Below are 49,056 nucleotides of genomic sequence, written 5' to 3'. Positions count from 1 at the left end.
ATTCTCTTGGTAGGTAAAAACCCCACCCCGGAGTGTCTGTCTGAGTTTAATTGCGAATTGCGAATTGCGTTAGCGTAGCGGGGCGTAGCCCATTGCGAATTGGATTTATCTCTTTAAAAAGTTTTTGGAACACAAGTTAGCAGCAAGTAGCAATTCTACTTCTGCACCTTCCATAGGTGGTAAGAAAAAATACCCTTGTGCATAATCACATTGTAATGCCTTCAGTTGTGCTAGTTGCTCTACAGTTTCTATTCCTTCCGCTGTGACAGACATATTTAAATTATGAGCTAATGTCACAATAGCTCGAATAATTTCTAAATTTTCCCCTCGACTACCTATATTGCTGACAAAAGAACGATCAATCTTCAGGGTTTTGATTGGTAGGCGGTGCAGATAACTCAAAGATGAATAACCAGTTCCAAAATCATCCATATGCATCTCGACATTGAGTTCTGTTAACTGAGAAAGTATGGTGTTAGCTAATTCAAAATTATCCATCAACAAGGTTTCGGTAATTTCCAATTTCAAGCTGCATGGCTTTAGTCCAGTCTCCTGCAAAATATGTTTAACTTGTGTAAACACATCAGGCTGGGTGATTTGTTTCCCAGAAAAATTAACACTAATTGTCAGGGGTAGTGAGCTAGGAAATTGTTTATGCCATTTGTACATTTGGCGACAGGCTTCATAAAGCACCCATTGTCCGATACTAACAATCATTCCAGTTTCTTCAGCCAAAGGAATAAAATCTTGAGGTGAAATAAGTCCTTGCTTAGGATGATGCCAACGTATCAGTGCCTCAAATCCAATAAGTTTACCAGTTGTCAGTGAAATAATTGGCTGGTAATGAAGGCGAAATTCTTCTTGCTTGAGCAGCGCATTTCGCAGAGCAGTTTCTAACTCCAAGAGCAAAGATGCACCCTCGTGCATCTTCGGGTCAAAAACCTCATAGCGTGCCTTCCCAAGTGCTTTAGCGCAGTACATAGCCACATCGGCATCGCGTAGAATCTGCGCTGCTTGCTCATAATCTGCTTTACTAAAAGCGATGCCAATACTAGCATTAGTAAACACCCGATGCTCATTTAATTGAAATGGTAAAGCTAGCACTTTTTTAATTCGCTCGGCTACCTGGATGGCGGTGCTGATATCCTCAATTTCCTCAATTAAAATTGTGAACTCGTCCCCGCCAAAACGAGCAACTATGTCTCCGACTCGCAAAACTGATTTTAGTCGATGAGAAATTTCAATTAAAAGTTGATTCCCCATTAGATGTCCAAGGCTGTCATTAACAACCTTAAAACGGTCTAAGTCTAAGAAGAGTACGGCAAATAAATATTTATTTTGCTGTTTACTACGCTCTATTGTCCGCTGCACTCGCTCTATAAATAATCGTTGATTAGGTAATCCGGTTAGCCCGTCATGAAGACTATTGTGCAGTAGTTGCTCTTGTGCTTGTTGACGCTTGATAATGTCTTGTTCAAGTTGTTGATTCACTCTAATAAGTTCAATGGTGCGTTCTAGAACCATCTGCTCAAGATGAAGACGATACTGAACTAATTCTTTTTCTACTAACTTACGCTTAGTGATGTCACGGACAATAACAACATACTCTCGTAGCTGGGAATTAAATGGCTGTGAAATAGTCGATTCAACAATTCGTAGACCTTTATTTATTTTTAACGTTTGCTCGCTCCTAATAGACCATTGCTCTGGTTTACCGCGATAGCATATTAATAGTTGATTCAACTTTTTCCCAAGTAACTGTTGAATATTTGTTTGAAATAACTCTTCAGCAGCAGCATTTGTTTGACAAATTTTACCATTTTCATCTAATACTAAAACAGTATCTGGAACAGTATCGAGAGTAGTAATAAATAGGCTTTTTGCTTGTTTGCGTGCATCATCAATAGCAACAATTTGTGGTAGAGTTGTCCAGCAAGCGATCGCAACCCCTGTAAAAGAGAGTGTTACTAATAGAATAGCTAATAAAGAATTATGAGTATCATTAGAATTTTTGTCTAATAAATCGCGGATAACCCAAGTGCTTGTGGCAGTAATACAAATTAATGTTACTAGGACAATTACCTGTAACACCACAAAATCTTGATTATTTATACTAAACTTAGCGTCGTTATGCTGTGTCCACCATTTCGAGTGTAATCGCGCTAATTTTAAACGACTTATCCCTACATCTCCTAGCATCAAAACAATGGGTAATAATAAACCCACTAAAAAATCTCTCCAATTCCAAGCTAAACCTCCTACTATTAAAACCACCGCTTCTACAAAGAAAAAACCAAGTGACCACCAAGGCCATAGTACCTGTGGTTTACCCCGACACAACCATAATCCTAGATGTAGACCCATAATCGACAGGAGATAACAAGTACCTGCTACTGTGACAAGTTGAGGTACATTTCCCAAATTCAGACAAAGCAGACTAAGTATAAAGGTAATTAAGATAGCGGGTCCAAGAACACCTTGCGGGGAAACTAATGCAAATAGAGGAGAAATCTGACCGTCTAAAGCAAGTTGGTATAATATCCGAGGAGAATTGGAAACTGCCGTAGCAGAACTTAAAAGGCAGGATATAGTAATGATAAGTGTTACTAAAAAAGAGGCAGAATCACCCCAAAAAGGCTTAGAAGCTGCTACCAAATTTAAAAACGCATCGTCACCTATTGCTGGATTTGGAGCCGAACACATTAATACCAAAGAACCACCTAAAAACACCGTAGGAATTAACCAAGCAGCTACGGTCAAGAACCTCAAAGTTTTATATGGGTGGCGGCTATCAGCAACAAAAGAAGAAGTGGTTTCACAAGCATAAATTGAATAGCTAGCTAGAAAAAACCACTTTGCCCATTCTTCAAAGCTCAGGCTATGTGTGCTAGTTGGGATAAATTGAAAACTAGGCGCTGAGAAGGCTAACCATATTACGCCTTGAACACAAAACAAAAGTAATAATAAAATGGCTGGGAATACAAAAAATAAATGCAGGAGTGCTAAAGCACGGGTGCCACTGAAAGCCAAAATAAAAGGAATTGCTGTAAAAAGAACTTTTAAAAAAATTTCTGGACAATAAATACCTAATGTTTCAAAATTGACTTTAATTAAGTTTGTGAGAATAATCGCATACAGTGCTGGTGCTGCTGCCCAGCTAAAAAAGTATCCCAAGGCTAGGTAACGGCCTAAGCCAGGAAAGTTGTGTAGTAGCCTTGTGGTATAGTTTGGTGTTCCCCCGGCGACATCTGGCCAATATCTACCTAGACTTTGTACCTGAAAGTTAAGTAAAAAAGAGATGATTGTGCCAAACAACCAAACTAAGATAGCTTTAGGGCCTAACGCTGCATGAATAATCGGGGCAGTACCAATCCATCCCACATGACCCGTTAAGCCAAAGCCCCAGGTTTCCAGATAACTCAGAGTCCGTGGTAGGCGTATTACTAAGTGCTGAGTTTTCTCTGCCTGTACAGAATTGTTAATAACCATTGTTTCTTAGTGAAATTTACTGCCTTTTTCACTCAATAGCTGAATATCGCTGCACATAGCTTCAGTATAAATGCTGAACTTATCGGAAAACTAACTTACACGATTACACCTTTTTACAAGAAAGGCAGATAGCGCAGCGTAAAGCCTGCGGCATAGCAACTCTTAGAGAGGCTGCGCCCTAAGCCAAGCTATGCCGTAGGCTTTACACTTAGAGCGAGTCCGCGTAGCGTCTCCTAGAGAGCGTGTCGTAAAAAAGGCAGTTCCTCTCCGATAAGCACTACGGTGTACACACAAATCGAATTACCCCCCTTAATCTCCCCGATATATTGGGGGTAAATCAGAAATTTGGTTCCCTCCCCTTTATAAGGGGAGGGTTAGGGTGGGGTAAACCCTTGGAGCTATTTCAGACTTGTGTGTACACCGTAGCCGATAGGCGAGAGGGACGGTTTTGCGTAGTAAAAGCAGGGAGAGCTAGAAAAGGGGTTGGGGGTTATGTCTCTATTGGATTCAATGCAGAAGAGCTATAGCTTTTGCAACAACTCCTGAGTTAACTGAAAAAACGCTTTTGAACCAGCTGATTGGGGAGCATTTAAAACAGCTGGCATAAAACTATCAACAGCTTTAGCAACATTGACATCAACTGGTATTTGTACCTTACAAATTTTTTCTACACCGAAATCTTCAACAACGCGGTGCATCACTTGTTTATAGTATCTGCCAGTGAGAAGATTAGCGCTGGACATGCTGAATACAATTCCCAGCATTTTTATATCTATTTTGGTTTCATGTCCGTGACTGTCTTTTAATTGTGCAATGCGTCTTTCTAGCAGTTGAATACCCACTACAGATAAGGGTTCTGGTTTAGCAGGAAGTATGTAAAAATCACTGGCAGCTAAAGCGCTACGAGTCAATAGATTATATCCAGGTGCACAATCCAAGAGGATAAAATCGTATTCTTGACGTACAGGTTTTAAAATATTATTGATCAAGACTCTTTCAAAGCGATTCCAAATTGTTTCAAAGTCCTGCTCACCTAAAGCAGTTGCTTGCTGATGCAGCATCTCTGAAACAACAAATTCATCATATAAATCGATATCTCCTGGTAATAAATCCAGCCCAGGAAGACTACAAACCTGGGATTGAATGATGTCTTGAATTGTAAGTTTTGCTTGTGGCTCTGGATTGATAACTTCGTCTATCAGATACCTAAATGTCTTACTTTGTTTACGACGCTTGGCAAAATCTAAAGGCGACATCAAACTGAGTGTGGCGCTAATTTGGCTATCTAAATCAAGGACAAGCACTCGTTTGCCATGATTTTTAGCTAAACAGGTAGCTAAGTTGACGGTGAGGGTGGTTTTACCAACGCCACCTTTCATATTTGCAGTAGCAATTACATATCCCATTGGTTGAGTCCTCTGTTGACGCATTCCCATCTAGGTAGCGTACACCTGTATCGATCTATTAAATCTTCCATTAAATTTAATATTTTCGGAAACTCAACGAAGAAGCAAGCGGTAGGGGGCAGGGGAAAATGACCTCTTCCTTGTCTACCTTTTCGTCGAGCGCTAGTCCAAACATTGACCGTAGAAAATGCTCAAACTCCCCAGCAGCAAATACTTCAGAAGTGAAAGTCACCCAATTGTCAGACGCATTGCGGAAACTATGATACACGCCAGCAGGAACCTGTAAAGCTTCTCCTGCAAGCAATACTTTGATAGAGCTTTCGCTTTAGCGATACGCTCAGTACAAGTGACTAATGACTAACTATTTACTCAACCCGCTTAACTTCAAATCCCCGCAATCCTTCCGGTTCTTCATACTCAACCACAACATCTTTAACTACAGCAGCAGGTGGCCCAGAATGACACCAGCGAACCATGTCATCTACAACATCTCGCGCTCCTTCAAAGACTGCTTCTACTCGATTATCGGGGAGATTCCGCACCCAACCGGCTAATCCCAACTGGCTAGCTGTATCGACGGTGGAATAGCGATAACCCACTCCTTGGACTCGGCCAGAAATTAATACATGGGCGCGGATGATCTTTGGCAGTGCTGTGTAATTCTGCATAGACTGGTCTAATCTTTACGATTCCAGTCTACCTAGTTTAGGTATACACAACCTGTTTTTAACTCCAACTGGCGAAATTAATCACGGTCATCGTCATCATCGCCACGATGTTTGTACTGGCGATCGCAATTATCCAATTCTTCATCACGTCGTTTCTACTTGCCATCGGCTATATTTCTGAAAATATCCCCTATTTCCATAATTTTCCTCCTAAATTAGCGAATCTCTTTATTCAGGCTCACTTTAGTACTTTGTCTAATGCTTGTGGTGGATAATTCTTCCAGCAGATGTAGATAAAAATAAAATTATGCCTATCTTTGGGAGTGTAGCAGGGTAGTGATAAAGTGTTTTCTACTACCTACAAATTGTTGTGAATTCAATTAATTAGTAGCCAGTTTTTCCACTTAATAATTTTGAATTGCTTATGTCTAATCTGCCACCACTTAATACAGAAACAATTTGGGCAATTCTTGACGAGAAACTTGATGATGCCACAGTCAACCAATTGCTATGGCATTATTTAGGCTATCGCTATGATACCTCAACTGCACAATGGAACACTAGCCAAGTTGCACCAGAATGGCAGAATGAGTACCCACAACCACCAGATTTCATTGATTCTCGCCCCGCAACAGTCAAGTTGACTCGTTCCATTCCTGCCGAAAACAAACAAATGCTCAAAGAAAAACTAGGTTTCAAAGGTTACAAAATTGGTGAATTTGGACCTCGGCAAACTCGCAGGGCGACGGCGGCTAATTGGTTGTTAAGTTATCTGCAACAAACTAACGGCAAAATTGATTAATATACAGCAGATATTTAGCAAAAAATATCTGCTTGCTATTTAAAAAGTTAATGAAAACTCATTATTCGATTTGCTAAAACTTTGTATTTTGGTAGAGAAAATCTAATTTTAGTAATATCATTAGCAAAAGAAATAACTACATTTAACCCGTAGTTTAGTTAAAAAAATCCTCTAAATAGTCAAAAGATAGTTACTTATTTTAAAATGTTTATTAATTCCTCCTGAAGATAGTGGCAGTGGTTATATAATTCTTTCTCTAGAGCGATTTGCAAATTCAATTGAACATCAGAGAATAATTCTATCAACCCTTAATATTACAAACACTTCTATGGCAAAGCCAATTGAATTTAATTTATTTGCACCTTATAACAAAGGAGCCGCATTAATTGGTTCTTTTTCTGATTGGCAAGAAATTCCAATGGAAAAAGGTGATGATGGTTATTTTCGTACAAGTGTTGAACTAAAAGACGGTGTTTATAAATATAAATTCCGCGTCCAGTCAAATTCATGGTTTTTTGAACCAGAACAATGGGTTGATGTTACTGACCCTTATGCAACTGATATAGATGAACTGAGTGGAAAAGATGATAGTGTTGTTCGGATCAAAGATGGCGAAAGGATTACCGATACATACGTTTGGCAAAATGATGATAAACCTTTACCTGCTGACCACGAATTGGTAATTTATGAATTGCACGTCGGTGATTTTTCTGGTGGCGAGGATGACCCTTATGCAAGAGGCAAGTACAAACACGTCATTGAAAAGCTAGATTATTTGTGCGAATTAGGAATCAATGCTATTGAGTTGATGCCACTTAAAGAATATCCTGGTGATTATAGTTGGGGTTATAATCCCCGCCACTTTTTTGCAACAGAATCAAGTTATGGTTCTACTGCTGAATTGAAACAATTGATTGATGAGTGTCATGGCAAAGGTATTCGTGTAATTATTGACGGTATTTATAACCACTCAGAAGCATCTAGTCCGTTAACACAAATTGACCACGATTATTGGTATCACCACGAACCTCGTGACCCTGATAATAACTGGGGACCTGAATTTAATTACGAACATTATGACGAAAATTTAGAGATTTATCCAGCACGGAAATTTATTGGCGAGACAATTCGTTTTTGGATATCAGAATATCATCTTGATGGTATTCGCTATGATGCAGCGCGGCAAATTGCCAACTACGATTTCATGCACTGGATTGTTCAGGAAGCCAAAAAAACTGCTGGTGCAAAACCTTTTTATAACGTTGCGGAACACATTCCTGAAACTACCAGCATTACCAATGTAGATGGCCCAATGGATGGTTGCTGGCATGACAGTTTCTATCACTGCATTCTAGAACATATTTGTGGTGATACATTTGATTTAGAGCGTCTCAAAGATGTTATTGACTGCAAGCGCCAAGGCTTCTTGGGTGCTACCAATGTAGTAAATTACCTCACTAACCATGACCATAACCATGTCATGGTTGAATTGGGAAACCGTGAGATTTTTGACGAAGAAGCTTTTAGGCGGGTTAAATTAGGAGTAGCCATCCTAATGACTGCTGTAGGCGTACCTTTGATTTGGATGGGAGAGGAATTTGGCGAGTATAAACCTAAACAACCTGAATCATCGAAAATCGATTGGACGCTGTTAAGTAACGATCTAAATCGTAGTTTATTTGAATCATACAAAGGCTTAACCAACCTGCGTAAAAGTAGTCATGCCCTTTACACAGAAAATATTGATTTTATCCACGAAAACGCAGAGGCAAAAGTATTAGCTTATACTCGTTGGAATGATGAAGGTTCTCGTGTAGTCGTAATTGCAAATTTCTCAGAAAACTTTCTAGCTGATTATCATGTTCCTAACTTTCCTAGCGCTGGTACATGGCACGAATGGACAGGCAATTATGATGTCGAAGCTGGTGACGATGGTATTGTAACTGACTTGGGTCCATACGAAGCCAAAGTGTTTGTATGGCAGTAATTATATACACTACGACTACCACTGAGATAATAGTCCAATAGCAAATAAAAAAGGGGAAAATATTTCCCCTTTTTCAGTTATTACTTTATTCATATACAATTTAATTAAAAATTTGTCAAGTCGAAAATAAGCTATTTTTAAAATTCATGGGTTCGTGTTACAATTTTGAGTTGAAGTGCGTATATAAAATTGCCAGAGCATACTCATGCACAACAAATTATTTAATAGTAATATCGATAACGCTAATATCGAGAACGATCGCATTTTATTAACTCCCAATGAAGTCAAATCAAAATTACCTTTAACACAATTAGCCGAACAAAGAGTTTTAGCATATAGACAGGAAATAGAAAAGATCCTGGATTTTGAGGATCGCAGAAAATTTATAGTAGTTGGTCCATGCTCAATCCACGACCCAAAAGCAGCACTAGAATATTCTGAGCGGTTGAAGAGATTGGCCGAGCGAGTCCAGGATAAGCTGCTACTAATTATGCGAGTGTACTTTGAAAAACCAAGAACAACTGTAGGCTGGAAAGGGTTAATTAACGATCCCGATATGGATGATTCTTTCCATGTAGAGAATGGTTTATTAATTGCACGGGATCTATTATTAAAAATTACAGAGTTGGGATTACCTGCTGGTACAGAAGCACTAGATCCAATCATACCTCAATATATTAGTGAACTAATTACGTGGTCTGCCATTGGAGCACGCACAACCGAATCCCAAACTCACCGCGAAATGGCAAGTGGGCTTTCGATGCCTGTGGGTTTTAAAAACGGTACTGATGGCAATATTCAAGTGGCTTTGAATGCCCTACAATCAGCTAGGAATCCGCATAATTTTTTGGGAATTAATCAAAACGGTCAGGTTAGCGTCTTTCAAACTAAAGGTAATGGATACGGTCATGTAATTTTAAGAGGTGGTAGTCAACCCAACTTTGATGCAGTAAATGTCAAACTGGTAGAAGAGAAATTAAAACAGGCAGATTTACCACCGAGGATTGTTATCGACTGTAGCCACGGCAATACCAATAAAGATTACAAATTACAAGGTGCTGTCTTAGAAAATATTATTCAGCAAATAGTGGATGGTAATACATCAATAGTTGGCATGATGCTGGAATCACATTTATATGAAGGTAGTCAACCAATTACTGGTAAAGAAGAATTAAAATATGGGATTTCTGTAACTGATAAATGCATTGGCTGGGAAGAAACCGAAAAAATTATTTTGGCTGCTCACGAAAAACTTAAATAAATACCATTAAGCCTGATAGTTGCTGAGTTTATTCACATTTACTTTCAGCGGTGTTACACACAAATATTGCAGTAAACATTAATTACCCCGATTCTCGTGCGGGGTTTTTCTTTGAATTAGCAATGTCTACGACGAGCTTACGAGATGCTGTGCGAAGCTTACTTCTTAGTGGGGGTACGCTAAAGCCAAGCAAATTTTCTAAGCCTGTAATGCCCTAAACCACTTATTCAAAACTGTGCTGATGGTTTTCTTAATCTGATGATTACGATTCCACTTCTGGAATGCCATTTCATACTCTTCGCCTTTGATTTGAAAAGTATTCCAGACATCCAGCCCTACAGGCAATCCGCAGAAAAGCAAGATGTACAGCGACCAAGAAATTCCGCCACCAGCAATTAAATCAATTAGTATCAAAAAGCCATTGAAAATCGTATAATTCCCAAGTCGCTTCTGAAATCTTCTGATACGGTAGGCGTCAAAAGCTTTTCGCTGTTGGACTTGACCCTGTTGCACTACCCAATCACGTTCTGCTAAATTTAAAGACTCAGGTGAAATTTCTAACTCAGCAGCAATTTCTAATATCTGCTCATAAGAAAATTCTGTGTCTTTGTCATCAGCTTGACGAGCGATCGCTAATTGCAGAATTTGTTGGACATCTTCTTGGCTATAAGAGCGGAGGCTCTTGGGTTCAAATGCCGTCATAATTGTTTCTCTTATCTTACTTTTAATAGAAATTTGCTGCCTGATAGATTTTGAGCAGGTATGCTATTACTGTTTCCATTATTCTTACATTAGCAAATCTAGATGCTGCCCTGCATCTCATGTATTGGTATTTTAACTTTGAGTAGAAAGCGTCTATCCCTCCTCTACTTTTGGTTTTCGATAGGCATAAATATCTTGAATAACTTGCACCCAGCCGTTAGCGACAGATTCGAGGATGCGATCGCCTTTTTCTTTAGTTGCGGTTGTGGCGTCGCCAATCACTCCACTTTTACTAATATCTCGCGTCACCCAAGCCACAGGTAATTTACCCTCCAAACTCAGTAAACTACTTTCTGATTGTTCTGGTGGATACTCTGCAACAGCCTTCTCTAGCTTCACTTGTTCTGGCAAAATCGATAACATAATGCTAGTTTCAGCATCTCCGGCGTGCATTCCCAGCGTTGCTTCTTTGGGAGTCAATAAATCTTTAGTAATATTAGGCACGCGCCAAGTAAACAATGGAAATACCAAAAAGTCATCATACTTAACATGCAAATCCCGCGCCGCCATTTGCATAACTTGGGGTTGTCCACCGTGGGAGTTCATTAACACCAGTTTTCTAAACCCAGCCCGGTAAATACTTTCTCCCACTTCCATAATGATTGCCGTCAGAGTTGCCGTACTCAGGGTAATCGTACCGGGAAAGTGCCAGTGTTCGTTAGATTTGCCATAATAAAGGTTAGGTAAAGCATAAGCAGGAATACTGGCATCTAGCTTTTCCATTGCTTTTCCCAACACCCCCACACCGATCGCAGCATCTACAATCAACGGCAGATGAGGACCATGTTGTTCAATTGCCCCCACTGGCTGGATGATTACCACATTTTCCTTATCTGGCATTGCCTGGATGTCAGTCCAAGTGAGGTAGGGAAAAAAGCGTTCTGATGGAATGAAACCGTGCATATAACTTAAATTGTGTCATTCCTATCTTAGCGGTATTGGGCATCCCTTCTCTGCGAGACGCTACGCGTTAAGCGTAGCTATGCCGCAGGCTTTACGGCTTCTCTACGAGACGCTACGCGAACGCTCAGGGCAAGTGGGTATTGGGAAGAGGACTTGGGGACAAGGAGAATTGGGGACAAGGGGAAAAACTTGTTGCAAGTTCTCACAAGTCACCTTGTCCCCCTGCTCCCTTGTCTCCCCCTCAATATAAAGACTCTCCAAACATCCAGATATTATCAGATGCAGCAGAGGATAATAACGAAGTAACAAGCAGTAACTAAGCATTAAGAAGGATGTAACACAATGGTTGAAGAAAATGGATCGGTTCGTACCCTATCGGTTGATATTGGCGGTAGTGGCGTTAAAGCAATGGTTTTGGATATTACGGGGAATCCTGTAACGGAAAGGGCGCGTTTAGACACGCCTCAACCTGCTACACCAGAGGTTGTAATTAATGCAATTGTTGTCTTAGCAGCAGCTCAAGGTGAATTTCATCGCGTTTCGGTAGGTTTTCCCGGTGTGGTGCGGTCTGGTGTCACGGAAACTGCGGTAAACTTACATCCGGATTGGATTGGATTTGATTTGGAAACAGCATTATTAAAACACTTAAACAAGCCTGTACGGGTAATTAATGATGCAGACATGCAGGGATTTGGGGCGATCGCAGGTAAAGGTGTCGAACTGGTGATTACTCTGGGTACGGGGTTTGGTTCAGCTTTGTTTGTGGATGGGAAGCTAGTACCGAATATGGAAATGGGACATCATCCGTTTCGCAAAGGAGAAACTTTCGAGCAGCAGTTGGGGCGTGCAGAGTTAGAAAAAATTGGTGAGAAAAGATGGAATAGGCGTTTAGAAAAGGCGATCGCATCCTTGCAACATCTGTTCAATTATGATTACCTTTACATTGGCGGCGGTGAAGCTGTGAGAGTGAATTTCCAGCTACCGTTAAATGTAAAACTCATCCCCAATATCACTGGTTTATTAGGCGGTATTGCTTTGTGGCGAGATGAGAAAAGATAAAAAGTTTTTCAGTATCCACAACTGAGTGTACTAAGCAATATCTAAAGAGCGGGCTATGGCGCTTCTGCGTCTACGTTATCAGCATTGCACTTTTTATTCAGGTGTTTCTTTTTTAATATTTAAAAATAATATAAAAATTAACACAGTTAGGCAAGAGAATTGTACAAGCATTATATTCAGTGCCCCTGTGTAATTTTGTTATACAGTAGTTTAAACTCTAGTGAAAATTCAAAGCTGTGCAACAACGTTGTACGGTTTCATTTTATTGAGGTTGAAGTATGCGCTTCCCAAAAATACGGCAAAGTAACCATACAGATTTAATTACAAAGCAGATATTTACGAATTATGCCTGAATACTTCCAGAGTCAAGCTGGTAAAACCAGATAAACTTGCGATGAGCGTCATGTATCCTACAAAATAACAGTGATTGATAAAAAATTTATAATCTCTTCTGATTGAGAAGCAAATCTTTGAAATTAATAGTTTATCCTGATTGCCAAATGTTGCATTCATCAAAACTGAAAAATTTACTCTATAAATTCAGTAGTATTTTTCATGGCATTATAAACATGAGAAAATCACCATAAAAAAGGCGATCCAAAGATAACTAGGCAAATTTGGTTGATGTCATTCCCATATGATCATATAGTATGTTATTGTCTAAACCGTTGATTTAGATACTCTATCTTACAAGTTCATGGCTTGATTAAAGATAAAAAAAGCACAAAGCTAATGATATTAGTCTAATTAGATGGAATAGGAGGTGAGCAAATATGATCATGAAAATATTATCTAAAAAAACTATTACATGACTTTTTTATTTGGTCAGTATCCACTATCTCGGACAGCAGCAATGTTGTTGGTTAAAAGAAATATTGGTTGAAATAAAATGAACTACAATGACTGAAATTGGCCTGATGATGACGGGCGTGTTAGCAATAAGACAAGCATCTGGAGCCAATTTGCCACAGCAGCAATTAGTTCAGGTGGAGAATGACGTAAATCAGTCAAAACAGAGTCAGTTAGAGATAACTGATCAAGTCACACCACCTGAATTCATGCAGACAGATGGGATTTCTCAGGCTTCTCCCTCAGCGATCGCACCAGAGAAAGAACATATACTTAAGAAAATCAGCAAAAAGAATCAGTTCTTAGCTTCTTCTAAGTTAGGTCAGTCTAATAAGTATTCTCAGTCTGGAGATCAAGTTCGTACAAAGGCTATAGGACGGTTCCAGAAGTTTGGTAGCCAACCTATGCCGACTCTTTATTTCGGTAGCTCTGGTCTTGCTGTCAGAGTTTTACAACGGCTGTTAGTGTCTAACGGTTATACCATTAGAGTGGATGGGATTTATGGCGCACTGACAGAGACTGCTGTCAAAGCCTTTCAAAATCAGCGAAATTTAGCAACGGATGGAATAGTTGGTAAACGAACTTGGCGGGCGCTGACAATTTAGACATTTGTCCATTGTCCTTAGTCATTTGTCTTTAGTTTTTAGCTAAAGACAAATGACAAATGACAAACTAACGGTACTTGTGCTGCTCTAATAGTTCTTGCGCTCTTGGCTTGTAAATTAAATAGAACAAAGCCTCAAGATAACGCAACAAATCTTCCCGATTCTCTTTCGAGGTAAAGTTCCAGAAGCCATAAATCCGTGCTAATGATAACAGCTTGGTAGTGTGAATTTTCCAAGTATAGGTGCTGTAAACTCGCTCAATTCCTCGCTGGGAAATTTCACTCCAATAGTTAGGATTTTGTTCGCATTTTGTGATAAAGTCCACGATCTTTGTGGCTGTCTCGTCTAAATTTGTTGGGTTAATCAAAAAGCCATTAACCTTATCTTGAATAATCTCCAGTGGTCCACCAAACTGTGTCGCAAAAGTCGGTAATCCTGAAACCATCGACTCTAAAATTGTCAACCCAAAAGCTTCAAATAAAGCTGGTTGTACAAAAATTCCCTGATGATCGGCAATAACTCGGTAAATTTCACCAGAATCGGTTTTAGTCAGGCGTACACCCAGCCAACGAATCTTCCCGTGGAGATTGTACTCCTCAATGATTTGGTAGAGTTTGATAATTTCGTCACGTTCTTCGTTGTCGCCTGATTCTTCAACGCGCAATTTACCCGCCACCAAAATTAAATTGCAATGCTCTTGTAATTCTTTACTTTGACCATAACATTCAGCTAAACCTGTGAGGTTTTTGATGTGGTCAAGACGCGCCATTGAGAAGAGAGGGCGCTTATTAGGATCATCGAGTTTGCCAAAGATTTGCGCGGGGTCTTCCAGAGTAAAAAGTGTTTCTGCAAGGCGTTGGCGATCGCTCTCTACTCGGTCTTTAGTCCGGGTGTAAGGGAAGTAATTATTTTCGTTTACTCCAGGCGGTACGACATTAAATTTGGGACTAAATAATTCAATGCCATTGGTCACATGATATAACTCCGGCATAGTAAAGCACTTATAAGATTCGTACTGTCCCACACTATCCGGTGTTCCCACAATTTCTTGGTAGGTGCTGCTAATAACAAAATTGGCAGCATTCATAGCAATCAAGTCAGCTGTGAATTGCAAAGAAAAATGATATTTCTCCTCCAATTCTTGCCAGTAGAGGTTACTGAACAAATATTTAGATTTTTCTAAAGCATGGGCAACATTGCATTGGGTAACTTTCAGCCGTCGCGCCAGTAAGAATGCCACTAAGTTACCATCAGTATAATTTCCAACTATTAAGTCAGGTGTGCCGTGAAATTCTGCCCGTAGTTCTCTTTCTGAATCAATGGCAAAAGTTTCTAGATAAGGCCAAAACTCAAACCGGGAAATCCAGTTTTGAGTCATGTTGGGATTAAAATCCCGTAAAGGCACTCGCAAAATCCAGGCATTTTCGGTACCAAGGACTTTTTCTAGCCGTTGATTACAAAGGGTGCCATCACTATTAGGAATCAAGCGGGTGAGAATAATTACCTTTGGCTCGACATTCAACTTCTCTAAACCCGCCAGCAGGACATCTTCTTGTAGCTGCTTCTCTAGGCTCTTTGCTTGGTCAAGGACGTAAACTACCTGACCGCCGGTATCGGGACGCCCCAACACTCCCTCTTGCCCAAACCAACCGTGAGCTGATACCAAGACGATTCTAAAAATCATCGGAATACGAGAAATGAAAGCTTCTAGGGTTTGGGGATCGGCAGAATCAATCAATTCATCAAGAATATTTAAAGTTTCCTTCACTCGCCCTGCGGTGTTACCCCAACCCGGCTCAAAACCCATTGACTGCAATTGGAACCGGAATTGTTCGTAGGGTTCATCTTCGGGGCGATTATTAACAAAACCGATAGCTTTCTTAACTTGTTCGGAAAGTTGCTGCTGTGATTGAATGCGATCGTTAAGCAGCAGTTGCACACCGTTGTAGTGGTGCAGGCGCAAGAAATTCAATAAGCTTTCCAGCAATTGTTTGGAGTCTTGAAATATTTTGCTGGATAGATAGCGGTTGAGAAATTGTACCCCTTTACCAATATTTTTGGGGTCGCGGATGACTGGGGTGTAGTCATAGAACGGGCCGAAGTCCAATTCTAACAGGTCGCCCTCGTTGGGATGATATTTATTCACCAAGCGATCGCGCAGATCCAGCAAATCCTGCACCGTCATCGGCTCAATGCTCAAGTCTGATGTCAACCAATAAACTTCTTGGCTGGCAATCTTAGAACGGATGATGAAACAGAAGTTTGAGTCCTCTTGAATAATTTCCTGAGTATAGTAAATAAGTTTGCTTAACTCAGAGGAAATGTAAAATTCTTCAGGTTTCTGCGACTTGGAGCAATACTCACTATATACATTCAGTATGTCGTTCCGCAGCAAGTACTTCTTTTCTTGTTGGCGTAATTCACTAATAAAGGAACGTAAATCACTTCTTTCTTCACTATCTAAGACTGCTTGAAGCAATTCAGACATGGCAACTCCACTAGATGACGATGTTTGCATTGTTGACTGTCAAGGCGAGACTAATAAGCCTTTACCTTTTGTGAGACCAGATATAAACACGAAATAACACAGATAAATTATATTTATCTGTGTACCTACAAGTATCAAGTATCAACTTTTCAGCAGGCACTTAAATCGTGTTCTTCTTTACTTAAAGTATCTATGACTCAGTATTTTTGGCTCTAACTAAGGGAATACAATTTTTATTTCTTTTGATAGAAGTTAATAAATAACTGCATGACTATATTAGGGCACAACATCTCATACCCTCAACTGCTTGAGCTAATTTTCACTATATCATTTATTTACGTGTATCTGATTATTTGCACACTGATAAAGTTAAGATTCAGCTTTAAAGCTCTGCAAAGCTTGCAAATCAATACTTTTTTAATTTTGTTAGGAGAGTTAATATTCATTTAGATTGTGGATGCAGATGATTTATTCGGCGAATTTAATCATTGCTTATATTCTAGTAATTTAGTAATTTGCGTAGCAAGTAATTGTCTTGCTATTATCTATTTGTTAGGATTTGATACAAAAATTAATAGTTTAGCTTCAGACATAACTATTAAGCTAAACTTCAATGAATTAAAATCAATTTTTGTTCAAAAATAGGCTAATTTTATTTCTCCTAGCTATAATTTAAGCAAAAGTTGTTTAAGTAGGAGCCGATTTATATGCCTACCAATACACATAATTCAACAGCTTCTAACCACAGTATTAGCAACATTTTGATTATATCTATGCTTGCCTTCTGTGGGCTTACTTTTATCATCCTTCTAGGCATTTTTTGACAATTAAATGTGTGTCCAAAAACTTCTGAAGTTAAGATTTCCGGTTTCTTAAAGAAGTCGGAAATCTTAATTGGACAGATAGCATTGACTAAAAAAACAATTTAGTTTAGTAATAGCTTCAAGATTCTCCTTCAGCTGTGCAATACAAATATTGGTATTTAGGAGATACATTAGCCGTTATCCCGATAAGTGAGTCTAGAGTTCTGCCTTGATAAGTATGGCGCTCTGCCTCCTGAATTTGTGGCACAACCGCTTTTAATGCATTTCCAACCAAAGGCTGGAAACGAGAAAGCCGAAACCCTGGCTTTAGGTAAGGGTAATACCCTGCGGGTACTCCAATACGCTTAGGTTAAGCATTTTTATTTCCCCCTGCTTCCCCTGCAACGCCTGCCTCAACAGATTATTTTCTTAACTGAACTGTATTGGCGGCTAATCTACGTTCCTGGCGGAACGCTTACGGTATCCATATCTCGGCGGATACCCACCTCCTGCTAATAATGATTATGATTATTATGTTGTGCTAAGACTGAAACCTCTGGTCGCGTCCACTTCAAGCCAGCACCTGGGAATCGTGGCACTGAGGTAAAAACAATCCGAGAATTTACCCCGCCTGGGGGTGCGATTGGGGCTGCGTTGGCGAAGCCCATTGCAGACATCGCTAAATTATTTGGTGAAGACCCAGAACTGCAAATTAAAGAAGATTTACGAGTCATCGCTATCGATCGAATTCCCGAACGCCTACAGATGGCTAAAGATCAAGGCAAGGCAGAAATCCTTAACTATGAGGAAGTCGATGTTGGTGAAGCCCTCAAAGAAATGACAGGTGGACGCGGCCCAGATGCTTGCATTGATGCTGTGGGGTTGGAAGCACACGGCACGGGTCTAGAAGGAGTATACGACGAAGTAAGTCTGGAAACAGACCGCCCCCATGTGCTGCGGCAAGTGATGATTGACTGTCGCAAAGGCGGTCACGTTTCAATACCTGGTGTTTATGTCGGCGTTGTAGACAAAATACCTATGGGTGCTGCCATGAACAAAGCCTTAGTATTCAAAATGGGACAAACGCACGTTCATAAGTACTTAAACACGTTACTCGATCACATCCAAAATGGCAGGATCGATCCATCTTTCGTGATCACCCATCGTCTACCGTTAGATGAAGCACCCCGGGGTTACGAAATTTTCAAAGACAAGAAGGAAAACTGTATCAAAGTTGTACTCAAACCATAAGGCAGGAGAAAAGACACGGAGAGTGGGAGACGCAAAGACGCAAAGAAAGAACTCTCCATGTCCCTCTATCCCCGCACGCAACTTGGTATTGAGCCGAGATAGGTATCTCGGCTCAATATCGTGTAGGTGTTTTACTTGAGCTTTCATTTCAAATGAGTTACTTTAAAACCCTTTTTAAAAGAAAGACCTTCCTTCCAAGTGCATGAACTGGTAGATGATATAATCCTTGTTACAGTAAAGGTTACGAATGTTTAAAACTACAACCTATTTTTATATAGGAGTTTATGGATCACTATTAAATTATATAGGGCGAACGATGGGAATTGAACCCACGAATGGTGGTACCACAAACCACTGCCTTAACCACTTGGCTACGCTCGCCATTCAACAATTTGAATTATAGCAATAATTTGGCAAGCGATCAAGAGTTTTTCTTCAAGGAACGGATTTAGTTGATTTAGAGTCTCTGGAATCTAACAATTACAATGTATTTTACTTGGCAAACATGAAACCCTTAACGATCATTGCATATACTGGAGCAGCAGCAGGACTCGCCGCCTTGGGTGTGACAATGGCGAAGACCAATCCCAGTCAGGTTGAGTATGAAGAATATGCAGTGCAACGGCTGACAGAATACTTAAAAACCGATGTATGCAAAAAAACCACCAATCTTATAGAAAACTTAATCCGCTTTAATTGTGATAAGTTGGTTGATTCGGCTAACCCGCAAATCCAAGAAATTATTGCCAGGACTACAGAAAGACAAAATTATATTATTTTTAGCATCTACCGTACAGATTTAACAATAAACTCTTGGATACCCTCTTACAAATTTGAAACGATGGGAGCTTTTGATCAATTTTATACTTACACTGCTGAAGAGCAATAAGGCAGAGGAGGCAGGGGAGCAGGGGAGCAGGGGAGGCAGAGGAGGCAGAGGAGGCAGGGGAGCAGAAACTGATGGTAGTCTTGGATGTAGGAATTGAGTAATTTAATTTTTGGAGTTCCCTACAAAAGTGATTAAGAATACTTCTATTTAGTAATTGATAATAGTTTCAATAATCACCAGAGTACCTATTACCACCAGCTTAATATTAAGTAAGATATGAGAATTAGTCACTGAGAGTTCAAGCTTTGCCAATGTCATCTGCGTATCTGCTAGTATCTCACGGAAGTCGCGATCGCCGCCCAGAAATTGCTATGCAGCAACTAGCAAAGCTGGTATGTCACAAATTGTCAGAAAACCACAACACATTAAATAGCGAACATCAGGTTGGCATAGCTGCTTTGGAAATGAGTCCTCAGCCTTTACACGAGCAGATTCAAGAATTTGCCAAGAACGCTTTTGGTGATTGCAAACTATCTCAAAACGAGAACCGCCTGAAAATTGTACCGCTATTTCTGCTGCCGGGAGTGCATGTAATGACAGATATCCCAGCCGAAGTAGCACTAGCACAACAGGCTATTGGTCAGGATATCATAATTGAGTTGCAACCATACTTAGGTTCTCACGCCAATTTAGAGAAATTGCTGGCAAAGCAAATAGCTGCTACAAAAGCAGAAGCATGGATTCTCTTAGCTCATGGTAGCCGTCGTCCAGGTTCTAAAGAAACTGTGCAAGCAATGGCGGCGAGTTTGTCAGCAGTGGCTGCTTATTGGGCTGGGCCTCCTAGTTTAGAATCACGGGTTAAAGAGTTGGTCGCTGCTGGTTATAAAGAAATTGCAATTTTGCCATACTTTTTATTCGCTGGTGGAATAACCGATGCGATCGCGGCCTCTATAGAGGAGCTAAAATTACAATTTTCTGCGGTGAATTTCCAATTGGCAGAACCACTGGGAGCAAGTGCAGAATTAGCCGAGCTAATTTGGGATTTAACAGATAGATGAACCGCACAGAAAAACAGGAGAACAAGTATTTGGGAAAAGTTTATTTGGTAGGTGCGGGGCCAGGAGATCCAGGACTAATTACCCTGAAGGCGAAAGGTTTGTTGGAATGTGCAGATGTAGTCATCTATGATGCTTTAGTAAGTCCGGCAATTCTGGCAATGATTAATCCCCAAGCCGAGCAAATTAATGCTGGTAAGCGCAGGGGGAAACACTCGCTGTTCCAGGAAGAAACAACTCAATTGCTGATTGAGAAAGCGCAGGATCATGCAATTGTAGTGCGGTTAAAGGGTGGCGATCCTTTTATTTTTGGTCGCGGTGGTGAAGAGATGGAAGAATTAGTCAACGCGGGAATATCAACGGAAGTTGTGCCCGGTATTACATCGGGGATTGCAGCAGCAGCTTATGCAGGTATTCCATTGACTCATCGGCTATATAGTTCTTCAGTGACATTTGTTACTGGTCATGAGGCGGCGGGTAAGTATAGACCGAAAGTTGATTGGAATGCGATCGCTCACGGTTCCGAAACCATTGTAATTTATATGGGAATTCACAATCTGCCTTATATTGTGGAACAGTTAAGTGCAGCTGGGTTGAGCTTAGAAACGCCTATTGCTTTGGTGCGCTGGGGTACACGCCCAGAACAAGAAGAATTGATTGGTACTTTAGAAACAATTGTAGAGCAGGTAGAGCAAACTGGATTTGGTGCGCCTGCGATCGCAGTCATTGGACAAGTAGTAAATATGCACAGCATTTTGTCTGGTTGTCGTCCAGTTTGATGGTTGACACAAAGGTCAATCCAGTGTATTTAAGTTTCTCGAATCCAAAATGCCAATCCTCCTCCCCGGCCGCGGGCTGCAATGAAATCTTCTGCTACTAAAAAGAAGGCAAAGAAGGGTAATTTAGCTATAGGCTGGTTGTAGAAATCTTCTGTTTCAACTTTACCAGAACGCATTGGTCTGTTATATACAACACGACCAAACAAACTAATAAGCATCTGATTAAAATCAAACGCCAATAAATTTTTCTTATTTAAATATTGCACTGGCCCTGTAAGTTTCAACAAAACTGGGCCCAATTCAACCTGATTACAAATTTCGCCCCTGTTTGAATCCTGTTCAGAAGTGGCATTAAAAGAAACATGGATTTTTATAAAATTGGGTACATAAAAGCCCTTACCTAATATAATTCCCCCGCGTTCTCTGACTTTTTTAGTGCCAGTGGCAAAGCAAAGTTGCCATTTTCCTAGTAGAGACTCAAACGGATTAGTTAACCGTTGTTGCTTGGCAGATTTTTCTGCTTGTAGCAACGCATTTACTAATATTTCAGCATTAGGGCGTGCGTCTCTCTGTCCTCGAAATGCAGCCGCAGCATGTGATAGCACGGTTACAAAGTCAAATGTCGCTTTAGATGTCAAATCAGCTGTCATAATGGCACTCTGGATTTAACTATAATTCTTTGCTTTTTTGATGATTGTACCGTTATGAAGAGCAGGGACGAGGTATTTTCATGGTTGGTTGTGAAATTTTTTTGGGATTCTAGTGTCTTGCATGAGGTAGATTGATTCTCTACCCGCTATGGGTATCAAGCTTTAAGAGTAGAGGTGCGTTAGAACAAACCGCTGCTTCCCCTGCTCCCCCGGCTTCTTGTTGATGACCAAATTCTGTGACAATGGTTAACAATAAGCAATAAGCCGGAATACTGAATCTAAGGTACTCATGAGCCAGAGTTCTCAAAATAGCCCTTCGCCACGCAAACCCGTTCAATCATATTTCCATTGGTTATACGCTTTCTGGAAATTTTCTCGCCCTCACACGATTATTGGTACAAGTCTGAGTGTGTTGAGCTTGTATTTAATTGCCATTGCCGTTAGTAATCCTATTGATTCCCTATTCCCCACTCCCTATTCCCTATTCCCCGTCTTAGGTGCATGGATTGCTTGTCTGTGTGGCAATGTCTATATTGTGGGGCTGAATCAATTAGAAGATGTTGATATTGACAAGATTAATAAGCCTCATTTACCGTTAGCATCAGGTGAGTTTTCCCGACAAACGGGGCAATTAATTGTCGGTTTTACTGGGATTTTGGCGCTAGTTGTGGCGTGGCTAACTGGGCCATTCTTATTTGGCATGGTAGCAATTAGTCTAGCCATTGGTACTGCTTATTCTTTACCGCCAATTCGCTTGAAACAGTTTCCATTTTGGGCAGCACTGTGCATTTTTTCGGTACGCGGCACGATTGTTAATTTAGGATTGTATTTGCACTATAGTTGGGCGCTGAAACAAAGCCAAGGAATTCCGCCTGTAGTATGGGTGCTGACGTTATTTATCTTGGTGTTTACCTTTGCGATCGCTATATTTAAAGATATACCAGATTTGGAAGGCGATCGCCTCTATAATATCTCTACTTTCACTATCAAACTCGGTTCGCAAGCTGTGTTTAATCTAGCCCTTTGGGTGATAACTGCCTGCTATTTAGGGATGATTATGGTTGGTGTGCTACGTGTAGCCTCAGTTAACCCCATATTTCTGGTAATTGCTCATTTAGCACTACTAGTTTGGATGTGGTTGCGGAGTTTGGCAGTAGACTTACAAGATAAAAGTGCGATCGCTCAATTTTATCAATTTATCTGGAAACTATTTTTTATCGAATATCTAATTTTTCCTATCGCCTGCCTTTTGGCTTAGACAATGCTAGAAAACCTTCCCACTAGTTCTATTATCGCTGCTTTTGTAGTTGTTCTCAGTCTGTCAACTCTTGGCTATTTTGCTTGGAAAACTTTGATTACCTCGAACTTATTTCAAAAAGGAATCAATCTTGCTCAAGCAAAAGATTACCAAGGTGCAGAAGCAGCGTTTCGCAAAGTGATTTCCATCAACTCTACTAATGATGTGGTACGTCTGTTTTTAGGAGATGTTTTAAACCAGCAAAGCAAAGTACAGGAAGCAACAGAATTATTCCGAGAAGTGATTCGCCGCAGTCCCAAAAATCCTGATGCTTACTTACGTCTGGCCAATATTCTCATGCAGCAAGAGCGAGAAGAAGAAGCCAAAACTAACCTGTTACAAGCTAAAGATTTATTGCAAAAACAACGCCAACCTGAAAAAGCTCAAAAAATAACTCAACTGTTAGATAAGATGAGTGATAAGTTAAGTCAGTCTTAAAGTTAAGTCATAATCGCGGAGATCAAATTTTCCTATTCCGCCTTTTAACTTTTTTTACCATTTCCCTCATGATGGTGAGAGTTGTTTTTTGTTTAAATTTTCCTGTGTCTGCCGGAATTATGTCCGCAGTCGCAAGTTTGATCGCTCCCCTCATAGACCTTAGAATTGTAATCTGATGCGCTGTAAGCTCCATAGCCACAATGAATTGATTTAGGGTCTAGATAGTGAATAAATTTAGTAGTAAATTCTATAGATTCAAAAAAAGAAAGTGTTTATGTCAGACATGATATCAGAATTGTGGACTAATTTTTTTACATCAGGATCATTTATTCCACATGGACACTGCTATCTATGGCAAACGAATTTAGTTTGGCTACACATATTATCTGACGCGTTCATTGCACTAGCTTATTACTCGATTCCAGCTACACTATTTTACTTTGTCCGTAAGCGGCAAGATTTACCCTTTGATTGGATTTTTCTGTTGTTTAGTGCATTTATTGTAGCTTGTGGCACTACTCATTTAATAGAGATTTGGACACTTTGGCATCCAACCTATTGGGTATCAGGATTTGTCAAAGCGGTAACTGCCTTAATATCTGTAATTACAGCAGTACAACTTGTGCCTTTAGTTCCACAAGCACTAGCACTTCCTAGCCCTGCTCAACTAGAACAAGCAAATCAAGAACTTCAAACACAAATAGCCGAACGCTTACGCGTAGATAAGGAACTGCGAACATACCAGAATCATCTGGAAGAAATGGTTGCTGTTCGCACCAATGAAATTACCAAGACTAACGAGCAATTACAACAAGAAATCCTTGAACGCCAACGCATCTTAGAAATTCTCCGACAAAGCGAAGAACGCTACCGTTACTTAGCTGAGGCAATTCCTCAACTTGTATGGACAACCGATGCTAACGGTGAATGTGATTATTTTAATCAAAATTGGTGCGAATACACTGGGCTAACATTAGAGCAGTCCTTGGGTTCTGGTTGGTTGGCTGCATTACATCCAGATGATGTCCAAAATGCTGATGAGGTTTGGTCTAGTGCTGTAAAAAATAGCACTATATATAACAATGAATATCGCTTTAAACGGGCTTCTGATGGCTCCTATCGCTGGCAGCTAGCGCGAGGTTTACCACTCAAAGATGAGCAAGGTATTGTAGTCAAGTGGTTTGGAACATGTACAGATATCCACGAACAAAAAGAAATACTTGAAGAACGGGTGCACCTATTGGAATTAGAACAAGTTGCACGAGCTAAAGCAGAAACAGCTAATCGAATTAAAGATGAATTTCTGGCCGTCCTCTCTCATGAACTACGCACTCCACTAAACGCAATTCTCGGCTGGTCAAAGTTATTGCAAACCAGCAGGTTAGACCAAACAAAGACATCTGAAGCACTAGCCACAATCGAGCGGAATGCCACCTTACAAGTTCAACTCATTGAAGACTTGCTGGATATCTCTAGAATTTTACAGGGCAAACTGACGCTGAATATTACGAAGATTGACCTAGAGTCTACGGTATTGTTGGCACTAGAGACAATGCGTTTAGCAGCAGAAACAAAGTTGATTGAGGTAAGTACAGTATTTGAACCTCATGTAGGACAAGTTATGGGCGACTCTACTCGTTTGCAACAAGTCGTCTGGAATCTCCTTTCTAACGCTGTCAAATTTACACCCAAAGGAGGAAAAATAGAAGTGCGGCTCAAGCAAGCTGATGGCTATGCTCAAATCATAGTTAGCGATACAGGTAAGGGAATTAGCGCTGAGTTTTTGCCATTCGTGTTTGATTACTTTCGCCAAGCAGATAGCACCTCTACTAGAAATTTTGGTGGATTAGGACTAGGATTGGCAATTGTGCGTAATATCACCGAAATACATGGCGGCATTGTCACAGCAGATAGCCACGGTGAGGGGAAAGGAGCAACTTTTACTGTCAGCTTACCGCTTCTGCAAGATGAAAGCCCAAGCCTGGCGAATGAACAAAACGACCCTGCATTATTAACTCCTAACTCCTTACCTCTCAGTGGCATCCGGGTTTTAGTTGTTGATGATGATGCTGATTCCCGAGATTTTGTTGCTTTTGTATTAGAGCAAGATGGAGCTTTTGTTATCGCGGTATCTTCCGCATTTGAAGCATTAGAAACCTTAGCACAGGTAAAGCTAGATGTGTTGGTCAGCGATATTAGTATGCCCGATATAGATGGCTATATGTTAATACATCAAGTAAGAACTTGGACACCAGAACAAGGTGGACAAATTCCAGCAATTGCCTTGACGGCTTTTGCTAGAAATAATGACCAGCAAAAAGCACTCAAAGCTGGATTTCAGATGCATTTACCCAAGCCTCTTAACCCAGACAAATTAGTTGCAGCCATTGCTAAACTTGTTGAAACAAAAGAGGCAAGAGGCAATAGGCAATAGGCAATAGGCAGTAGGCAATAGGTAATAGGTAATAGGTAATAGGTAATAGGCAATAGGTAATAGGCAATAGGTAATAGGTAATAGGCAATAGAATTTTTTCACGAATGAATTAGGACTGCTATATATGAGAGAATGCTTGTATCAAGTTAGGTTAATCACTTATAATTCCTGCAAGAACCACGCCAAACTATGCGACTAAATATTACATTTAAATCAAGCAGATAAGGTAATAAAAATGCTGAAAAACAAGAATCTACTGGTAGCAGCTATTATCTGCTTGTGCTTGAGTAATGGAAATACTGCCTTTGGTAAAGATGTTGGCGTTGTTTTATCAAAAATTCATGAATTTACACAGTCCGCACTTCCTGGGAGCAAAAACGCAGTTGCTAACTTCGAGCAAGGAACCAATCTCTACAAACAAGGAGATTTCAAAGGAGCAGAGGCGGCTTTTCGGAAAGCAATCGAACTAGAACCGAACTTTACACAAGCTTATATTGCTTTAGCAAATACTCTCGACGATCAAGGTAAACCACAAGAAGCGATCGCTATTTACAAAAAAGCCATTAGCCTTGATCCTAAAGACTCTAGAGCATACTTTAATTTAGGTTTGACTTTAGCAAGGCTCAATCAGTTAGAAGCTGCGATCGCACAGTACAAGAAAGCTATCAGCCTTGAACCCAAGTATGCAGACGCTCACTATAACTTAGGAAATGCCTTATATGCTCAAGGCAAGCTAACCGAAGCAGCCACCGAATATACAGCAGCTATTAGCCTCAAACCCAATTATGCCCCAACTTACACGCGTCTAGGAAATGCTCTGTACGATCAAGGTGAGCTAGAAGAAGCAGTTACCCAATACAAAAAATCCATTAGCTTTGATCCAAAGTATGCAGAAGCTCACTATTACTTAGGGAACACCTTATATGCTCAAGGAAAACCAACAGAAGCAATCGCCGAATATACAACAGCCATTCGCCTCGATCCAAAAAATCCAGCAGGTTATAACGCCTTGGGAAATACTCTACACGCTCAAGGCAAACTAGAAGAAGCGATCGCCCAGTATAAACTAGCCCTCAGCCTTGAACCCAACTATGCAGACGCTCACTATAATTTAGCAAGCGCTTTTTACGCTCAAGGCAAACTAGCAGAAGCAATCACAGATTATACCGAAGCGATTCGCCTCGATCCGAAACATGCACAAGCTTACACGGGTTTGGGAAATGCGATGGATGATCAAGGTAAACCACAAGAAGCGATCGCACATTACAAAAAAGCCATTAGCCTTGTACCTAATGATGCATTCACTTACTATAATTTGGGAATCACTTTGGGGCGAGTACAACAGCTAGAAGAAGCGATCGTTAATCTCAAAAAAGCCAGAGATTTATTCCAAGCTGAGGAAAACAAAGAGATGGTTGAGCAAGTTAATCAGCTAATCGAAAAAATGAATATCCGAACGAATTGAAGCAGGGGGAGCAGTGGGAGCAGGGGAAGCAGGGGAAGCAGGGGGAGATAAGGGGGACAAGGGGGACAAGGGAGAATTATTGAACAAGTTTCTTCCTTGTCTCCCCCCTCTGACTTGTCTTTTCCCAATGCCCAATGCCCAATGACAAATGACAAATGACAAATGACAAATGACAAATGACCAAGAAAAAGGTAAAGTCTACCTCGTAGGTGCTGGGCCTGGAGATGTGGCATACCTGACGGTTAAAGCTTACAATCTCTTAGCTGCTGCTCAGGTTTTAGTCTACGATGCCTTGGTAGATGCTCAATTATTGCAGTGCGTACCACCTGATTGCTTGAAATTGGATGTCGGAAAACGCGGTGGAAAACCCAGTACAACCCAAGCTGAGATTAACAAGTTACTAGTAAAGTATTGCCAGCAAGGAAAACAAGTTGTACGGCTCAAATCAGGCGATCCGTTGATTTTTGGGCGTTGTACTTCCGAAATTGAAGCGCTCAAAGCATCTGGTTGTGATTTTGAACTAGTACCAGGAATCTCCTCAGCCCTTGCAGCACCTTTGTTGGCAGGAATTCCCCTCACAGATCCGGTGTTGAGTCGCACTTTTGCAGTATTTACAGCTCATGAACCAGAGGTTTTAGACTGGGAGGCACTCTCACGGCTAGAGACATTGGTAATTTTGATGGGGGGGCGACATCTGCCAGAAATTGTAGATCAACTGGTGCGACACGGGCGATCGCACTTAACACCCATAGCCATCATCCGTTGGGCAGGAACTCCTCGTCAACAAATTTGGACAGCGCAACTGGGCAATATTGTAGAACAAACCACCGAATTATCCATTTCTCCGTCGGTAATTGTGATTGGCGAAGTTGTTGGGCTACGGAAGTACTTACAACCTGAGAATATATATTTAGACAAAAATATCAGGCAGGAGCCTGGAGAAAGGCATTCCCAGAAAGAACCTGGGAATGAGAGTACTTCTACACCCCAACCTATGTTAAGTAACTTTCCCTCATCTACCCTTCCCCTCACTGGCAAAACTATCTTGGTGACACGTTCAGTTGGACAGTCTAGCCAATTTAGCGATCGCCTCATCGCGTTAGGTGCAACAGTCATCGAAATGCCTACCTTAGAAATCGGACCGCCCTCCAGTTGGGAAGCTTTGGATGATGCGATCGCTCATTTATCTGACTTCGACTGGTTAATTTTCACTTCTACCAATGGCATAGACTACTTTTTTGAAAGGCTAATTGCCCAAGGTAAAGATACTCGGGCCTTAGCTGGCGTCAAAATTGCCGTTGTTGGCGAGAAAACAGCCCATTGTCTGAAACAACGCTCTCTCCAACCAGATTTTATTCCCCCCAACTTTATTGCCGATTCTTTAGTGGAAAATTTCCCAGAGGATCTGCATGGTAAAAAGGTTTTATTTCCCAGAGTTGAAAGCGGTGGCAGAGAAGTTTTGGTTAAGGAATTAACTCTCAAGGGAGCAAAGGTGATAGAAGTTGCCGCATATCAATCTTGTTGTCCTAGTAGTATTCCACGTGAGGCAGAGTTAGCTCTCCAAAACCGCAAGATAAATGTGATAACTTTTGCCAGTTCTAAAACTGTGCAATTTTTTTATCAGCTTACTGACAAGATATTTTCCACCAATTCTGATGCTAATCGATTCTTAGAGGGCGTTTGTATTGCCTCTATCGGGCCTCAAACCTCCAAAACATGTCATTTTTTATTCAAGCGTGTGGATGTAGAAGCCCAAGAATATACTTTAGATGGTTTAACCCAAGCATTGATAACATGGGCGACAAATTCTTAGATGAGGGGCAGGGGGCAGGGGGAGCAGGGAGCAGGGGGCAGGGGGCAGGGAGCAGGGGAGGCAGGGGAGGCAGGGGAAGCAGGGGAAGCAGGGGAAGCAGCAGGAGAGTAACTCTTGACAAATGACTAATGACTAATGACCAATGACTAATGACAAATGACCAATGACCAATGACAAATGACAAAACGTATAATCGGCTTAACTGGCGGTATTGCCACAGGCAAAACCACTGTCACCAATTATTTAGCTAGCGCTTATAAGCTGCCGATTCTGGATGCAGATATTTATGCTAGAGAGGCAGTATCTTTAGGTTCGCCTATTCTTGGTGCGATCGCCAGGCGTTACGGCGAACAAATTTTACTACCAGATGGCAGCCTCAACCGCCAAAAGCTAGGCGAAATAATTTTTAAGCGTCAAGATGAACGCAACTGGATAGACAATTTGATTCATCCTGATGTACGCGATCGCTTCCTCAAAGCAATTGCCCTATCTTCCTCACAAACACTGGTGTTAGTAGTGCCTCTATTATTTGAAGCTGGCATGACTGATTTGGTTACAGAAATTTGGGTAGTGCGTTGTTCCCAAGAGCAACAACTACAAAGATTGATACAACGAAACCATTTAAACAGAGAACAGGCACAAGCCAGGATTAACAGCCAATTATCTATTGAAGAAAAAGTGGCTCATGCAGATGTAGTTTTAGATAACTCTTGCACCTTAAAAGTATTACTTAGGCAAGTAGATGTAGCTCTAAAAACCACAAATGGGGGCTAAATACTATTAATTAAAAAAAATCCACTTAAAATCCATTCTTAAAACATAAAATATTTATACATTAAATATTATTTAGTTAAGTAAAAAATATTCATACCTGACCCAAACTTGTAGAATAATTCGGTGGTTTTACAGTTGAAGCTGTGGTTTATGGTAATGTAAATTTAAATGGTTAATCAATAAACAACTGCTATAGACCTCTGACATTGTACTGGATAATATGATTTAAATGACGCTCAAAGCCAAGGTATAAAGTAATCAATAGTTATCTTTTACCTGATATATGCAAAATCATGAATGACCTCAAATGGTTATTCGGCAAAAGATATTATTGGGTAAAAATTAAATATTAATAACTAAAGATTAAGAATTAAGAAAATTTAAATTTAAATTATCCTTCATAATTTAAAATTACTTTGCTAAGTACATTATCAACGAACTGCTGATAATTTAGAGCAATCCTAAATCATTCGTGAAAAAAATCTGTTGCCTATTCCCTATTGCCTACCTCCACGACTAATTTCACAATCTCATTTAAGATTACTATATTTTTTGCTACTTGTGAATGCAGGCGCTTAATTAGATATTGGATTATGCATTAGCTTTACTAGCTGTCAATGCAGTAGATTCCTAACTAAATTTTTCATCTGTTCGATTCTGGATTGGTAATTGAAAGTAATTCAAATTCACCTAGAGTCCAGAACTCTTCGTTATAGATTTCTTGTTGGGGAGAACTCACTTATGTCTTTGATCAGGACAAGTATGAACTTAAGTTTTAGTTTTTTAAGTAAGTTAGCCCTAGTTAGCTTTCCAGCAACCGAATTAAAACAGAAGCATAGAATACACGATTATAGCCAACTAGTTTGGGGAAGCGATTACGTATTTGAGCGCCTCAATGAAGGAATGATTGGGTATATGACTGGCGTAGGGAGAGGGATTAAACCCTGCGATCGCATTATTCTACGAGAAGGTCGTAAATCTTATCAATATCAAGTTGAGGAAGTTGATTATTACTCAGATCCGTCTGATATGTGGATAGCTTTACTCAAGCAAGTGCCGATTGACTAAATATTAAAATTAACTAGTTACTTAAATTTCATAGGTGAAGATTGTCCTTCTATTCCTAAAACATAAAATAAACTATCTATCATTTTAAACTTATCAAAAAATGAGCTATTAAAGTGGATATCAAAACTGATATTTATCAAGCTACTTTAATTCACAATGAATTTGGCTTTTGCACTAAATTAAATATAGTTGTTGGTCAAAGATTTTTGTTCGCGCAGCGTGGTATAGCCATACTTGTTTGCGTGGGTAGGCAAGAGGTAAAAACAGTCAAAAAGGCTTTTTGATCTGTACGGAGGTTTTAAAAATTCAAATATGAGTTCTATACAATTATTACGTATACTGAAGAAGTGGGGCGTTATGTAGAAATTCAAGCACGGGTGAAAAAGCTGCTCGAAGAAAAAAAAGTAAGAGATTAAAAAAATAGCGTTTTTGATGAATCAAAACACAGAATTATTCGTCACTTAAACTATCAATTCCCTACTTATTCCACTGGAGGATGATTTATGCCATCACAACTGCTTCGATTGATATCTTTGGGTAGTCTTGGCTTATCTTTGTGTCTGGGCAATTCCGTAGCAATGGCGCAATATGACTCTACTGGCGATGGCGTTGTCGTACCAACAGTACCATCAGACGGATCATCAGTACCAATAGACACATCAACAGGTATACCACCTTCACCCTCAGTTGACGGTACAACTCGGTTTACCTGTCAGAGTTACAATGGTCAGTACACTGTTATGTATCAGCCACAAAGTCAACCAGGTCAATACTTCCCTTGGGCCGCACCTGCGGCTTTGGGTGGTGGTTGGGACGCACAAAGACGTTGTGCAACAATTGCCAGTCGTTTAGAACTTTATCGCCCAGATGGCTTACAAGAACTCCAGACATCCGTAGAAAATAACGAAAATATTGTCTGCGTCACAACAGAAGCTAACCCAACCTGTAGAATTGTGCTGACAGTACCTCCTGGAAAAGATCCCGTTGTTATCCGCAATAGTATCTTTCAGAACTTGACTACTGCTGACAGCGGACAACAAACTATAGCCGTTAACACTTATGGCAATCGCAGCAGTGGAGGCAACGAATTATATAATTTAGGACGCACACTTCTGGGTAGTGGCAAGAATCGGGTTAGTTCATCTAGAGGTGGGATTAATTTGAAACCTTTCCTTGATCGCAAAGATGGCGGTACTGGAGATAAATTACGGCGTGGAGTGGCAGTTCGAGGTCAGTCTCAACCTGCTCGTTTAAACCCCGGTAAATTCCGCTAAATGATGGTTATTTTTTAAGGTTAAGACGCTGTTAATACCAAATCGGACTCAAACTAAATTGTGTCTGTCAACTAGAGGCGATTTTGCAGCGTCTGTAAAACCTAAGAAATATACGCTATCAATGTAACTGTAAACTGTGAACCCTGACCAAATGAACTCTCGTGTTTTAATACTCCGCCCAAACTCTCAACCTGGCGTTTGGTCAGCCACAGTCCCAAACCTGTATTTCCTTGATCGCTTTTAGTAGTAAACCCAAGTTGGAAAATATCGTCAAATTTTTCTGGTTTAATACCTACCCCAGTATCACAAACTTGAACTTCGACCCAAAGTTTCCCATCTCCTTGTACAGTTCTAGCATTAATGGACAATGTGCCACCATTTGGCATTGCATCTACAGCATTTTGTATGAGGTGATAGAACATCCCAATTAATTGCTGTTCTCCACCTAAGATTTTAGGTAAATTTTCCGCCACATTGATGTTGGTCTGAATAATATCAGGTAGAGTAACCTGATTCAAAGCATTGTTGACTATTAAGTGAATGCATAAAGGTTGAACTTCTCCTTTATGCCCAATCTTCATACCTGTTAGACTTTGGCTGACTTCATCAAGCAGAAGCAGAGCCGTATCTCCTTTTTCTTTGCTAATCTCAATGTTGTTTTGATCCGGGTTGCTGAAAATTTCTTCTAAAAATTTTTTAACTGTATTAACTTTGTTATTTAATTGGTGGAAAAACTTACCAGATACATCGCCAACAGTAGCCAGTATCTCTCTTTCGGCATTCCGTGCATTCTGAATAGCAATAACCGCCAAGCCAGCAAGTAATTCTAATCTCCGCAAGTCTCTTTGCTTAAATTTTGCTTTTTGACGGCTTTCTACATTTAGCACACCACATACACGACAATCTTTATCCAGAAGAGGTACACAAAGTTCAGAGCGGCTATGAGCAAAATAGTGTTTGTAGCGTTGGTCTGTTTCAACATCATCCACCAATGCAGCTTTGCGATGCATTGCAACCCAACCAGTTATTCCTTCACCCATCTTTAAATGTGTAGAAATAGTTTCAATTGGCTCATTAGCAGGATACTTAGCTAGGGCAACAAGCTCTTGACTAATAGGTTCAAGGATACTAATAACTCCTATATCAGCTCCTGTATTTTGCACTGCTTTTTGGACAATTAGATCCAGAAGTTTTTCCCAATCCAGAGTTGTGATAATCTCGCGTTCAATACTGTCTAATGTCTGCAACCACCGCTGATTTTTTATGGCACTTGCTGCTGAAGACGCTATAGAATTAATAATTTCTTGTTCTTCATTTGAAAAACTATGATAACGTCGATAGTTAATAAACATAACTCCGACGATATTTTTATCTACTTTCAACAAGATACTTGCTACAGATTTAATTCTTTCTCTTTGAGTAAAAGATGAATTTTTAAATATAGGTTCATTATCAATATTTGTAACATAGACATTGGTTTCACGACTAATTAATACAAATGGTACATTATTTTCATGAATCTCGGATTCCATTATCTCTTCTTGCATCAAGATTCCTGCAATCATCGGGGGAGTTAAAAATTGCTTTTCTGTTTGAATATATTCATAAATAGCAACAACGTCTGCTGCTAGAACATTTAGTGTATTCCAAGCAATATGACTTAATAAATTACTATCTATTTGGTTAAGAGATTGGGTAATACATTGAAGGGTATATAGCTGACGTGCTTCATCACGTATTTTTTGATATGTCATAACGTGCCAAATAGCATCAACAGCCCGATTAGCAAAGTATTGTCCTTGGCGTTCTAGCTCTTCAATAAATTCATGTTCATACTTAAGGTGAACATATAATACTCCTACAAGACCAAAATTTTGTTCTCGTTCCATGTTATTGCCTTGTTTAATAGGAGTAGCAATCATCCGTGGGATAACTTTATATTGATCGTTAATTAGTAATGGAAAGGCTGCATATGTTCTAGATCCTCTTGCCAATACTCCCTGATTTAACTCTATTTCTGAATTTTCGTTTATTGGAGATGTATATGTAATGTACTTAGGTTTTCTTTCAGAGATACTTTGCCATCCTAAGCCTTGCTTACGAGGTGAAAATTTATCCAATGGTATATTACATAGATCTCCTGCAAAAACTTCGTATATGTAGCGCTCTTGAAGTGGTTCCCATAAAAAATGCAACGTAGTTAATTCAGCTTGGAAAATGTGTTTAGCATTGTCAGCAATAGTTTCCAAAACATAACTTAACCTTCCCCGACGAATATCTAGTGCCCGCCGAGCAATTAATTTAGCTAGTAAGATTGCTTGTTGATATGTAATTGTTTTTCTAGAATTTTCATAGCCTGCCTCTACTGTTCCAATAACTTCAGGTAGGGAAGCAGTAGGTAGCGTCTGCATATGGATAACCATATTGTTCGCTTCTTCTTTAGCTACTATAAAATTCTCATCCCATTTATAGTGTTCAAACCAATCTTCTACTACTTTTACTTGGTCGTCATGAACTAAGAAAATGGGCGTAAAAACACGATTCAGTCGGTCATGGTTGAACCTTTCATAAACCCAGCGATCAAATCGCCTGTCCCACCCAGAAATAATTTCAGTATCAAATGTTTTAATAATATGTGCTTGGATATCTCTTAAATCTGGGTCTGCATTCACGTAATGCCTTACTTGATCAACCCATCTGCTTGCAATCCCAGTACCATATACTGTTTCAATAGTGTCATGTTCTGGCATCACCAATGATATACCAACAAAGTCAAAGCCTAGTAAGTCTTGGATTTCTCTACAAACGTCATCTAAGATAGTTTCTAGACCAACTAAGTTTGAAATTGCTTGGGCGATTTTTTTATCCGTTTCCAAAAGTGGTTCAACTGCCTTTTGTTTTGGCTCTTTGCTCTCAACAGTTATCTTTATTGATTCTTGAGTATCTATATCTAGAGACTTTGTAGTAACTCCATTAATACCATTAACTGGCTTTTGTAAACTAGTACCACTTAGGTTGGCATCAGTCAGATTGGCATTTTTCAGGTTAGCATCAGCCAAGTTAGCGTTTCTGAGGTTGGCACCATTGAGGTTAGCGTCACTGAGAATAGCGCCTTTGAAATTAACACCACTCAGGTTTGCATCACTTAAGTTAGCATCACTTAAGTTAGCATCACTAAGATTAGCATTTCTTAAGTTAGCACCACTTAAGTTAGCACCACTTAAGTTAGCACCACTTAAGTTAGTAAATAATAAGTTTGTATTGCTTAAGTCAGCAGAACTGAGATTGGCCGCGCTCAAATTATCATTGCTTAAATCTTCACCACTAAGGTCAACACCAACAAAATCTTCAGTTAAGTTAAGACCAGCTATTTGCACTATTTCAGAAAATTTATTTGTTTGAGTTTGGACTAACTCTTGTAATAAATTTGGTAAAGATACTTCGTTTTTCATACATAAAACTCCGCCTGAAGTATGCAAGGCTCAAATAATTGTTTTCTTAAATCTTCATTAAAAAATGCTCTCTCTAATACTGCCTTCTTTTTTTTGTTTGTATTGAAGAATCCGGTAACAACTTCTTGCAATAAATTAGGTTGCTCATACTCAATCTCAGTTATACAAATATCTCTGATGGAAACAAGTTCAAAAGTCGCTTCTACGGAACATCTTCCGTTATTATCCATATTGACATCCTGAGTGTTTAATTGCTGTATATCTTTGGATACAGTTCCTAGTTTAATTTTATTGTGTAAACCTGTTAAAACATTAGATATCTGACCATTAATTTGAAAAACCCAACTTATATTATTCTCTGATACTGCTATTAAATCAACCTGAAAATTAATGAATTGAGACGTATCTATAGACTCAATGGGAATGTTGCCATTTTGCAAACGCAGCTTCAGCTTTCCCCGTTTTAACCCAAACTGAATTGTAACACCATCTATACTGAGTCTCTGTTCGCCAAAATTTATAGTCATGTAAAGGTTAACCTGTTGTTTGTCAACAGGTTCTGTGTGAATTTTAATAAACAGAAAGTCGATATTAGTGTTTATCCCCTCCGAATCTTGAACAACGGTATTCAGAGGGGATAATGAGGGTCTTCGGTTTTCACAAAATTAGGTTTTTTTAAAACAATTGTGTCGTTAGAAGGCAGTATTGGTCGCGGTTTTATATGTTTTTTTACAAACTGCTTGACACTTAGATAGACTAAATCTTCTCTTGAACTGGGCTTGGCAATCTGATTATGGTCTTTGGCGATCGCTACTGGGTTAACATCTGTAATGCCTGGGTTTGCACTATCCTCGTCTACAACCAAAATTCCGGCTGTAGGCTGGGTTTCATAAAATACCTTTGTATCAATTCCCAAAATCTCAACATTCTGCCGATACCACTCGTTGAGGCTGCGTAACGCTGGTGCGTGTTCCATGAGTTCCTGAACGTTAACTGTGGGTCGCGCCAAGATTCTGATATGCTCAATTAATTTTGCTAAATGAGAACCTGTGTGTGGTGTGGCTAAAAAAACAATACCCTTAGTCTGCTCGATAATAGCTTGCCCTTGCCTTGGGAAATTTTGCGCTGTCCGAAGCACTTCTTTCACCAATAGCCCACCCATACTATGGGTAACAAAAATTACAGGGCGTTCACCAATTCCTTGTACTTGTAAAAATTCTAATAAGTTGCTGGCTTGGTCAAATCTTGCCATTGCTGAACCGCTAAATTGAGAACGTGCTGCGTCGTAGCCAAAAGTCCAGACTCCAACATCAATTCCTTTATTTGTTAAGTCCTCTTGCAACCAAGTAAACCAAAAATCACAATCGCTGCGATCGCGTCGGTCTTGGTGATGCCAAGTTCCCCATGCATGACCCGCTAAACCATGAATAAAAATCACGTCACCGTTGCGATGAGGATTTTCGCACCCTGAAACAGAAATTAATCCCAACATAATATCTTACTTGAAATGAACCAGATTGTTAAGCAATAGTTTAAGTAGTTTTACTACCACTAGTAAATTATTAAATTTTACCAAAATACCGATTTTATAACTGTTTTACGGGCGATTTACTGAAAAAATCAAACTGAGATTAGTCAAATCAGCATTGTACTGTCACAATCAAGTTGCATTTTCAGGTTTCACATGAATGCAATTCAATGCCAAATATTTATTGTTTTAACCTTTTGCTAGCCGTTTCTTAAACTTACCGGGATAGGTTGAGGTTGATGAATACGAATTAATACTAGTAGAGTATGTAGCTGTTTTGTGCTAAGTGCTCAGGTTTTTCATGCCGATCTTGTCTTGCGAACGTCCAAACTGTGAAGTACATCTTTGCAGTCAAGGTATTGTCCTGTTTGTAAAAATGCGATGGTGCAAAGTGATCGCCCCAGCAAAGATTATCGAAAATGAAGATTCAGTAGATGTTGGAAAATCATAGAAATAACCTTAATTTTGTAAGTTTATAATCCCCATAATTTGCTGAGTTATCAGTAATTTGGATGTGAAATGATTTTGCCTATTTAAAAGTCACCTGGCAATATGACTTAATGAAATATTGGAAATTATTCCTGACTACCAGCTTTTCGGGCATTTTTCAAACAATACAAAACTCTTTACTAGTGCCTCCACTATTAGAGGTTTTAAGTTAGATACAACTCAAAAAAACTTGAAGGAGACGTTATTAATGGCTTTGACAAAAGGCGATATTGCTTTTATCTCTTTCAATGCCGATGAAGATGGCTGGTCTATTGTTACCTTTGTAGACATAGACCCGAATACTTTAATTTACTTCACTGATAACGAAGCTACTAGTAGTTCGCCAAGTGAACTTGGCGGGGTAAAGGGTAAGGGGGAAGGGGGAAAGGGTTTAAATCCCTTACCCTTTCCCCTTTACCCTTTCCCCAGACCTCACCTAGCATTTTTGGGTTGCCAGACCACTAGCCTTACAGCTTTTAATACTGGGGAGTCTTTTTTTCAGTGGAATTCAGGAGTTAGTACGATCGCTGCTGGTACCGTAATTCGCTTCAGCGCAATTGACAATGCTGCTAATCTAGCAGCGTCAATCGGTACATTAAGTCGGGCTAGCGTATCTGGTAGTACTAACTATGGTCTTAGTGCAACTAATGAGACTATTTATGCTTATCTGGGCACTAGTGCCAATAGTCCTACTGTATTCCTTTCAGGTATCTCAAATGATACTAATACGCAAGGAACAACTGATTTAACTGCTGCGGGTTTAAATATTGGGACTAATTCAATTTTGCTCAATAGTAGTGCTGATTACGGTATATACAATGGCGCACGCAGTGGAGAGTCTAATTTTGCAAACTACAAACTACCTGTTAACAACGTCAGCAATTGGACAGTTGATACCGTTAACGGTGACTACACTACGACAGTTCCAGACACTACAAACTTTGCGATCACCAGTGGAAATCCCACAGTCAACTTAACCATCAACACGAATTCAGGAACTGAAGCAGATACAACCCAAATTACAGTTACCGCTACTGCTTCTAGTGCTGTTTCTGGTAATCAAACAGTTAACTTAAGTGTAACCGGAACTGGTATTACTACTGGAGATTACAACCTCAGCAACAATATCATCACAATTCTTGAAGGACAAACCGCAGGTTCTGTCACCTTCACCGTTGTGGATGATGTTCTAGTTGAGGGTACAGAAACCGCTACATTGACAATTACTACACCCTCCGCAGGCATTATCCTGGGTAACACAACTTCGCAAAATATTATGATTACCAACAATAACTCCAGCTTTTTGCAGAAAGTTGGTGGCTTCACCAGTACTAATGGAGCCGAAATATCCGTCTTTGATTCTGGAAGTGATCGCCTGTTTGTTGTTGCTGGCAGCATAGTTGAAATTTATAATGTCAGCAATACAGGCACGTTAACCTCGGCTGGTTCTTTAGCAACGGGATTTACAGCCCCCGTAGGTACACAAGCCATTCCCAACAGCGTTGCGGTGAAAAATGGTATTGTCGCAGTCGCCTACGCCATCCAAAACTCCAGCACAAATGCCCAACAGACAGGAAAGGTAAGTTTCTACAATGCTGCTGGCACTTTCTTGAACTCCGTTGAAGTGGGTGCATTACCCGATATGCTCACCTTTACGCCCGATGGCACAAAGGTATTAGTAGCAAATGAAGGAGAACCCAACAGCTACGGGCAACCAAATTCGGTAGATCCTGAAGGTTCAGTCAGTATTATTAATATTTCTGGTGGTGTGGCGAGTGCAACCGTTGCTCAAGCCTCATTTACGAGCTTTAATAGCCAAATCGCCACACTTAAAGCCGCAGGTGTGCGGATTACTGGGCCCGGCTCGACGGTGGCACAAGACTTAGAACCAGAGTATATTGCTGTATCTCCAGATGGTAAAACTGCACAGATTACCTTGCAAGAAAACAATGCGATCGCTATTTTGGATATTGCCAGCGCCACAATCACCAGCATTTTGCCTTTGGGTGTAAAGAATTACAATCTTCCAGGTAACGGATTAGATGCTAGCGATCGCGATGGTGGCATTAATATTCAAAATTGGCCGGTGTTTGGGTTATATCAACCCGATGCGATCGCTAGCTTCAGTGCCAACGGACAAACCTACTACATCACCGCCAACGAAGGGGATTCCCGCGATTATACTGGTTTTAGCGAAGAGATCCGGGTTGGCGCAGCCGGATATGTTTTAGATCCAAATGTTTTCCCTAATGCGGATACCCTGAAGCAAAACACCAACCTGGGACGTTTAACAGTTACAAATGCCACAGGAGACACTGACGGAGACGGAGATTTTGACCGTATTGAAGCATTTGGGGGGCGTTCCTTTTCGATTTGGGACGCAAGCGGTAATCAGATATTCGACAGTGGCGACCAATTTGAACAAATTACGGCAACCAAAGTACCAACCCTGTTTAACTCAGAGGGTGCAGTTGATACCTTTGACGCCCGTAGCGATAATAAAGGGCCCGAACCGGAAGGCGTAGTGGTTGGAGTCATCAACAACCGCACCTATGCTTTTATTGGTTTAGAACGCACTGGTGATGTCATCGTTTACGAGGTGACAAATCCGCAAGCGCCAAGTTTCGTTCAATATATCAACACTCCCGAAGATGTTGCGATCGAAGGGCTAACCTTTGTGTCGGCGGCTGATAGTCCCACAGGCAAGCCTTTATTAGTTACCACGAACGAAGTCAGCAAGACGGTTGCAGTGTTTGAAGTAACTCCATCCGTTCGGATTAGCGACATTCAAGGAACGGGGCATATCTCATCCTTTGCAAATCAGTCCGTCAGCAATGTAGCAGGAATTGTCACCGTGAAAGCAAGTAACGGTTTTTACTTGCAAGACCCCACTCCAGACAGCGACAATCGCACTTCCGAAGCCATTTTTGTTTTCACATCATCAGCGCCAACTATATCCGTCGGCGATTCGGTATTAGTTAGTGGAACAGTTACAGAGTTTCGTCCGGGCAACGATGCCAATAATTTAACCAAAACACAAATCACCACTCCCACAATTGTCACCGTTTCCAATGGTAATACCTTACCCACTGCTACAATCCTTGGCAATGGTGGCAGAACTATTCCGACAACGGTAATCGATAACGACACTATCGGTAATATCGAAACCGGAACAACCACCTTCGATCCTGCCCAGGATGGCATTGACTTCTATGAAAGCTTAGAAGGAATGCTGGTACAGGTCAATAATGCGATCGCCACTTCACCCACTGCAAACTTTGGTACATCAGAAGAAATTTGGGTATTAGCAGACAATGGTGCAAATGCCACAGGGCGCACAGTTCGCGGTGGGAGCCTGATTAGTGCTTCAGACTTTAATCCTGAACGGATTCAGATCGACGATCTAAACAATGCCTTAGCGCTACCTGAAGTTAATGTTGGTACGCAACTTAGCACTATTGTTGGTGTCGTTGACTACAGCTTTAATAACTATGAAGTTTTAGTATCAACTGCTCCCACGGTAGTACAAAACAGTAACATTCAAAAAGAAGTCACTAACCTAACTCCCACTAATAACCAACTGACGATCGCTACCTACAACGTCGAAAACCTCGATCCAGGTGATGATCCAACCAAGTTTAATAACCTTGCCAACCGCATTGTTAATAATCTGAAATCACCAGATATCATCTCTCTCGAAGAAATTCAAGATAATAACGGGCCGACGAATAATGGCGTAGTTGATGCCGATATTACCTTCCAAAGATTAATTGATGCAATAATTGCTGCTGGTGGCCCCACCTATGAATATCGCCAAATTAACCCAGAGAACAATACTAATGGCGGTGAACCTGGGGGAAATATCCGGGTGGGTTTCTTGTTTAACCCCAATCGCGTCAACTTTGTGGATCGCCCCGGTGGTAGTTCCACCTCCAACACCACAGTTACCAATGTCTCTGGCGTTCCCACAGTTTCTAATAGTCCTGGTTTGATTGACCCCACCAACTCCGCCTTTACTAGCAGTCGCAAGCCGTTAGTAGGTGAATTTACTTTCAACGGTGAAACTGTTTATGTAATTGGCAACCACTTTAATTCTAAAGGTGGCGACCAACCATTATTTGGGCCAAATCAACCACCAACTCTTAACAGCGAAACCCAGCGCCAGCAACAAGCTACGTTGGTGAAAAACTTTGTCCAAAGTATTTTAGCGATCAACCCCAATGCCAATGTAGTAGTTGCGGGTGACTTGAATGACTTTGAATTTTCTGCCCCTGTCACCACCCTAGAAAGCGCTGGACTGACTTCCTTAATTGAAACTCTGCCTCAAAATGAGCGTTACACCTACAACTTTCAAGGTAACGCCCAAACCCTTGACCACGTTTTAGTTAGTAACAACTTGCTCAAAAAGCTGGATGGGTATGATGTTGTTCACATCAACTCAGAGTTTGCCGAGCAGGATAGCGATCATGACCCTAGTGTGGCTCGGTTTAATCTCTCTAGAAACAATGCTCCCACAGTAGTACAACCGATTGATGATCAAATCATTTCTACTGATAAACCCTTCTTTTTCAATGTCAGTAACAAATTTGCTGACATCGATCAAGGTGATACCCTTACCTACAGTGCTACAGGTTTGCCTGCGGGTTCTAGTATCGTTGCCAACACAGGTGTAGTATCCGGTATTATCTCCCAAACTGGGATTTTTGCAATCACAATCACCGCTACTGATGGTAAAGGCGGTAACGTTAGCGATACCTTTGACCTGACTGTTGCTAATAATAAAGCGACATCTGGCAACGACATTATCTTTATCGACCAACTTAGTGGTTTGAACATAGTCGATGCCTTAGCTGGGAGCGATCGCGTCATCGGCACTAATGCTAATGAAACGATCAATGGTGGCGCAGGCAATGATTACCTTGATGGCAAGGGAGGCAATGACATCCTCCGTGGAGGCGATGGCGATGACACAATCTTAGGCGGACTTGGCAGTGACAGGCTTTCTGGAGGCAAGGATAATGATCGCCTGATTGGTTGCGGGGGCGGCACAAGCGAAATTGACCAACTCAACGGCGATCAGGGTGAAGATACTTACGTCTTGGGTAATGCCAGTTCAGTTTTCTATGCCAGTTCCGGTAACGGTGACTATGCCTATATTGCCAGCTTTAAGAACAAGGACAAAATTGAACTCAAGGGAGTTGCTAGCGATTATTCACTAGGGTCTGCATCAGCCTTGTCTAGTAAAAATTCTGCTGTTGGTATTTTTACCAACAATGGAACAGAGTTAATTGCTGTTGTTGAGAATGGATTAAAGCTAAAGACAAATTTGGCAACCGATACTGGCTTTGTATTTGTTTAACGCATATTCAAGCGATCGCCCTCAAGTTTCCCTAAAAGGCGATCGCATAAATTTTTTGCCTAATGCATAGATGCATAACGTCTAACCACAGGGTAATTTTCTATCCCCCTTGCCCCTGCTCCCTGGTCACTGAGCGCAGCCGTACCCCTCCGGGGAAGCAAGCTACGCGCAGCGTCTCGTAGAGAAGTGTGCCCCCTGCCCCCTTACCTCTTTTTCAATAGACCTCTTGCAAAAAGCACTTTTGCAAGAGGGGGAAAAGGTTTTGGTTAAAGGGGAAGGGGACAATACAGAACTTTTTCCCCTTCCCCCTTGCCCTTTTCCCGACTTATGCAAGAAGTCTAATGTCTGGAATCTACCTCAGAACTAACCTATGACAAGCACAATTCGCTTTTCTCAGTTCAATGCTTCTTTAAATCGCAACGAAGAAGGTCAACTAGTAACCGACCTGTCTAACCCTGACAATGCTCAAGCAAAAGCTGTTGCAGAAATCATCCAGCGTAACAACCCGGATGTGCTGTTAATTAACGAATTTGACTACTCCCCGCAAGCAGTTCAGTTATTCAAGCAAAATTATCTTGCAGTCAGCCAAAATGGTGCAACTCCCGTAGACTACCCTTACTTTTACATTGCCCCTTCCAACACGGGTATTGCTTCTGGGTTTGACTTGAACAACAACGGTACAGCAGTTACAACCCCAGGCGCACCCGGATATGGCGATGATGCCTTTGGATTCGGTAATTTTCCTGGTCAATTTGGGATGTTGCTGCTGTCCAAATATCCCATTGACACAGCTAACGTCCGCACCTTCCAAAATTTTCTTTGGAAGGATATGCCCAATGCCTTGCTTCCCGATGATTCCACAACAGCACAGCCAAATGATTGGTATTCTGAGGAAGAACTGGAAGTTTTACGCCTCTCCTCCAAAAGTCATTGGGATATACCAATTCAGGTAAACGGTGAGACAATTCATATCCTCGCCAGCCACCCCACACCCCCAACCTTTGATGGCGCAGAAGACCGCAACGGTAAGCGCAACCACGACGAGATTCGCTTTTGGGCAGACTATATTACTCCTGGGAAAAGTAATTACATCTATGATGATGAGGGGAAAACAGGCGGGATTCCTGCTGGTTCAAGCTTTGTGATAGCGGGTGATCAAAATGCTGACCCGTTGGATGGTGATAGTTTTGACAACGCTATTCGGCAACTGTTGCAAAATCCCAATATTAATAATAATGTCATCCCTACTAGTCTTGGTGGCTCCCAACAAGCAGATTTGCAGGGTGGTGCAAACGCTAGCCAAAAGGGTAATCCTAGCTTTGACACCGCAGACTTTGCTGATACGGCTCCAGGCAACCTGCGGACTGATTATGTGCTACCGTCCGCTAACCTGACAATTGCAAACTCAGGAGTATTTTGGCCTCTGAATACTGACCCGACATTTCCCTTGGTAGGTACTTTTCCCTTCCCTAGTTCTGACCATCGCTTAGTGTTCGCAGATGTGCAAACTGGGCCAAATGAACCAGGTAAAACCATTCCTCGTGCAGGATTTCTGGAACAAACTACCTTTGCTACTGGCTTTATTCCTGCTGGCGTTGCGGGAACTGTGAATGGGGTACAGACTCCGGTGGGCGGATTATCTGGTATCACTTACGATGCTGTTAACAACCGCTACTACGTTATCTCAGACGATCGCTCCCAATTTGGCCCCGCCCGCTTCTATACTTTCACTGCTGATACTGGGGTGACTTTTACCAATGTCACACCTCTGAGAGATAGCAATAACAACTTATTTGAAACATTTAGTATTGACCCAGAAGGCATTGCTTTAACTAACAATGACACTGTTTTCATCTCTTCTGAAGGTGAAGTTAATCTTGATGCAGGTCGAGTTAGCGATCCCTTTATTAAGGAGTTTTCGCTGACAACGGGTCAAGAAATAAGATCGCTATTTGTCCCCAGCAAATTCCTACCAGTAATTGAAGATACCAACAACAACGGTATTGTCGATGCAGGCGATACGCAGACATCAGGTGTTTACAATAATTTGGGATTTGAAAGCCTCACCATCACACCTGACCAAAAAACCCTATTCACCGCTACCGAAAACGCACTTTCTCAAGATGGATTAAGGGCTTCGCTCACTAGTGGTAGCCGATCCCGGATTCTGCAATACAATCTGGCTAGTAGACAACCAGAAAAAGAATACCTTTATATTACGGATGCGATCGCTGATGTACCCAACCCTACCACAGGCTTTGCTGACAATGGTTTAGTAGATTTACTTGCGATCGATAACCGAGGAACCTTGCTGGCGGTAGAGCGTTCCTTTGCCCAAGGTGTAGGCAACACTATCAAAATCTACGAAGTTTCCTTGCAAGGATCAACAGATATTAGCTTCTACGATTCTCTCAATAATCTGAGTACTGAGCAACTAGCCACTATCCAACCCGCTCAAAAACGTCTGCTATTAAATTTAAATGATCTGGATTTGCCTAACGGTACAGATAACATCGAAGGCATAACCTTTGGCCCCAAATTAGCAGATGGTCGTCAGTCGATTGTACTGGTAAGTGATAACAACTTCAACCAGAGCCAATTTACCCAAATTCTTACGCTGGATGCAGACTTAGTTCCAACTGCTGCACCCACGGTAGAAACTCGTCCCGATTTGTTGGATGATGAAACACTCACAGTCGATCAACGTGCCGATGCTGATGATCCTGCCATCTATATTAATGCTACAAATTCTGCCGATAGCTTAGTATTAACCTCAGTCAAAAATGGCGGACTGCGGGTTTATGACTTGTCTGGTAATTTGTTAGAGACAGTTAATCCGGGTGGCATTCGCTACAACAACATTGATTTGCAATACGGTTTTAAATTAGGCAATCAGTCTGTTGATATTGCCGTAGCTAGCGATCGCCAAAATGATAAACTAGCAATCTTCAAAATTAACCCCAACCCCACTACTCCCAGTAACTACCTAGAAGACATCACCGACAGCAATATCGGAACCCTATTCCAAGGGCTACCTTTTGCAGAACCTTATTCCTTATCTTCGCGGAGTGCTTATGGGCTTACCCTGTACCGTAGTCCAACCACCAATGATTATTATGTCTTTGCCAATCGTCGAGAAACCGGAGATGTCGCTCAGTTTAAACTGATTGACAAAGGTAATAGCATTGGCATTGAACGAGTTCGAGAATTTACCGTACCAACAATTGAAGGACGCGATCCGCAAACAGAGGGTATGGTAGTAGACCAGGAAACTGGTTTCCTCTACATAGGCCAGGAAAATGTCGGTATTTGGAAGTTCCAAGCAGAACCGAACGGTGGCACAACTGGCAAGCTAATCGATCAAGTCAGAGATTTGGGCGGTAATTACCTCACCGATGACGTAGAAGGGCTAACCATTTATTACGGCAAAAATGGCACAGGTTACTTATTAGCATCCAGCCAAGGCGACAACACCTTTGTCGCTTACACCCGTGAAGGTAACAACGAATACGTGGGTAACTTTGCCGTCGGAAACAATGGCCCAATTGACAGCGTACAAGAGTCAGACGGTGCAGATGTAATTAACGTGCCACTTGGGGCTAACTTTCCATTTGGTTTATTTGTCACTCAAGATGGTTCCAATGAACCTGCCACAATAGCTATTGATGAAGGTGAAGAAGAAAATATCAGCTCTAACTTCAAGCTTGTACCTTGGGAAAATATTGCCAATGCCTTCCCCAATTCTCTAACTATTGACACCACTAGTTACGATCCACGTAATCCTGTTGCCCAACCCAAGCTGACCATCTATGAATTTGAAAACCTACCCAAGTTAGGAACAACCTCTGAAAATCAAGATATTTTATTAGGTGGTTTTTCTGGGTTATATTTCCAAGGGTTTGCAGCAAATGGCAACCTTAAGTTTGTCACCAACACAGACCGTGGCCCCAATGGAGAACCTGATGGTGTAAACAGACCATTTTTATTACCCGACTTCCAGCCAGAAATAGTCAGCTTTGAACTCAACCGCAGCACAGGTGAAATCAATATTACTAAGAGAACGGGGCTATTCCGCCAAGATGGGACAACGCCATTAACTGGATTGCCTAACCTGCAAGGAGTAGCAAATGGTTTAGCCTACACAGATGAAATTGCCGTTGACTTAGACAACAATATCCTAGCTAACGATCCTTTGGGTGCTGATTTAGAAGGAATTGTAATTGCAGAAAATGGAGATTACTGGCTGGTAGATGAATACCGTCCGGCAATTTATCACTTTGATGTTGATGGTAAATTAATTGACCGCTTTATTCCCCAAGGAACCGCCACAGCATCCGACCCAGATCAACCAGCCGGAACTTTTGGCACTGAGGTATTGCCAGAAGTTTATGCCCAACGCCGCAATAACCGAGGATTTGAAGCTGTCGCTCTGGAAGGTGATAAATTATACGCCTTTATTCAAAGTCCAATTGATAATCCAGATGTCGCCAATGATGCAACTTCTAAAGCTTCTCTCAACCTGCGAATTCTAGAGTTTGATATTGTTACCAAGCAGGTGACAGCAGAGTATTTATATCTCCTGGAAGGTCTGCCAGGAACCGATAAGATTGGCGATGCAGTATCTTTAGGTAACGGCAAATTTGCAGTAGTTGAGCGAGACGACAATGGTACATCTGCTGGCAATAAACTAATTTATCAAATTGATTTAGCCGGGGCAACCAACATCAATAACCCTGCTAACTTTACTTTGCCGGCTAATAAAACCATTGAACAACTGACCTCTGCGGAGTTAGCTACTGCCAATATTACCCCTGTCAACAAGAGTTTAATTGCTAATGCTGCTCAGTTGGGTTACACCGGAGTGGAAAAATTAGAAGGTCTAGCATTGGTAGCACCCAACACTCTAGCCTTGATTAATGACAACGATTTCAACGTTACAGGTAATACGGCTGCTGAAAAACTCGGTATTCTCGAATTACCCAATAACCTAACAGTTGTAGAACCTACTTTCCCGAACGGTTTTGGTTCTAGCAACAGCGATACTGTCAATCTTGAGCCAGGACAATTCTTTAATGCAGGTGACGGAGCAGATTTTGTAGAAGGTACTGAAGGTAACATAATCGAGGCTGGGAAAGGTGATGATACTGTAATTGCAGGGAGTGACTCTTCAGTATTTGGGGGAGAGGGTAACGATCAGATATTTATTGGTCAAAATGGCCCGACTAAAAATACCAATGCTGATGGTGGCAATGGTGATGATTTGATTGTCGTGGTAGAAGACAGTGGTAGTAATAATCTGTTTGGTGGGGCAGGTGATGATACCCTCAGAGTAATTGAAGGTTCTCGTCAATCATTATTCGGTGGCTCAGGCAATGATACCCTTAGCAGTGGCGGTAGCAACAACCGTCTCTACGGTGGTTCTGGAGATGACAAACTTTCCTCCAATATCAATGATTCGCTATTTAGTGGTGATGGTGATGATGTGCTATTTGCCGGCCAAGGAGGTAGTAATCGCCTGAGTGGTGGTGCTGGTGCTGATCAATTCTGGATTGCTAATGGTAGTCTGCCAATTAGTAATAACATCGTGACTGATTTTACAGTCGGGATTGACAAAATCGGGCTTGGCGGTGTTGGCGTAACTCAATTTTGTGGGCTAACGCTGTCGCAACAGGGTAATGACACTTTGGTGAAAAGAGGAAATACAGAGTTAGTTTCATTACTAGGAATTACCTCAACTAGCCTAACTGCAAATGACTTTGTTTTCTCTCCTAGCGTCGTGGCTTAGTTTGTTGCCTAGTGTTATCCCCAGGGAACTCAAAAAAATAAATTATTCCAAATTAAGCCACGTCTATCTTGAAACCTGTAGTTCTTCTCTGATGAAAAAGATTGCCCTCATCCCCCAACCCCTTCTCCCAGAGATGGGAGAAGGGGAGCTAGAATTTCAAAGTCCCTCTCCCATATCTGGGCTACGGTGTACACACAAGTCCTAAAAACCTAGCTTGATAAGACTTTCCTCGTT

29 protein-coding genes, 1 tRNA gene and 2 pseudogenes are annotated in these 49,056 nt (G+C 41.0%); 20 read left to right on the top strand and 12 right to left on the bottom strand.

Annotation, left to right across the window (positions count from 1 at the left end):
- Positions 1-105: 105 nt before the first annotated feature.
- From VB740_RS03260 to VB740_RS03250, 3 genes are all read right to left on the bottom strand, one after another.
- Positions 106-3,489, bottom strand: coding sequence for an EAL domain-containing protein (locus tag VB740_RS03260; RefSeq protein ID WP_323198643.1), 3,384 nt, complete (start codon positions 3,487-3,489; stop codon positions 106-108).
- A gap of 521 nt (positions 3,490-4,010) precedes the next feature.
- Positions 4,011-4,895 (bottom strand): ParA family protein, encoded by an 885-nt coding sequence (locus tag VB740_RS03255; protein ID WP_323198642.1) that lies wholly within the window; start codon positions 4,893-4,895, stop codon positions 4,011-4,013.
- A 365-nt stretch (positions 4,896-5,260) separates the two neighbouring features.
- Complete coding sequence (locus VB740_RS03250; RefSeq protein ID WP_323198641.1) at positions 5,261-5,563, bottom strand: acylphosphatase; 303 nt, start codon at positions 5,561-5,563, stop codon at positions 5,261-5,263.
- A gap of 424 nt (positions 5,564-5,987) precedes the next feature.
- On the opposite strand from VB740_RS03250, the gene VB740_RS03245 reads away from it, so the two are divergent.
- The 3 genes from VB740_RS03245 (at position 5,988) to VB740_RS03235 (ending at position 9,613) form a co-directional block, all read left to right on the top strand.
- Positions 5,988-6,365, top strand: coding sequence for a DUF1823 family protein (locus VB740_RS03245; RefSeq protein WP_323198640.1), 378 nt, complete (start codon positions 5,988-5,990; stop codon positions 6,363-6,365).
- 328 nt (positions 6,366-6,693) lie between these two features.
- A complete protein-coding gene (locus tag VB740_RS03240; RefSeq protein WP_323198639.1) occupies positions 6,694-8,352 on the top strand; it encodes an alpha-amylase family glycosyl hydrolase in 1,659 nt (552 codons plus the stop codon).
- A gap of 205 nt (positions 8,353-8,557) precedes the next feature.
- Complete coding sequence (locus VB740_RS03235) at positions 8,558-9,613, top strand: 3-deoxy-7-phosphoheptulonate synthase (protein WP_323198638.1); 1,056 nt, start codon at positions 8,558-8,560, stop codon at positions 9,611-9,613.
- Between the two features lie 198 nt (positions 9,614-9,811).
- Here VB740_RS03235 and VB740_RS03230 read toward each other — a convergent pair whose 3' ends face one another.
- Both VB740_RS03230 and VB740_RS03225 read right to left on the bottom strand, forming a co-directional pair.
- Positions 9,812-10,315, bottom strand: a complete 504-nt coding sequence (locus VB740_RS03230) for a 2TM domain-containing protein (protein WP_323198637.1) — start codon at positions 10,313-10,315, stop codon at positions 9,812-9,814.
- A gap of 153 nt (positions 10,316-10,468) precedes the next feature.
- On the bottom strand, positions 10,469-11,278 hold the full coding sequence (locus VB740_RS03225; protein WP_323198636.1) for a creatininase family protein: 810 nt from the start codon (positions 11,276-11,278) through the stop codon (positions 10,469-10,471).
- A gap of 342 nt (positions 11,279-11,620) precedes the next feature.
- Between VB740_RS03225 and VB740_RS03220 the strand changes: the two genes are divergently transcribed.
- Both VB740_RS03220 and VB740_RS03215 read left to right on the top strand, forming a co-directional pair.
- Complete coding sequence (locus VB740_RS03220; protein ID WP_323198635.1) at positions 11,621-12,337, top strand: ROK family protein; 717 nt, start codon at positions 11,621-11,623, stop codon at positions 12,335-12,337.
- 899 nt (positions 12,338-13,236) lie between these two features.
- The gene (locus tag VB740_RS03215) at positions 13,237-13,791 is read left to right on the top strand and encodes a peptidoglycan-binding domain-containing protein (RefSeq protein WP_323198634.1); all 555 of its coding nucleotides are present in this window, start codon (positions 13,237-13,239) and stop codon (positions 13,789-13,791) included.
- Positions 13,792-13,858: 67 nt separating this feature from the next.
- Here the strand turns inward: VB740_RS03215 and VB740_RS03210 are convergent, their stop codons facing one another.
- Both VB740_RS03210 and VB740_RS03205 read right to left on the bottom strand, forming a co-directional pair.
- The gene (locus VB740_RS03210; RefSeq protein ID WP_323198633.1) at positions 13,859-16,279 is read right to left on the bottom strand and encodes a sucrose synthase; all 2,421 of its coding nucleotides are present in this window, start codon (positions 16,277-16,279) and stop codon (positions 13,859-13,861) included.
- A gap of 896 nt (positions 16,280-17,175) precedes the next feature.
- Positions 17,176-17,274 (bottom strand): annotated as a pseudogene (locus tag VB740_RS03205) (type II toxin-antitoxin system VapC family toxin); the annotation flags it as partial.
- Between the two features lie 18 nt (positions 17,275-17,292).
- Between VB740_RS03205 and VB740_RS03200 the strand changes: the two are divergent.
- Both VB740_RS03200 and VB740_RS03190 read left to right on the top strand, forming a co-directional pair.
- On the top strand, positions 17,293-17,451 hold the full coding sequence (locus VB740_RS03200; protein WP_323198632.1) for a hypothetical protein: 159 nt from the start codon (positions 17,293-17,295) through the stop codon (positions 17,449-17,451).
- Positions 17,452-17,808: 357 nt separating this feature from the next.
- A pseudogene (locus tag VB740_RS03190) lies at positions 17,809-18,333 on the top strand (zinc-binding dehydrogenase); the annotation flags it as partial.
- A 308-nt stretch (positions 18,334-18,641) separates the two neighbouring features.
- On the opposite strand, the gene VB740_RS03185 reads toward VB740_RS03190, so the two are convergent.
- Positions 18,642-18,714 (bottom strand) — tRNA-His (locus VB740_RS03185).
- Positions 18,715-18,838: 124 nt separating this feature from the next.
- On the opposite strand from VB740_RS03185, the gene VB740_RS03180 reads away from it, so the two are divergent.
- From VB740_RS03180 to cobA (VB740_RS03170), 3 genes are all read left to right on the top strand, one after another.
- Complete coding sequence (locus VB740_RS03180; protein ID WP_323198631.1) at positions 18,839-19,222, top strand: DUF4359 domain-containing protein; 384 nt, start codon at positions 18,839-18,841, stop codon at positions 19,220-19,222.
- Between the two features lie 251 nt (positions 19,223-19,473).
- Positions 19,474-20,220, top strand: a complete 747-nt coding sequence (locus tag VB740_RS03175; RefSeq protein WP_323198630.1) for a sirohydrochlorin chelatase — start codon at positions 19,474-19,476, stop codon at positions 20,218-20,220.
- A complete protein-coding gene (cobA, locus tag VB740_RS03170) occupies positions 20,217-20,996 on the top strand; it encodes a uroporphyrinogen-III C-methyltransferase (protein WP_323198629.1) in 780 nt (259 codons plus the stop codon). Before VB740_RS03175 ends, cobA (VB740_RS03170) begins: the two co-directional genes overlap by 4 nt.
- Before the next feature lie 29 nt (positions 20,997-21,025).
- On the opposite strand, the gene VB740_RS03165 is transcribed toward cobA (VB740_RS03170), so the two are convergent.
- Positions 21,026-21,646 carry a hypothetical protein gene (locus VB740_RS03165; protein ID WP_323198628.1) on the bottom strand — a complete coding sequence of 207 codons (621 nt, stop codon included), beginning with the start codon at positions 21,644-21,646 and terminating at the stop codon, positions 21,026-21,028.
- A 289-nt stretch (positions 21,647-21,935) separates the two neighbouring features.
- On the opposite strand from VB740_RS03165, the gene VB740_RS03160 reads away from it, so the two are divergent.
- From VB740_RS03160 to VB740_RS03125, 8 genes are all read left to right on the top strand, one after another.
- On the top strand, positions 21,936-22,904 hold the full coding sequence (locus tag VB740_RS03160; RefSeq protein WP_323198627.1) for a homogentisate phytyltransferase: 969 nt from the start codon (positions 21,936-21,938) through the stop codon (positions 22,902-22,904).
- 3 nt (positions 22,905-22,907) lie between these two features.
- Positions 22,908-23,381, top strand: a complete 474-nt coding sequence (locus VB740_RS03155) for a tetratricopeptide repeat protein (RefSeq protein ID WP_323198626.1) — start codon at positions 22,908-22,910, stop codon at positions 23,379-23,381.
- A 274-nt stretch (positions 23,382-23,655) separates the two neighbouring features.
- Positions 23,656-25,815 (top strand): ATP-binding protein, encoded by a 2,160-nt coding sequence (locus VB740_RS03150; RefSeq protein WP_323198625.1) that lies wholly within the window; start codon positions 23,656-23,658, stop codon positions 25,813-25,815.
- Between the two features lie 235 nt (positions 25,816-26,050).
- A complete protein-coding gene (locus VB740_RS03145; RefSeq protein ID WP_323198624.1) occupies positions 26,051-27,280 on the top strand; it encodes a tetratricopeptide repeat protein in 1,230 nt (409 codons plus the stop codon).
- A 169-nt stretch (positions 27,281-27,449) separates the two neighbouring features.
- Positions 27,450-29,093 (top strand): uroporphyrinogen-III C-methyltransferase, encoded by a 1,644-nt coding sequence (gene cobA / locus VB740_RS03140; protein ID WP_323198623.1) that lies wholly within the window; start codon positions 27,450-27,452, stop codon positions 29,091-29,093.
- Between the two features lie 177 nt (positions 29,094-29,270).
- Positions 29,271-29,867, top strand: a complete 597-nt coding sequence (gene coaE / locus VB740_RS03135; protein ID WP_323198622.1) for a dephospho-CoA kinase — start codon at positions 29,271-29,273, stop codon at positions 29,865-29,867.
- A gap of 741 nt (positions 29,868-30,608) precedes the next feature.
- Complete coding sequence (locus VB740_RS03130; RefSeq protein ID WP_323198621.1) at positions 30,609-30,935, top strand: hypothetical protein; 327 nt, start codon at positions 30,609-30,611, stop codon at positions 30,933-30,935.
- Between the two features lie 503 nt (positions 30,936-31,438).
- On the top strand, positions 31,439-32,209 hold the full coding sequence (locus VB740_RS03125) for a COP23 domain-containing protein (protein WP_323198620.1): 771 nt from the start codon (positions 31,439-31,441) through the stop codon (positions 32,207-32,209).
- A gap of 101 nt (positions 32,210-32,310) precedes the next feature.
- On the opposite strand, the gene VB740_RS03120 is transcribed toward VB740_RS03125, so the two are convergent.
- From VB740_RS03120 to VB740_RS03110, 3 genes are all read right to left on the bottom strand, one after another.
- Positions 32,311-35,661, bottom strand: a complete 3,351-nt coding sequence (locus VB740_RS03120; protein WP_323198619.1) for a GAF domain-containing protein — start codon at positions 35,659-35,661, stop codon at positions 32,311-32,313.
- A complete protein-coding gene (locus VB740_RS03115) occupies positions 35,658-36,188 on the bottom strand; it encodes a hypothetical protein (RefSeq protein WP_323198618.1) in 531 nt (176 codons plus the stop codon). The genes VB740_RS03120 and VB740_RS03115 overlap by 4 nt, the downstream gene beginning before the upstream one ends.
- 101 nt (positions 36,189-36,289) lie before the next feature.
- Entirely contained in the window at positions 36,290-37,153 is an 864-nt protein-coding gene (locus VB740_RS03110; protein WP_323198617.1) for an esterase/lipase family protein, read from the bottom strand.
- 733 nt (positions 37,154-37,886) lie between these two features.
- On the opposite strand from VB740_RS03110, the gene VB740_RS03105 reads away from it, so the two are divergent.
- A complete protein-coding gene (locus VB740_RS03105) occupies positions 37,887-43,037 on the top strand; it encodes a choice-of-anchor I family protein (protein ID WP_323198616.1) in 5,151 nt (1,716 codons plus the stop codon).
- 370 nt (positions 43,038-43,407) lie between these two features.
- Entirely contained in the window at positions 43,408-48,822 is a 5,415-nt protein-coding gene (locus VB740_RS03100) for a phytase (protein WP_323198615.1), read from the top strand.
- Positions 48,823-49,056: the final 234 nt, after the last annotated feature.

Origin of the sequence: Nostoc sp. UHCC 0251, assembly GCF_034932245.1 — a bacterium.
Lineage (GTDB): Bacteria > Cyanobacteriota > Cyanobacteriia > Cyanobacteriales > Nostocaceae > Nostoc.
This window is presented reverse-complemented; position numbering and strand designations above follow the sequence as displayed.

Excerpts from the sequence above, each read along its gene's own strand:
- VB740_RS03260 (WP_323198643.1), bottom strand. The coding sequence starts at position 3,489 with ATGGTTATTAACAATTCTGTACAGGCAGAGAAAACTCAGCACTTAGTA.
- VB740_RS03255 (WP_323198642.1), bottom strand. The coding sequence starts at position 4,895 with ATGGGATATGTAATTGCTACTGCAAATATGAAAGGTGGCGTTGGTAAA.
- VB740_RS03250 (WP_323198641.1), bottom strand. The coding sequence starts at position 5,563 with ATGCAGAATTACACAGCACTGCCAAAGATCATCCGCGCCCATGTATTA.
- VB740_RS03245 (WP_323198640.1), top strand. The coding sequence starts at position 5,988 with ATGTCTAATCTGCCACCACTTAATACAGAAACAATTTGGGCAATTCTT.
- VB740_RS03240 (WP_323198639.1), top strand. The coding sequence starts at position 6,694 with ATGGCAAAGCCAATTGAATTTAATTTATTTGCACCTTATAACAAAGGA.
- VB740_RS03235 (WP_323198638.1), top strand. The coding sequence starts at position 8,558 with ATGCACAACAAATTATTTAATAGTAATATCGATAACGCTAATATCGAG.
- VB740_RS03230 (WP_323198637.1), bottom strand. The coding sequence starts at position 10,315 with ATGACGGCATTTGAACCCAAGAGCCTCCGCTCTTATAGCCAAGAAGAT.
- VB740_RS03225 (WP_323198636.1), bottom strand. The coding sequence starts at position 11,278 with ATGCACGGTTTCATTCCATCAGAACGCTTTTTTCCCTACCTCACTTGG.
- VB740_RS03220 (WP_323198635.1), top strand. The coding sequence starts at position 11,621 with ATGGTTGAAGAAAATGGATCGGTTCGTACCCTATCGGTTGATATTGGC.
- VB740_RS03215 (WP_323198634.1), top strand. The coding sequence starts at position 13,237 with ATGACTGAAATTGGCCTGATGATGACGGGCGTGTTAGCAATAAGACAA.
- VB740_RS03210 (WP_323198633.1), bottom strand. The coding sequence starts at position 16,279 with ATGTCTGAATTGCTTCAAGCAGTCTTAGATAGTGAAGAAAGAAGTGAT.
- VB740_RS03180 (WP_323198631.1), top strand. The coding sequence starts at position 18,839 with ATGAAACCCTTAACGATCATTGCATATACTGGAGCAGCAGCAGGACTC.
- VB740_RS03175 (WP_323198630.1), top strand. The coding sequence starts at position 19,474 with ATGTCATCTGCGTATCTGCTAGTATCTCACGGAAGTCGCGATCGCCGC.
- cobA (WP_323198629.1), top strand. The coding sequence starts at position 20,217 with ATGAACCGCACAGAAAAACAGGAGAACAAGTATTTGGGAAAAGTTTAT.
- VB740_RS03165 (WP_323198628.1), bottom strand. The coding sequence starts at position 21,646 with ATGACAGCTGATTTGACATCTAAAGCGACATTTGACTTTGTAACCGTG.
- VB740_RS03160 (WP_323198627.1), top strand. The coding sequence starts at position 21,936 with ATGAGCCAGAGTTCTCAAAATAGCCCTTCGCCACGCAAACCCGTTCAA.
- VB740_RS03155 (WP_323198626.1), top strand. The coding sequence starts at position 22,908 with ATGCTAGAAAACCTTCCCACTAGTTCTATTATCGCTGCTTTTGTAGTT.
- VB740_RS03150 (WP_323198625.1), top strand. The coding sequence starts at position 23,656 with ATGTCAGACATGATATCAGAATTGTGGACTAATTTTTTTACATCAGGA.
- VB740_RS03145 (WP_323198624.1), top strand. The coding sequence starts at position 26,051 with ATGCTGAAAAACAAGAATCTACTGGTAGCAGCTATTATCTGCTTGTGC.
- cobA (WP_323198623.1), top strand. The coding sequence starts at position 27,450 with ATGACAAATGACCAAGAAAAAGGTAAAGTCTACCTCGTAGGTGCTGGG.
- coaE (WP_323198622.1), top strand. The coding sequence starts at position 29,271 with ATGACAAAACGTATAATCGGCTTAACTGGCGGTATTGCCACAGGCAAA.
- VB740_RS03130 (WP_323198621.1), top strand. The coding sequence starts at position 30,609 with ATGTCTTTGATCAGGACAAGTATGAACTTAAGTTTTAGTTTTTTAAGT.
- VB740_RS03125 (WP_323198620.1), top strand. The coding sequence starts at position 31,439 with ATGCCATCACAACTGCTTCGATTGATATCTTTGGGTAGTCTTGGCTTA.
- VB740_RS03120 (WP_323198619.1), bottom strand. The coding sequence starts at position 35,661 with ATGAAAAACGAAGTATCTTTACCAAATTTATTACAAGAGTTAGTCCAA.
- VB740_RS03115 (WP_323198618.1), bottom strand. The coding sequence starts at position 36,188 with ATGACTATAAATTTTGGCGAACAGAGACTCAGTATAGATGGTGTTACA.
- VB740_RS03110 (WP_323198617.1), bottom strand. The coding sequence starts at position 37,153 with ATGTTGGGATTAATTTCTGTTTCAGGGTGCGAAAATCCTCATCGCAAC.
- VB740_RS03105 (WP_323198616.1), top strand. The coding sequence starts at position 37,887 with ATGGCTTTGACAAAAGGCGATATTGCTTTTATCTCTTTCAATGCCGAT.
- VB740_RS03100 (WP_323198615.1), top strand. The coding sequence starts at position 43,408 with ATGACAAGCACAATTCGCTTTTCTCAGTTCAATGCTTCTTTAAATCGC.